This window comes from Brucella pseudogrignonensis (assembly GCF_031454375.1).
Taxonomy (GTDB): Bacteria; Pseudomonadota; Alphaproteobacteria; order Rhizobiales; family Rhizobiaceae; genus Brucella; species Brucella pseudogrignonensis_A.
The window spans coordinates 1-57671 of record NZ_JAVDQT010000004.1; the positions used below are offsets into that span (position 1 = coordinate 1).

Here is a 57671-nt window from a genome sequence, read left to right on the forward strand (position 1 = left end):
GATTTCTCAGATCATCCGCAGACAATGCCGCCCACGTTTCTCTTTCTTCTGTATAAAATTATCAAAGAACAGACAGTTCAAAACCGTCGAAAACTCATCCACTCAACTCCGCTCAACAATCTCAATCATCAAACCATCCGGCCCAACTCTCAATCTCGTCTCGCTCCGTCTCAGCGGTGCCGGGTATCTAGTTTACTTAGCAAACCGTGTCAACCCATTTTTTTCAAGAAATTCACAGCCTTATCAACCGTTCCTTCCTCAATACATCAACAAAGCTTCCACTCCGTCAACGCCGCTCAACTAACCACTCTCAACATCACTGTCAATCACTATCCGATGAACTACAAGGACGAAGCAACCTGCCGCTAGCAGCGTCGCCGCCCTCGTTGAAAGCCATATAGACCCCAACTACCAAAACTGTCAACGAACTTTCACAAAAAATCGCAAAGTTTCTTTCCACAGGCAATATGGTCCTTTTTAACCAAAACTCAACCACTATCGAGCCCTGATTCCAATTTTTACGACAGTGAAATGACAAAAATGAATTACTTCTTCGGAATCGACGGCGGCGGAACAGGATGTCGCGCAATACTGGCTGACAAAAACGGCGCCATTCTTGGAAAAGGTGCATCCGGTCCCGCCAATGTCGGTGCCGATATGAAGAACTCTATACTTCATATAACGGAAGCCGCCGAACAGGCCCGGCTCGAGGCGGGATTGCACATTTCTATATATACAACCAGCAGCGCCGTACTCGGACTGGCCGGAGCGAACTCCCTCGCCGACCCGAACGGTGTTTCTCAACAATTGTCATTCGCAACCAGCAGAATCGTGTCCGATACAGTAACAGCTCTGCAGGGCGCACTCGGGGGAGGCGACGGCGCTATTGCAATTCTCGGCACCGGCTCGGCGTTTGCCAAAAGAACAGGAGATACAGTCGAGGTTATAGGCGGTCGTGGCTTTATGCTCAGCGACCATGCAGGCGCCGCACGTCTTGGCCGCGATCTACTAGAGCATACATTGCTTGCTCATGACGGAATCGCTGACAAAACAGATCTGGCAAAAGCGATAATGAACAAGTTCAGTGATGAAGCGCGCAACATCACTCAGTTTTCGAGAACGGCAACTGCCGCAGATTACGCGGGCTTCGCACCAATGATCTTTCAATTTGCAGCGAAGGGCGATTTGCTCGGCTCGCAAATTCTCTTAGATGCATGCGTGATGATTGAGCGGAATCTGCTCAGGTTGGGCGTAGCGAAATTGCGACGGTTCAGCATCACAGGCGGGCTGGCGGAATCATATGCCTCGTTGGATTCCCTGCCCTATAAGGAATTTTACGTTCCCGCGCAGGGCGATAGTTTGCAGGGTGCACTGGCATTGGCCCTGCAAGGCAGCTCGGTTTGAAACAAAATACTCTTTGTGTCACCACATGCGACGCGAAGGTAACTTGTCCCGCCCTGCTTTCCTGCCTAATTCTTTTAAAAGAGAAAAACAGCGGTTGGATCGTCGGACGGATATGACAACAGGGATGCCATGCTAACGAAAAAAGGCAAATACGGCCTGAAAGCCATGGTGCATCTTGCAGGTGTGTCTGATGGTCATCTGGTTTCAGCAAGTGAGATCGCTGAACGCCATCATATTCCGCGGAAGTTTCTCGATAATATATTCACCGAATTGCGCAATGCAGGCTTTGTGCTCAGTCGCAAAGGAAAAGGCGGCGGGTTTTGCCTGGCGCGTCCAGCCAATGAAATTCACATTGGCAATATTATCCGTGCATTGGACGGCGCGCTTGCACCGATCGCCTGTGCCAGCAAGACCGATTATCAACCATGTGACGACTGCGATGAGACGGAATGCGAAGTTCGTCACATGATGCTGGATGTGCGTGAAGCCATCGCCAATGTGCTCGATCATCGTACGCTTGCCGACAGCAGGGCTTCTGAACTTGCCATACTGTCGGCTGATTAAGTTTTAAGCGGCAACAGACCAGCTCGGAAACGGATCGTTGAGGCGTTGCCAGCTTTCCGGCTTAAACACCTCTTCTGCCACCAGACAGCTATCAAGCTCAGCAATGATCGTCGCTTTATCCATCGGATCGACGCCGATAAAGACAATCTCCTGTCGACGATCACCCCATTCAGCGTCGAGATAGTCCTGCATTGCCCGATGCCATTCGGGTTCCTGTGGCCAATAGCTGCGCGGAACTGCCGACCACCAGCGCCCACGCTTGTTTGTGCGCACCAATGCACCCGCCTGGCTCAGTTCGCCGACATAATCAGGACGCGTTGCCAGCCAGAAAAAGCCTTTTGCGCGGACAACACCCGGCCAACTCTTATCTATGAAAACCTGAAAACGTGCCGGATCAAACGGACGCCGCGCCCGATAAACGAATGAGCGAACACCATATTCTTCCGTTTCCGGAACATGGTCATTGAAGCCGTATAGCTCTTTATACCAAAGGGGATGCTCATGCGCGCGGTTGAAATCAAAGCGTTTCGTATTGAGAATAGCATCCAGCGGAATCTGGCCGAAATCGACTTCTTCAATCCGGGCATCTGGGTTAAGCGAATGGATCACTTTACGCGCAAGGTCGAGTTCTTCTGCGGAAGCTGTCGAAACCTTGTTAAGTATCACGACATCCGCAAATTCGATCTGTTCGACCAGCAGATCAACCAGCGTGCGCTCATCCTCGTCGCCAAGCGACTCGCCGCGATCCCGCAGAAAATCGCTGGAGGAATAGTCTTTCAACAAATTGGCGGCGTCAACGACAGTCACCATCGTATCAAGACGCGCGAGATCAGACAGGCTTTCGCCCTTCTCATCGCGAAATTCGAATGTGGCGGCAACGGGTAAAGGCTCGGATATGCCAGTCGATTCGATCAGCAGGTAATCGAACCGATCTTGTGCAGCAAGTTGCGCCACTTCTTTGAGAAGATCATCGCGCAAAGTGCAGCAGATGCAGCCATTGGTCATTTCAACAAGCTGTTCTTCGGTGCGCGACAGGTCGGCGCCGCCTTCGCGCACCAATGCTGCATCAATATTGATTTCGCTCATATCGTTGACGATCACCGCAACACGGCGGTTCTCACGATTATTGAGAACATGATTGAGAAGTGTGGTCTTACCGGCACCGAGAAAGCCGGATAGAACAGTGACGGGAAGCCTTTTCATGACAAATCCTTCGCTGGCGTTTGTAAGATCAGCTGCACTTGCAGCGTCGCTGGCTAATATAATGTTATATCATTACATACATTGGACTAAAAAGATGCGGCAAAGCCACCTTCAAGCATGATATTCAGCAATCGAACCAAACTTGATGCGCCCCATGAAATGAACGCAAGATAAGTTACTTATTGGTCTAATCAGCTATCACTGATCGATTATGCCGGACCATCATTTAAGACGGTCCGGCACAACAACTGGCCACTTCCGGGTGGGGTCCCGGAATGAAGGTGTGACCAGTGCTATTTCGACAAACAATTTTTCAGTGAGTCAGCCAGATTACGAATAAGCTGCGGATAAAGATCCGGGCCGTCCTTCAATTCCGCACCAAGCGGATCGAGAACGCCAGTCTTTGCATCGGTTCCATCAATAACAGTATTGACCAGCTTTGGCTCGAACTGCGGTTCAGAGAAAACACAGACAGCGCCCAGCGACTTGATTTTCTCGTGAATGTCTTTGATACGCGCCGCACCCGGTGCCTTTTCCGGGCTGACCGTGATTGATCCAGCAGCCTTAACGCCAAAACGGTTCTCAAAATACTGGTATGCATCGTGGAAGACGATGAACGGCTTGTCTTTGACAGGCTGAAGTTCCGTTTCAATATCCTTATTCAACGCATCCAGCTTGTCGGCATAATCAGCAGCATTCTTTTCATATTGCGCTGCATGTTCCGGATCGCTCTCGCTCAAAACCTTGGCGATATTGCCAACCAGCACCTTGCCATTCTGCGGATCGAGCCAGAAATGTAGATCAAACTCGCCATGATGATGATCATGGCCCTTTTCAGCGGCCTCATCGGCGTGATCATGCTTATGATCGTGCCCGTCATCATGCTTGTGGTCATGTCCGTCGTCATGTTTGTGATCATGACTGTCATGGGAATGCGCTTCAGCACCATGATCATGGCCTTCATGTCCGTGATCGTGTGCCTCAAACGGTCCACCTTCACGGAATTTTAGCTTCGTCAAACCATCTGTTTCACCAAGCGCGACCACTTTTGCGCCTTCGCCCAGTGTGTCGATTGGCTTATCGAGAAATGTTTCCATCGAAGGGCCGGCCCAGAAAATAACTTTTGCGCCCTCAATCGCCTTCGCATCAGAAGGCTTAAGATTATAAGAGTGCTCCGATCCCGCACCCTGAACGATCAATGTCGGCTCGCCCACACCTTGCATCACCGCAGAGACCAGCGAATGCAGTGGCTTTATCGACACAACGACGCCTTCACGCTCGGCGGCAAAGGCCGCTCCGCTCAGAACAGTCATAAAGGCAGATGCTAAAAGCAGGGATTTTAGGTGTCTCATGATAGCTTTCTCAAAATCTCTCTTGAACGTCCGTTGAAGCGAAACAACATATGTAAGTGATATGTTATTTTATTACATCGTTTGCGTTATGCTATAACGTCTGCAATAAGGAGACACAACCTCTTTTTGGAGAATTGTTCACAGCACGAAAGCGTCAGACGCAAATGATCGCGAATCGGCATATCGTTCAAACATCTTGAGACAAGAATTTCGGGAGCAGCTTTTTATCGGCAGATAAACAGGCTCATACTCTCAAAAAGGCAGCGAAAGCTCATTTTACATGGCCCATAAGACCGCCCTCCCCGCAGATGCGACGCGGGAGCCACTGATAGAATTAAAAGGTGCCGGCGTTTTCCGTGATGGTCGCTGGCTGGTGCGCAATGTCGACCTGACGATTCATCGCGGAGAAATTGTTACGCTCATTGGTCCCAATGGTGCGGGAAAAAGTACGACCGCCAAAATGGCACTTCGTATTCTGAAGCCCGATGAAGGCGAAATCCGTCATCTCAAAGGCCTGCGCATCGGATATGTACCGCAGAAGATCAATATCGACCGAACCATGCCGCTGTCTGTTGAACGCCTTATGACGCTAACCGGACCGCTTTCCAAAGCCGATATCCTCCATGCGCTTGATGCGGTCGGAATCACACATCTTCTCAAGGCTGAAATTGCAAACCTCTCTGGCGGCGAGTTTCAGCGCGCACTGATGGCGCGCGCCCTCGCCCGCAAACCAGATATTATGGTGCTCGATGAGCCCGTACAGGGCGTCGATTTTTCTGGTGAAGCAGCCCTTTATGAACTGATCGCAAAGCTGCGCGACGATACCGGTTGCGGCGTGTTATTGATTTCGCATGATCTACATCTGGTGATGGCTGCAACCGACCGTGTTATCTGCCTGAATGGTCATGTCTGTTGCAGCGGCACACCCCGCGATGTGACAACAAGTCCTGAATATGTACGCTTGTTCGGAAGCCGTGCCGTTGGTCCACTGGCTGTGTATGAACATCACCATGACCACACGCATCTACCGGATGGTCGTGTCATGCATGCCGATGGCAGCGTGACAGATCATTGCCACTCTGATGACGGTCATCATCATGATGGTGAGCACCATCACCACCATGAGGGAGATAAGCCCCATGCTTGACGATTTCTTCACTCGCGCCCTCATTGCCGGTATTGGCCTTGCACTGACCACAGGTCCGCTCGGCTGCTTCATAGTGTGGCGGCGTATGGCCTATTTCGGCGATACAATGGCGCATTCTGCCCTGCTGGGGGTTGCTTTAGCTCTGATCCTCGACATCAACCTTATGATCGGCGTGTTTGCGGTCGCGGTCGCAATCTCAGCAATCCTGCTTCTGCTTCAAAAGCGGCATTCGCTTTCGGCAGATTCTCTTCTGGGCATTCTGTCCCACGCAACTCTATCGCTTGGGCTGGTCATTGTCGCCTTTATGACATGGGTGCGTGTTGACCTGCTATCGTTCTTGTTTGGCGATTTGCTGGCCGTCTCGCGACTAGATATTGCCTTTATTTATGGCGGCGGCATTCTGGTGCTCGCAGTGCTAGCGTGGCTTTGGCGACCGCTGCTTGCAGCGACACTGAGCGAAGATATTGCACGTGCTGAGGGCCTTAACCCAGCCTTATCACGCATTATCTTTATGCTTTTGCTGGCAATCGTTATCGCTATTTCGATGAAGATAGTCGGCATTCTGCTGATTACGTCGCTACTGATTATTCCCGCAGCCACCGCACGGCGCTTCGCATCGACGCCAGAGCAAATGGCCATTATGGCATCCGTCATCGGCGCGCTTGGCGTGATCGGCGGGCTTTATGGTTCGGTTGAGTTTGATACGCCTTCCGGCCCATCAATTGTCGTTGCTGCACTTGCTATTTTCATTTTAAGCCTCTTACCACTACATAAGAGACAGGCTTCACCGAAACGGACCGCTGGACAATGAGCAATCATCACGATCACAACCATGCCCATACGCACGCATCGCATGACCTGACGCGCAATCAGTCGCTGGTTTTTGATGTACTGTCCAAAGCGGATGGCCCGCTCAGCGCCTATACAATCCTTGATCAGCTACGCGATGATGGCTTTCGCGCGCCGTTACAGGTCTATCGCGCACTGGAAAAGCTGCTCGATTACGGAATGATACATCGTCTCGAAAGCCTCAACGCTTTCGTTGCCTGCGCGCATCCACAATGCCATGAGCATGGCCTGATTGCTTTTGCGATTTGCGAGCAGTGCGGACAGGTGACAGAGTTCTCCGATTCAGCGATCGAGAACCTTGTGAGCGCCTGGAGCGTGCAGAGCGGCTTCAAATCACGCAAAACGACGCTGGAATTGCGTGGTTTGTGTGAGAAATGCGGCCACCACTAAAGCATATCGCGGAAAAATGGGAACCGGTTTTCCGATAACAAAATACGTAAAAACACAGAGTTAGGTCGAGTGCTGTGAATGCTAATAAGCGTGGCACGCTCTCAATCGACTTATAAAAAAGCGGATAATTATCCGCCTTTTTATAAGTGCTCATTCGACACTACATAAACAGGTGTTGAACTTCAGGCATATCAATAATGCCAAGTGAGAGTGCCGTTGCAACAGCTGACGTTCTGTTAGAGCAATTCAGCTTGATCTTGGCATTTTGCAGATATGTGACGACTGTCCAGCGGGCGATACTGAGAATCTCTGCAATTTCTCCGTCCGTTTTTCCACTTGCTGCCCAGCGCAAGCAATCAACTTCACGTGGTGTCAGCAGGCCAGAAGCAGAGTTTGCATCTTTTCCGCCGCATAAACCATTGTGAATAATGCCTGAAACACTGAGAAGGCGTGGTCGCATACGCTCCACGAAATTTTCGTGGCTTTCGTCTGTCACATCAAAGCTGAAGACTGTGCAACCTGCTACGCCCTTTTGGCTACGCGCTGAGACGCCAATGTAAAGATTACCAAGGCCGTGCTTTTCAGCATCCTGCAAAAACTCCATAACAGCCGGGCACTGTTTTGCGTCATCATCAAGGTTCCGAACAACGCCACTTGAATCGCTGCGAAAATACGGTGCATCCTCCTGAAAAACAGGATCAATAAGAAAATAATTCTTCGCTGAATATCGTGTTGACCAATTGGTCGGAACCGTCATGACAACAGTCAAATCATCCGGCGATGCTTTTGAATTATCACCAATACGCCCGCGGAAGGTGTGAATGATGTGGCGACAACCTATCTCATCACGAATCCGTTGAAGGAGGTTAAGCGTTTCAGACTGGAAAGATAGTCCAAAGAAGGTCTTTTTAAAGTTAGGAAAATGAATCAAGTCTAAAGTCATTGGCTAATATCCTTGGTAATAAAATGTCCAAAATGGACGCACAAGATTGAACATTTATTCTGAGAATCGATGCTTCAAGCACGTCAATTCCTCATCAGTCACATAAAAAATACGTCTTAAATCAACTCGCAATATCTTTACTGCAAGAAACTATGTGCACTAACTTTGTGGAAAAATATGGATACAGCACCGAAAACTGGCAAATATTACAAAAAACTACCCAATTGTGATTGGGAGTGAACCGCAGTGTTCCATTTTTAAACAGCGGAGGATTTAGGGCTTACGATTTACGTCCAAAAGCCTTGAAGAAAAAATCAACGGCTGATTCAACGTTTCGAACAATCGCCTCGTGCGATGGCGGTTCGGACAACGCGCCAAAAAGGCGCGGCCTGTATAGGCCAGCCAAAAACAAATCAGTCAGCTGATAAGCTTTCTCCATAGCATCTACAGGCTCGAGTTCTCCGTCCTTGACCATTCTTTCCATATATTCGGCCATAACGAGCAGCGTGCGTTTTGGGCCTCGCTCATAAAAACGTGCGGCGAGTTCAGGTTTGCGTTCGCTCACCCCGATGATAATGCGTTGCGCCCGTACTGCCGTTGATGACGTGATAAGCGTAACAAGAGCAATACCAAATTCCACCAGTTCACTGCGTGTAGAGAACCCACGTTCCAGCTTGTCGATCAAGCCACTGAACATTGTGTGGCGATAATGCTCACAAAGCGCTACGAACAGATCCTCTTTGCTATTAAAGTAAACGTAGATTGTACCCTTTGAGACACCAGCTTCGCGCGTAATATCGTTCATGCTTGCAGCATCGAAGCCCATTCGCAGGAACACATCTTGCGCACCTTCCAGAATTTGCTGACGCTTTGCCGGGTCTTGTCCTGCTCCGAGACGCGCGCGACCGCAATCAGCATCAGAACTACCGGCGGTTTCTACCGTAGTGCTTTCGCTAACCATTGCTGCGGTCTGTTCTATGCGGCATTCACGATTCATTGTACAAGACTCTTAATTTTCTCGAACCAAACGGTTCGATGAGACTTGATATGGGCAAGTTATTGCTCTAAGTCAACATCGAACCAAGCGGTTCGTTGAAGCGGTTATACAGAAAGTTTGTCTCATGTCCGCCCCCAAGTCTGTTGATACAGCTGATATTCGACCATTCCCGACTTCAGTGCCACAGGGTGAGCAGTCCCGCGTGAATGCCGAGCCGTTGAGCGAACGCCCCGCTCCGCAGGCAACACCGGACACATCTGCGCCCAGCGCGCCTTCCGCACCCGCAAAAGGCGGCAACAAAAAAGGCTTCGGCAAGCGCGTCTTGCTTCCGGGCCTTTTGATCGCCGCTGTCGCTGGCGGGCTTTGGTATGGTTACGACTGGTGGACAGTCGGTCGTTTCATGGTTTCGACCGATGACGCCTATGTTCAGGGCGATATCGCCTCCATCGCACCCAAGGTCACTGGCTACATCGAAAACATCCCGGTCGTTGCAAATCAGCAGATCAAAGCGGGTGATGTCATTTTCCAGCTCGATTCAGGCGACTACAAGATCGCGCTAGATGAAGCTGAGGCCAAGCTTGCGACCCAGCAGCAGACGCTGAACCGGATCACCGCACAGATTGATGCGTCCAAGGCGGCGCTTGAACAGACACAGGCCGATGAGCAGGCATCGCAAGCAGTTCTAAAGAACGCTGAAAGCACGATGGTTCGCATTCAGAAGCTGCACGACACGCGCTTCTCGGCACAGTCAGAACTCGACAATGCACAGTCAGCGCTTGATCAGGCCAAAGCGAAGCTTGCCGGTTCAAAGGCACAGATTGCATCGGCCAATGCCAATATTGATGTTTTAAACGCGCAGTATAAGGAATCGGAAAGCGGCGTTCGTTCGCTTGAGCTTGCACGCGACAAAGCTGCACGCGATCTCGATTTCACAACATTGCGCGCACCATTCGATGGCGTTGTCGGCAATCTTTCCGGCAAGAAGGGCGATCTCGTTTCAGCAGGCCAGAAAATCGCGGCTCTTGTTCCGGTGAATGCGCTCTATATTGATGCAAACTTCAAGGAAACGCAGCTCGGCCATATCAAGACGGGCGAGACAGTCCGCATCTATGTTGATGCTATCGACGGTCCTTACATTGAAGGCAAGGTTGCATCGGTTGCACCAGCTTCGGGTGCAGTATTCTCATTGCTTCCACCAGAAAACGCGACGGGTAACTTCACCAAGATCGTTCAGCGCGTTCCGGTTCGGATTACAATTCCTCAGGAAGCGCTTGATTCCGGCAAAATCCGCGCAGGTCTGAGCGTTACTGTCGAAGTCGACACACGCACAGCACCTGCGGACAAGGCCGAGTAAGGCACTGAGCAGCCCTTATAAGAATAATGCAGTGGCGCGGCTTTAAGCTTCGCGCCACCATCCTTTTTCCTTTTCGGAGTGCGCCTTCATGGCTGCAAACACCACGATGGGGCCAATGGCTCCCGCAGATGATCGCATTGATCCCAAGAAAGCGATTGCTTTTCTTGCGATGGTGTTTGGCATGTTCATGGCAATTCTGGACATCCAGATTGTTTCTGCATCGCTGTCAGAAATTCAAGCAGGACTCAGCGCAAGCTCCGACGAAATCTCCTGGGTTCAGACATCCTATCTGATTGCCGAAGTCATCATGATTCCGCTTTCAGGCTTCCTCGGACGTCTTGTCTCCACGCGCGTGCTGTTTACCGTTTCCGCTGCTGGTTTCACGCTTGCATCAATGCTCTGCGCAACAGCGACGAACATCGATCAGATGATCGTCTACCGCGCCATTCAGGGCTTTATCGGCGGCGGCATGATTCCAAGCGTATTTGCAGCTGCATTCACGATCTTCCCGCCATCCAAGCGCTCCATCGTTTCGCCAATGATCGGCCTGGTTGCAACGCTTGCGCCAACCATCGGACCGACGATTGGTGGCTATTTGAGCCATGCCTTCTCGTGGCACTGGCTATTCCTCGTCAATGTTGGCCCCGGCATTCTGGTGACAATCGCAGCATGGAACCTCATCGACTTTGACGAAGGCGACAGCTCGCTTTTGAGCAAGTTCGACTGGTGGGGTCTTGCTGGCATGGCCGCATTCCTCGGTTCAATGGAATATGTGCTCGAAGAAGGTCCACGCAACGACTGGCTTCAGGACGAAGCAATCTTCATTCTGACGGGCGTTATGACCATTGGTGGCATCGTCTTCTTCTACCGCGCATTTACCGCCGAAGAGCCGATTGTAGATTTGCGAGCGTTTAAAAACGTCAACTTTGCCTTTGGCTCGCTGTTTTCCTTTGTGATGGGCGTTGGTCTTTATGGCCTCACCTATCTCTATCCGCTCTATCTCAGTCAGATACGCGGCTACGACGCGCTGATGATCGGTGAAGCGCTGTTTGTCAGCGGCCTTGCCATGTTCTTCACAGCCCCCCTTGCCGGATTCCTGTCAAACCGCATGGACCCGCGCCTGATGATGATGATCGGCTTCTTAGGATTTGCTGCCGGAACGTGGATGGTGACAGGGCTGACTGCCGACTGGGACTTCTATGAACTTCTGATTCCTCAGATTTTGCGCGGCTGTTCGCTGATGCTCTGTATGGTGCCGATCAACAATCTGGCGCTTGGCACCCTGCCCCCTGCTTTGATGAAAAATGCTTCTGGTCTGTTTAACCTGACGCGTAACCTTGGTGGTGCGGTTGGCCTGGCGGTCATCAATACGATTCTCACGCGCCGCAGCGATATGCATTACGAGCGGCTGGCAGAGCACGTGCGTTGGGGCAATGCCGAAGCAGAGCAGATGCTTGCCAATCTGACGGCGAAATATAATGCAGCCGGTTTGGACGGCGCGACGATAGCCATTTCCAAAATGTCAGGCATGGTGCGCCAACAGGCAACGCTGATGTCGTTTATCGACGTGTTCTTCATCCTGACAATGATGTTCTGCTCACTCGCCGTTTGTGCAATCATGCTACGCAAACCAAAGCAAGGTGCAGGCGGCGGCGGGGGCGGTCACTGACCTCAGCTCACTCCAAAAGCCGGTTTCATACGAAACCGGCTTCGCTTCGCAAAGTTTCATAGATTTTCGTTTGAAGCCACTCTGCACGCGCCATGCCGCGTGCAGGCTAAAGCCTGTCGTTTTGAGAAAAGCGTCTTTTCAAATTGTGACAATGACGAAACCTCTGTCACATTTATTGTCATAAAAATGCAGTTCATCCGTTAGGGTCAATTGCTAAGTCCCTGAAAACGTGTTTCACTTTCGGTCGTTGATAATTTGTGACAATCGACAAACTGTCATCCAACCGTCATCTAGGGCGGCTATCGGGAGTGCGCGAACACTGGAATCGACCGGGAGCGTTCGTCCGACTTAACAGGGGAGTTTAACAATGCTTGCATTTACTGCGCGTCTGCTGTCGCTTTCGACCGCAATCGCTGTCGGTGGGGTTTCGATCGCTGCCGCTGAACCATCAGCTGAACTCATCGCCGCTGCAAAAGCCGAAGGCGAACTGACCACAATCGCGCTGCCACACGACTGGTGCGGCTATGGCGACATCATCAAGAGCTTCAAAGACAAGTATGGCCTGAAGGTCAACGAACTGAACCCAGATGCGGGTTCGGGCGATGAAATCGAAGCCATCAAGGCAAACAAAGACAATAAGGGCCCACAGGCACCTGACGTTATCGACGTTGGCTTTGCTTTCGGCACGACTGCAAAGAAAGACGGTCTGATCCAGCCTTACAAGGTCGCAACCTGGGACGAAATTCCAGATAGCGCGAAAGACCCAGAAGGTTATTGGTATGGCGATTATTACGGCGTTCTTGGTTTCGAAGTAAACAAAGACATCGTTAAGGACGTCCCACAGGATTGGGAAGACCTGCTCAAGAGCGATTACGCAAACTCGGTTGCTCTCGCTGGTGATCCACGCGTTTCCGCACAGGCAATCCTCGGCGTTCACGCTGCTGGTATCGCTCGCGGTGCAGAACCAGGTGCAGAAGCTGGCAAGAAGGGTCTTGAATTCTTCAAGGAACTCAATGCCGCTGGCAACTTCGTTCCAGTCATCGGCAAGGCTGCTTCGCTGGCACAGGGTTCGACCCCAATCGTCATTCGCTGGGATTACAACGCGCTCGCAGACCGTGACACGCTCAAGGGCAATCCGGAAATCGAAACCGTGATTCCAAAGACCGGCGTTGTTGCTGGCGTTTATGTTCAGGCGATCAGTGCTTATGCACCGCATCCAAACGCTGCAAAGCTGTGGATGGAACACCTGTACTCTGACGAAGGCCAGCTTGGCTACCTGAAGGGCTATTGCCACCCAATCCGCTTCAACGCGATGGCTAAGGCTGGCAAAATCCCTCAGGATCTGCTCGACAAGCTGCCACCAGCAGAAGCCTATGAAAAGGCTATCTTCCCAACTCTTGAACAGATTGAAACCGCTCAGGAAGAAATCACCAAGAACTGGGATAGCGTTGTTGGCGCAAACGTTCAGTAAGCGCATTTAACTGACCCTGTTTATGATCTGTGACGGCCAGAAATGGTCGTCACAGTCTTTGCTTTCACGCGATTAATGCGGGAAGCGGGTGGCCTTTTCGGGATTCAGCTTTTAAGAAAGAACATATGAGTTCAACAGCCGATACAGACGCACCATTTAAACAGGTGCGAAAGCGTCAATTGCCGCTGTCGTGGCTTGGCGTTGCTCCGTTCTTCCTCTTTGCCATTCTGTTCCTTCTCTGGCCCACGATGTATCTCATTGTTGGTGCATTTCAGGATCCGGACGGCAATTTCACCCTGAAAAACGTTCAGGATCTTTTCCAGCCGCAAATTCTAAGCGCCTACTGGATTTCGATCAAAGTCAGCCTTGCATCTGCGCTTGGTGGCGCATTAATTGGCTTCTTTCTGGCCTGGGCCGTGGTGCTTGGCAATCTGCCACGCTGGCTGCGCCCGACCGTTCTGACTTTCTCGGGCGTCGCATCCAATTTCGCTGGCGTTCCGCTGGCCTTCGCGTTTCTCGCGACTCTTGGCCGGACCGGCTTCGTAACAATCCTGTTGCGTGAGTGGTTCGGTTTCAATCTGTACTCAACCGGCTTCAACCTATTGAGCTTCTTCGGCCTGACCATCACCTATCTGTTCTTCCAGATCCCGCTCATGGTGCTGATTCTCACACCTGCGCTCGATGGCCTGAAGAAAGAATGGCGCGAAGCTTCATCGATTCTCGGCGCTACCAATCTGCAATATTGGCGCATGGTTGCTTTCCCGATTCTCTGGCCAAGCCTGCTCGGAACGACACTGCTGTTGTTCGCAAATGCCTTTGGTGCCATCGCAACCGCTTATGCACTGACCGGCTCTTCGCTCAATATCGTGCCGATCCTGCTTTATGCGCAGATCAGAGGCGATGTTCTGCATAACCAGAATCTTGGCTATGCGCTGGCGCTTGGCATGATCGTGATTACCGGGATTTCCAACCTTATTTACATCTGGCTGCGCATGCGTGCCGAAAGGTGGCAGCGATGAAAAAAGGCTTTAACGCCCAGAAAATCGGTGCATGGATCGCCTTCCTCATAGGCGCGATCTACTTCCTTGTCCCGCTGATTGGCACGTTTGAATTTTCGCTGCGCATGCGTCGTGGTGAATATTCCTTCGATGCCTATCGGGTGGTGTTTAGTGACCCGAACTTTCAGGCAACCTTCAGCTATTCGATCATTTTAGGCATTCTGACGATTATCTTCGGTGTATTGCTTGTGGTGCCGACCGCCTATTGGGTGCGTCTGCGCCTGCCGCACCTGCGTCCGCTGATCGAATTTATCACGCTGATGCCACTGGTTATTCCGGCGATTGTCATCGTGTTCGGCTATCTGCGCATCTACAATTCATCGTCATGGCTGCCATTCACCTCGTCAACGCGGGCGACTGACCTGTTGCTGATGTTTGGTTATATGACGCTGTCGCTGCCTTACATGTATCGCGCCGTTGATACGGCCATGCGCACGATTGATGTTCGCACACTGACCGAAGCAGCCCAGAGCCTCGGCGCTGGCTGGGGACGGATCATGTTCAAGGTCATCTTTCCGAATGTGATTTCGGGTGTCATGAGCGGTGCCTTCATCACCTTTGCTATCGTCATCGGTGAGTTCACGCTGGCGTCGCTCCTCAATCGTCCGGCCTTTGGTCCTTATCTCCAGCTGGTCGGCGCAAACCGCGCTTATGAACCGTCTGCGCTGGCGATCATCTCGTTTGGCATTACGTGGCTGAGCATCATCATGTTGCAGCTTGTTTCACGCCTCAATAAATTCAAGACAAACGCCGGGTAACAGTCATGGCTTTTCTTAATCTCAAGCATCTGAAAAAAAGCTTCGGCGCCACTACCGTCGTCCATGATTTCAACCTCGCTGTTGAAAAGGGCGAGTTTATTTCCTTCCTCGGCCCATCGGGCTGCGGCAAGACAACCGTTCTACGCATGATCGCGGGCTTTGAAAGTGCCGATCAAGGCGCGATCGAAATCGACGGCAAAGACGTTGTTGATCTGAAGCCAAACCAGCGCAATATCGGCATGGTGTTTCAGGCCTATGCGCTGTTTCCAAACATGACAGTCGCGCAAAATGTGGCTTTTGGCCTGCGCGTTTCTGGCAAACCGAAAGCTGAAATCGACGCAACGGTCAAAGAAATGCTCGGCCTGATCCGGCTCGAACATCTCGCAGACCGCTATCCTTATCAGATGTCCGGCGGTCAGCAGCAGCGTGTGGCTCTGGCGCGCGCGCTTGCGACCAAGCCGCAAGTGCTTCTGCTCGATGAGCCGCTCTCAGCACTCGATGCAAAAATTCGTATTTCGCTGCGTCAGGAAATCCGTGCGATCCAGCAGAAGCTCGGCATCACCACGGTTTTCGTGACGCATGATCAGGAAGAAGCGCTTTCCATCTCTGACCGTATTGTCGTGATGCATGAAGGCCGCGCCGATCAGATCGGCACGCCGTTCGATATTTATAATCGCCCTGCATCGCGCTTCGTTGCGTCTTTCGTTGGCACTCTCAACATGCTTGAAGCATCAGTTGCCGAACCGGGTCAGAACAGCATTGAACTGGATGGTCGCACGATTAAGGTGAACGAAGAACTTGGGCATCACGCGAAGGGCAAGGCGATCACGCTGGCACTGCGCCCGGAAGCAGTGAGCCTAGAAGCGCGCAAGAGCCACGACACTTCACTTGAAGCAACGATTGAGGATGTGCACTTCCTCGGTTCGGTTATCCGTACACGCGTGGCGCTTGGCAAGAACCAGTTGTCGTTCGACACATTCAATGACCCGGCACACACACCGCCGCAGCGCGGCGATAAAGTGACAGTGCATTTTGCAGCACATGATTTGCTCGTTTTGGCCGATTAAGCTGCATGACATGACAAAAAAGCCGCCCAAACGGGCGGCTTTTTTGTGAAACTTATATTCCGGCGCTGTCGCGATTATGGCCTTTTGTGATTATCCTCACTCAAGGCCATAAGTTTGAGCTCTTAGTTGCCCCAAGGACCGTGGAAGTCACCTTCCTTGTCGATGCGCTTGAATCCGTGCGAACCGAAGAAGTCGCGCTGACCCTGAATGACATTGGCTGTACCCTGCGACTGCGTAAAGCTGTCGAAGTAGCTCAATGCCGAACCAAGCGCCGGAAGCGGCAGACCTGCCAGTGCCGACTGCGCAACGATCTTGCGGAGACCCTTTGAAGCCTTGCCCATGCGTTCAACAAATGCAGGAACCAGCAGAAGGTTTTCGATTTCCTGACCTTCAAAAGCCTGTGCAATATCATCAAGGAACAGCGAACGAATGATGCAGCCTTCGCGCCAGATACGGGCGGTGGTTGCAAGCGGGATGTTCCAGTTGTTTTCCTTGGACGCTGCGGCCAGAACTGCAAAGCCCTGTGCATAAGCAACGATCTTGCCAGCCAGCAGTCCCTGCTCAAGATCAGCAAGGAACTGTGCCTGATCAGCAATGTCCAGCGTGCGCGGCGCAGGTTTATAAGCCTTTTCCGCGGCTTCACGTTCGGCTTTCAGCGACGAAATCGAGCGTGCATCAACGGCAGCTTCAATGCCGGTTGCAGGAACGCCGAGCATCTGCGCTTCAATCGCCGACCAGCGACCTGTGCCCTTCTGCCCAGCTTGATCGAGGATCATATCGACCATCGCCTTGCCGGTTTCAAGGTCAGTTGCTTTCAGAACTTTTGCAGTAATTTCAATGAGATACGAGTTAAGCGGACCTGCATTCCACTTTTCAAACACATCACCAATTGCAGGCGCCGAAAGGCCAAGACCGTCGCGCAGAATGCCGTAGATTTCGGCAATCATCTGCATATCAGCATATTCGATACCGTTGTGAACGGTCTTCACGAAGTGGCCTGCGCCATCAGGGCCAACCAGCGCACAGCAAGATTCACCCTTGTACTTTGCAGCAGCAGCCAGCAGGATTGGCGCGATGCGCTCATAAGCTTCTTCTGTGCCACCAACCATCATTGATGGGCCGTGACGTGCGCCTTCTGCACCACCCGATACACCCATACCAACAAAGGTTGGATCGTTTGGCCCAAGTGCCTTGAGACGGCGCATCGTGTCACGGTAATCGGAATTACCGGCATCGATCATGATATCGCCCTTCTCAAGATAAGCCTTGAGGCGGGTGGTTTCGGCATCAACCGGAGCGCCTGCCTTAATCAGGAAGATGATCGGGCGTGGCTTGCGGATATTGTCAGCCAGTTCTTCAAAAGTGGCGCAAGGGATAATCTTGTCACGCAGCGCGCCTGCTTTTTCGATGAATGCTTTCAGGACGGGCTCGTCGCGGTCATAGACGGCTACTGTGTAGCCCTTCTCGGCGATGTTCAGCGCTAGGTTCGAACCCATAACGCCGAGGCCGACCATTCCGATATCTGCTTTTTCCATTTTTTGCCCTTTTGAAACACAGCCATCCGGCTTGTCATACAGAATTAGAGAGCCGACAGACTGGACTGTCTTAGCTTTGACTTTCGCACTATATAGCGCCAGTCTTTATCCTATTCTGGGATGATCTAGGGCATATGACGCAAATTTGATAGGGCTTTTTTTAAAAATCTAACCGATTTAAATGATCAGACGCGTTCCAGTTTCTCATGTGGCAACGGCGGCAGTTCAATCTCGATAATATCACCCGCCTGCACGTTTCCACCCGCAAGAACGATCGACATCACGCCTGATTTCCGTATCAACTCGCCATCCTCGGTTTTATCCAGCACAGCGTTCAAAAGGCCCTTCTCGTATTTCTCAATCTGTGAGCAAGGATTGCGCAGCCCAGTGATTTCAAGGACCACACCATCACCGATTTTGAGAATCGCAGATTTTGGCAATGCCAGCAGATCAATGCCGCGCGTCGTGATGTTTTCGCCCAGCTCGGCGGGCGAAATGTCAAAGCCTTTGCCAGCCAATTCATCAAAAAGCTCAGCCTGAATGAGATGAACCTGACGCAGATTGGGCTGTGTTGGATCAGCTCTCACGCGCGAGCGATGCTTAACCGTGACGCCCTTATGCGCATCACCCTCGACACCCTCTCCCGCAACAATACTGATCTCTGAAACGAGCTGCTTTGAGAACCGATGCTTGGCGTCACGCGCAACAGCTACAACAATTCCACTCATATTTTTACTTTGATCCCATGAAGATTCAGACGGCAGGCAAAGCCGGTCGTAATCGCGCTTATCATGCGATATACAACACGGAAATGACAAGGGCATCGCGAAGGGGCGGCGGCAAACCATGACGAGCAAATATGACGGCAAGAGTTTTCGCTGGGGCATCTGGGGAACAGGCACAATTGCACACGCCTTCGCTGCCGATATTCGAGCAAGCTACGAAATGCGCGTAACCGCTGTTTGCTCGCGCTCGCTCGAGAGTGCCGTAGAGTTCAAAAACAAAATTGGCGCAGATCATGCTTTTGATGATGCAGCGGCATTTCTTAGCAGCCCCGAATTCGATGCCGTCTATATTGCCACGCCAAACGCGATGCATGTGCCGCAGACGCTACAGGCCATTGCTGCTGGTAAAGCATGCCTCACAGAAAAGCCGCTGACGCTCGACGCAGACGGCGCAAACGCGATTGCGAGCGCAAGCCAAGCGCATAATGTCTTTGCGATGGAAGCGATGTGGAGCCGTTTTCTTCCGGCCATTGCCGCAACCCGCGAGCATATCAAAGCCGGGCGGATCGGCACGGTCAAGCGCATTGAAGCTGACCTCTCCTACTTCCGTGAAGAAGACCCGCAAAGCCGCTTTTTCAATCCGGCCTTGGGCGGTGGTGCTGCATTTGATCTCGGTGTCTATCCTGTATCACTGGCACTCAGTTTTCTGGGCTTGCCTGATGCGGTGAGCGGGCGCTGGACGAAAGCAAAAAGCGGCGTCGATATGCGAACCGAAATCACACTAAGCTATGCAAACGCCGAAGCTCAGCTTTCATGCGGTTTTGATCACGACGGCAAAAATCAGATGCTGATTGAAGGAACAGACGGCGCGATCCTCATCCACGCGCCGTTTCTCAAAGCACAGCGCCTGACTATATTTTCCGCAAAAGTGATGAATTCGGCCCTTGGTCCGAAAGGTCCGGGCGGGTTGATTGGCAAGGTGCTTAACCGCCTGCCACTTCCGGGCAGAACTGTTGAACACCATCCATTTTCAGGTAGTGGCTTGCAGTTTCAGGCGCAAGCCGTGCGCGATGCGCTCAAACGCGACGAGATTTCAAGCCCGATCATGCCACTTGAACACAGTGCTGCGGCGGCTAGCATCGTCAGCACTGTGCTTGCGCAAGAACCTGCTTAAAACGCGCTCTGCACCTTATAGGGCGCTGCATTTTCTCCGGCATTGTTGAGTGCGAGGGCTACTTCGGTGATGTGCAAAGCCACAGCACCGGAGAAGAACGCCGTAGCTCCCGTTTCAATCGCGCGCGCCTGATCCGCCACGCCGCGCATGAAATCGATCTGCGACGGGAATGACGGAAGAGCGAGTGCATCAGCTTTTGGATAAGCGAGCTTGCTGCCAACAGCCGGTTTCCATGGCAATGTCTTGCCGAGTTTAGCTTCCAACCGTCCGAAGACGCGCGACAGGATAGAACGCTTTCGCTCCGTTGATTCAAGCCGGACCGCCGAACGGTTATCCCAAAGATCATCGACCGTGATCGAGCCTTTATCGGCCACAATGGTCAAGCTGCGGTCTTTCGGCATTGCAAGACCGGACGTCAGACGCGCAACAAGGCCGGATTTAAAACGCAGACAACCCACGGAGAAATCCGGTGCCATGTGCAGATGCTCGGTGCCCGGGCCCTTGTTCTGGAAGGTGATCGCGGAGAAGGCGGTTACGCTTTCAACAGGGCCAAAAAGCGACACGAGCCATGAGAGCGCATAACCCGCATGTTCTAGTGTGCAGCCAATCTCAAATTCATGCAGACCGGGCCAAGGTGCCCCCGATTGCGAGCGCCATGTCGCCCATTTGTCACGGAACACCGGACCGTCTTCCATTTCGGCATAAACCAGACGCGGGGTGCCGATCTCGCTCATAGAGCTTGAAACCAGCTTCTGTGCGTCGCTCAAGCCGTTGGCGGGAGCTGCGGCAAGCGTCAAACCTTTGGAAGCAGCAAACTCGACCAGCGCTTTGGCATCATTGAAATCCATGGCCAGCGGCTTTTCCGAATAGACATGCTTACCAGCCTCAAGTGCCGCGCGCGAAATCGCATAATGATTTTCCGGCGTCGTCAGATTGAGGACAATCTGCACGTCCTTATCGGCAAGCACCGCCTCAAAACTCTCGTAAGCGCGCACATTGTAATGCGCAGCAAATACTTTGAGGCGTTCTGCTGAGCGATCAAAAGCACCGAGCAGCTTCAATTGCGGGTAATTGCGCAGTGTGGTCATGTAATAATCAGCAACGAAGCCCGTGCCAATGATCGCAATATTCATGGTAACTCCGAGATTATATAGACCGCTTGGGAATGGTGACTTTGGCCGTCATGCGCAAGCCAAAGATTGCAAAAATGAGCATGAGCCACACCGGGTCCATGCGACGAAAGAAGAAGCTTTCCAGCATCGCGTTGAGCGTGCCGAAAAACACAAACATCAGGAAGAAATCAGCGAGAAGCAGGTTTTCACGTGTTGGCCTGCACCGCATGTAATTGACCAGCGGCATGATGATGATGACAATGATCGCACAGATAAGGCCGATAAGGCCCATCGAAAGCGTGATGTCGAGATAGCCATTATGCGCATGGACAATGCCGCGCACATCCCAATCGAGATAATAGGGATTTGCAGCTTCTTTTGCGGCGCCGGTGCTCCAAAAACTTTCAAAGCCGAACCCCGTCCACGGGCGACTATGCAATGCTTCAATCGCAAAGGCCCAGATCGAAGTTCTGCCTGTAAAGGTCGGATCAACTGAGAACTTCAAAACCATTTGATGCAGCGGCTCAAACAGCACCGTTCCGATGGTGAACAAGGCGAACACCAACTGAATGACGAAAATCATCAGCGGTGCAAGTCCACGAAGGCCAAACAGGCCTGGCCCAACGACCAACAGCATGGCGAAAGGCACAAGTGCGACCGTGGTTTTCGAACCCGTATGTGCCACGAAGAACAACGCAAGTAGCGCAATCACTGCTCCACTGATGCGCCAGCCGCGCCGCCACAGATAAATGCCTGCGAAGGCGAAGACTGCCATGACAGGCCCGGCAATGTTCTTATGTGTGAATACACCTCGCCAGAGGAAAGAATTCTGTGGCTCGACTGCATCAGCGCCGTGCGTGCCAAGATTGGGTAACAGCACAACACCCGCATAGGAAATGAAGATAACAATCGACGCCACGATAAGCAGCATCCAAGAATAGCTATCTGCATCCTGCGGCAAAGCAAGCACCGCAATGATTGCGAGAACGCCGATAAGAGTCAGCATGATCCCGCGAATAGCGGTTGATGGATCAGGGCTGACAAAGGCTGAGGCCAGAAGAATAGCAAACATCAGCATCCAGCCGAGGCTTACCAAACGCATAATTTTGGCGGGCTGCGCAAACATGGCCAGAGACATGAGCGCTACAGCGCCGACAATGCCAAAACCCAGCTGATTAATCGTATCACCAGCTGGCTGACCATCCGTTGCAACGACGGGCGAAAACGGTCGAAACGAAATCAAAAGAATGCACAAAATCGCCGTTGCAATGACGAGCGCTATTTGGCGCATCGTCATTCGCGTCGGATCGGACAAAGCTGGATCAGTTTTTGTCCGGGTTGCGATACTGCTCATTCAAATATCCAAAATGCGCCATAACCCGGCCCAACCCGATATGGATGAAGTACATGCCAACAGGCGCGAAACCCGCGGCCACACCTCTTCTCACAGCCTTGATTGGCGAGTAGCCAAGAAGAGCAAGGCTTTTCAGGAACACACGCACCTGACCAAGCGGCTCATCCTTGCGCTTACGCTGTTCAATGAGCGTCGAAAGAACGCCATTGCGCAGGCCACGCGAACGAATCCAATCATTTTCCAAACGGCGTTCTGGAATGGTTTCGCGAACGATGCCTTCAGCGCACCAGGCAACTTTAAAACCCTTGGCGATTGAGCGCGAAAGGAAGTCGGAATCGCCGCCGCCAGTGAAGTTGAACTTCAGGTCCATAAACGGATAGCTGTGCGCCTCAAGAACTGCACGCGCGATCAAAAGATTACCCGACGAATAGATGATCGGAACCGGGCCAGTCTTGGTATAATGCGGCAGAAACACAGGATGCTTTGCCCACTGTTCCGAATTTGGCTTTTCAAAAATCGGATACTGCGGACCACCAACGAGGCTCACGTCATAACGCTCAGCCGTCGAAACCATGTTTTCGATCCAATCCGGATCAGCAAGCTCGTCATCATCAATAACGATGACATATTTAAAGTTCGGGAAATATTTCGTCGCGGTCAGCCAGCCAGCATTATAGGCATTACAATTGCCGCGATGCGATTCTCCGATCAGCATACCATTATATTTGCCAGCTTCGAAAAGAGGGGCTGCAACGGTTGCGCCTTCCTTCTTCTCGGTTTCGTTCTCAATAACAACAACGGCCCATTTGCGCTTGGTTGTCTGCGCGTTGAGCGTATCGAGGGTTCTGATCAGGTGCTCAGGACGCTTGAATGTCGGAAGCGACACAACAATATCGATCTCGTCATAAGCAAGACCGGGAGTTTTAGCGATTACTTCAATATGATCCGGTAAATCTGACATCTCGGTTTCCGATTTATTTCAGAGATTTTTATTTTACAATTATCTTTCCACTATAGATAAACGCTTAAAGAAAAGTTCACTGCATGTCTGTAGAGACTGTCATAAACAGGCACTCATTAAGATTGGTCAGGAGCTGATTTGCAACCGTTTCGTCTTGTCTTCGTAACATCACTTGTTCCCCATGCGGTCGCTTCAACAGGTTACGAGGTTGCAAACGCGGCCGTGATTGATGGTCTTCGCCGTGCAGGCGCGCAAGTAACCGTTTTGGGCTTCACATGGCCTGGTCATAAAGCGGCCAAAAGCAAAGACACTGTTGTGCTTGGCGAAGTGGAAGTGCGAACCGAAGGTGCGGGGATCAAGCGCAAAATCTGCTGGGTGCTAAAATCATTTCTGACCGGGCTAACAGTGTCCTCCGCAAAGCTGCGCGTGATTCCAGCTGTCGAAATCCGTGAGGCGATTGCCGATCTTGGCGACTTCGACGCCTATGTTCTCAATGGCGTCACGCTTCCCGGTGCATTTGAAGATGTTTTCAAAGACAAGCCTTCGATATTCATCGCGCACAATGTCGAATATCGTTCGGCAGAAGAGAACGCCGCTGATATCCAGAGTAAAATCCAGAAAATCCTATTTGGCCGCGAAGCGCGTATTCTCAAGAAGCTGGAGAGCCGACTGTGCAATCAGGCAAGCTTTGTTTTCACCTTTGCGGAAGATGACGGTCCGGCACTTGGCCTGAAATCAGAAAAATTTGCGACATTACCGCTGGTTATGCCGGGTAACGGCGCAACATCTAAGACAGCGACGGTAAAACATGATCTGGCTTTGATCGGCACATGGACCTGGCACCCTAACCGTATTGGTCTTGAATGGTTCCTGCGTGAAGTCAAACCTTTACTGCCAAAGGACATTTCTATTGCCATTGCCGGAAACACACCAGCTGACCTGATTGCGGCATGGCCGGGCGTAAACTTCGTCGGCAAAGTGCCGGACGCGACCGAATTTGTGGAAAGCTGCAAGCTTGTACCACTGATCAGCCGTGCAGGCACAGGCGTTCAGTTGAAAACAATTGAGACGTTTGAACTCGGAATGCCAAGCGTCGCAACCGCCCATTCGGTTCGCGGCATTGGCAATATTCCAGCAAACTGCACCATTGCCGATAAGCCAGCCGATTTTGCTGCAGCCGTCGTTGAGAGACTCAAGAAAATCACTGACGGTGATAGTCAAAAACTGGACGGCAAAGCCTTTAAACAGGCACAAATCGCAGGCATGGACAGCGCAATCGCACGGGGCCTTAAAACACTTCAGGACGTGACAGGAAAAGCAAACTGACATGACGACTATTTCCCCCGAAAAGCTCGAATATAAAAATATTCTCGGCATCAAAGTTGTCTGTTTCGATTGGGACAGTTCATTCGCTTATTTTGAGAAGCGCATCGAAAAACGCGAATTCCTCAAGCAAGGTTGGCTGAATGCCAACAATGCCAATATTACGCATGAAGATCCTAATTATATGAAGGCTTTGAAGGATTTCCTGATCCTGCCTGATGGTATTGGTGTCGATATCGCAAGCAAGGTTGCCTACGGCGAAAAATTCCCCGCCAATCTGAATGGCACAGACTTCATTCCTGGTCTGATGCAGCATATCAAACGCCCGATGAAAGTGGCGCTTCTGGGCGGTGGTCCGGGTGTCGCAGCTGAGGCCGCACAGCTCTTCAAGAAGCAAATACCGCAGCATGACTTCCGCGTCATTTCAGATGGCTATTTCAAGCCTGCCGATCTTGACGGTATTCTGGCACAGCTAAAAGACTATCACCCGGACATGCTGCTCGTCGCTATGGGTGTTCCGCGGCAAGAGCTATTCATCGACAAGCATATCACGGCAGAACATTGCACGATTGCGAGTGCTGTGGGTGCTTTGTTCGACCTGCATACAGGCCGCGTGCAGCGTGCCCCCCATTGGGTTCGCACGCTCAAGATGGAGTGGGTGCATCGTCTGCTGCAGGAGCCACGCCGTCTTGCGAAACGCTACCTCGTTGGCAATCCGGTTTTCCTCTGGCGCGTTGCCAAGGAAAAGCTTTCAGGGGGTAAGCCTTGAAGACAGCGATCGTTACGGCCAGTTGGGATCAGGACTTTGAGCGTTGCAAGCTCTTGTGCGAAACCATGGACAAATTCGTCACTGGTTTCACCAAGCATTACATTCTTGTCGACAGCAAAGATGTAGCCCTTTTCAAGCAGATCGAGAGTGCAAACCGCATCGTCATCGATGAGCGTGATTTGCTGCCTTCCTGGATTCGTGCATTTCCTGATCCGACCTATCTCGGTCGCCGCCGTGTCTGGCTTTCTTTCAAAACGAAGCCATTGCGCGGCTGGCATGTGCAGCAATTGCGTCGCATTGCGCTGGCCAGCAAGGTGGAGGAAGACGGCCTTCTTTATACCGATTCAGACACTGCTTTTGTAAAGCCTTTTGATTGCGGCACACTCTGGCAGGAAGATAGGTTGCGCCTGTTTTATCGTCCAGACGCGCTCGCCAATCCTGAATGGCCAGAGCATCCGGTCTGGGCAGAAAATGCCGGTAAATTGCTTGGTGTCAAAAACGGCAAAAGCGCACTGAATGATTATATCGGCCAGCTTGTTTCCTGGCGCAGAGATTCAATCATCGGCATGTGCGAGCGGATCGAAAAGCACACCGGTCAGCATTGGGTTGCTGCTATCGGCAATGTCCGTCGTTTCTCGGAATGCTTTATCTATGGCCATTATGTCGATGATGTTCTGGAAGGCGCAGGCCATTTCCATGACACGCATGATCTTTGCCGTATGCAATGGTTTGCACCGCCACCAACGGAAGAAGAGTTCCGTACCTTCATTGCCGAAATGGAACCGCATCAGGTTGCCATTGGCATGCAGTCATTCCTCAGCCTGTCGGTAGCAGATATTCGCCGCATCATCGGCGCGTAATCTAGTGGATTCAGAAGAATAAAGCCCGGAGCAATAAACTCCGGGCTTTTTTATACCCGTTTTGCAGGCAGTCTCATGCTGGTATAGGTGAAAACCAGCGAGAGGATGTAAATGCCGGCAAAAACGAAGTTAAGCCCGGCAATCCAGTCGTTTTTGTCGCCGTGATAAAGCAGCAGTAGCCAGACGAAAAGCGCCTTGGCTGCTGTCATAAGCACCATACTTATTGTACGCAGGCCAGACTGTCCGCGCGCATAAAGAATTTCTGTCTGATACTCGATGAGATTGCGGAAACCCGGCACCAGAAGCACCAGCGGCAGAAGACCGACAATCGGTGCAACACTTGCACCAAGGGCTGTCGGGAAGAACTGTAGGAAGATGACCATCGCGCCAAGGCCTGCAACCGACACGGCAAAAACCGCAAGTTCCAGCCCTGCCCTGATGCGCAGCGACGCCAGCATATCCGGATTGCGCATCAGCTTCTGAACCAGCATCATATTGAAAGAGCGGATCGGCAGCGCGGTCAGATCAACCAGCCTCATGATAATTGCATAAATGCCGGCAGTTGTTGGCCCGCCAATGCTCAACACCAGAAGCTTGTCGAGTTCGCTTTGGATATAGAACAACAGTTCCGCACCCATCACGGCGATAGAATCAGACACACGCCGCATATAAAGACGCGGTTCAAAACGCAGCTTCACCTTCGGGTAAAAGCGCAGAGCGACAGCAAACGCGACAGCATTGGCGACCAGATACCACCACGCCCAATGTGTCACATCATGAGTGGCCGCGAGAAACATAAACAAAACGGCGGCAATCGCGCGTGTGGCGGTGCCAAAGATCACCAGCAGCGCGGTGATTCCAAAACGGCGCAGCCCATTATTGACGATCATGATCATTTCGGTGGAACGCCACAAAAGCGCTTCCGCAATCACCACCAGAGCGAAGGGCAGGAACGAAATGTCGCGGCTAAAGACGATGAAATAAACCAGCCAAGAACAAATAGCCAAAAGCGGCAATGACAGCACAACTGCCGCGAGATAACCCGCCGTGTAAGTGCCCAGCAGCAACGGCTTGACCGTCGAGATGCGATAGAGCGGCGAACTGAACCCCAGCGAGACAAGGCGCGACAGCACCACACCAGTACCGGATGCAGTGGCGAAAATACCGAAGTCTCCAGTCGGCAGAGTGTTTGCAAGCGCTATGAAATAAAGAAGTGAAACTACCAACCGCCCAGCGGAACCTGAAAACAGCGAGAAATAATCCCGCACCATGGTCCCACGGCCTCCCAACAATTTCTGGACTGCTTTCGCGAACAAACACGGGCCTCGTCATTATATTGTGTTTTACTTAATTAGTCGCGCATCCCGACCATAGACCAAAACTTAGCGATAAAGGCTTAATTAAAAGGCACCAAGTTAAATATCGATCCACAAATTAACCATTTGTTCTGCACAGAAAACATATAGTCGGATTGAGATAAGCCATTTCGGGGTACGGACATCTTTGACGATGAGCGGTGACGACAAGCGCCATAAAGGAAGAGAGGACAAGCCTCTTCTTGCATTTTCCGACGCGCCTGAGGCAAGTCGTGAAGAAGCTAATGCGCGTCAAGACGAGCCACCGTCAATAATTCCGCCATGGACCCCTCCCGCAACGCCTGAAGAACGCACCGAGTTTTTCCGCAACAAGCAGGATAAGAAAACTGCTGAAGAGCACGACGCTTCTGAGCTGCGCTCCCGCATGGCATCGATTAAAGCGGAACTTGAGCGCAAAATCGCAGAGCGCGAGAACGCTTCAAAAGTCAAAGCAGAAGCAGTCGATAGTGTGGAATCACCAGTGAGTGTCTTCGAGGAAAAGCTGCCAGTACGGCAGGCAGCACCCGATAATGAATGGAAGCCGCTGATCGATCCGCGCGTTGCTATTGAAGTCGTTCGCGGGTCCCGTAAGCTGCTGATAGCGACAACACTGCTCGGCGGCATTGTCGCAACGCTTTATGCGCTGACCATTCCGCAGATGTATGTTGCTTCAACGGATATTCTTGTCGATCCACGTAACATCAAAACTGTCGGCACCGAACTGACACCCGGCCAGCTTCCGACCGACGCTTCGCTGGCGATCGCAGAAAGCCAGGCCCGATTGCTTGATTCGAGCAGTGTTCTGCTCAAAGTCATCAATGAGGCGGATCTAACCAAAGACCCGGAGTTTAACGGCACTTTCGTTCCGACCGGTGTAGCAGGGTTTTTCGCGCAGCTTAAAAGCATGCTGAAGCCCACGACGCTAGCCGATGGCCAGGCGCTTGAGACGCGTGTTCTTTATAATCTCTATGACAGCCTGACTATCGGGCGCGATCCAAAAACGTTTATCTATTCTGTTGCCGTCAAAACCCGCAGTTCGGAAAAATCTGCCGAAATCGCCAATCTGATCGGTTCCGTGTTCCAGAAAGAACTCGATTCACTACAATCGGATGCAGCACGCCGCAATGCGGCTGAGCTTTCAAAGCGCCTCGCAGATATGCGCGCGAATGTAGAAACTGCGGAAAAAGCCGCCGCAGATTTTCGGGCTACACGCGATCTTGTCGATGTCGATGGCAAGCTGATCAGCGACAACGATCTGACACGCCTCAACGATCAGTTGACCAATCAGCGCGCCGAAACTATGCGACTTCAAGCACGGGTTCAGGTGCTCAACGATGCCAATACCGGCAGCGTTATTTCCGGCACGTTACCCGAAGACCTGCGCTCGAACACGCTGACGGCCTTGCGCGCGCAATATGCGCTAGCCAGCCAGAACGCTAATGGAGCATCCACCCAGCTTGGGCCGCGTCATCCGCAATACATCCAGCTTCAATCGCAAAAGCAGACCGCGCTTAATGATATTGATGCAGAACTGCGCCGCATCCGTGCCTCGTTGCAGGTTGAGGTCGCGCGTTCGGTGCAGCAGGAGCGCGACCTGAATTCTCGTCTTGCGCAGCTCAAATCACAGCAGGCCAACAGCAACAATGATCGTGTAAAACTACGCGAACTCGAGCGCGAAGCAACAACGTTGCGTTCAGTCTACGAAGCATTCCTGCTGCGCTCGCGCGAAACGAGCGAACAGGAAGGCATCACCACCACCAATGTTCGTGTGATTTCAGAAGCGCGCCCGCCGCTCGATCCAGCTGGATCTTCACGCAAGCTGATTGTCATTGCAGGCCTGATTGCTGGTTTCTTGGCAGGGCTTGCCATAACAGCCGTCCGCAACTTCGGGCGGCTGGTTCGTATTAGTTAAAACCGCGAGATTTTACGTCCGCTGGCACGCAGAATCCCGTGTGCGTCATCCAGATGACCCGCTTTGAGTTCCAGCGCCAGAAACCGACGCTTTTCAAACGGGCCGGGCATGGCAAGTTCGCCAGTCTTCTCGGCAGTAAAGCCGAAGCGAGCATAATATTCGGGATCACCGACCAGCAGAATGGCACCATGACCAAGACGCTTTGCCTCGGCAATTGCGTGATGCATCAAGGCCGAGCCGATGCCGCGACCGGCAGTCGATGGATCGACTGCAAGCGGGCCGAGCAACAGAGCTGAAACCGGAAAGCCGAATGCATCAAGGCCAGCATGGACATTCCACAACCGAACGGTGCCTGCGAGAAGACCGTCATCGCCGATAGCAGAAAAAGCCAGACCTTCGGCGGGCAAGCGACCGCGACGCAATTTTTCCGATGACTTGCGGCGACGGCCTTCGCCCATTGCGCGATCAAGCAGCGACTCGCGCGCAGCGACATGCTCTGCCGCCTCAACCGCAACGGTGAAGGCAGGGACAAAGAGCGGCGAAAAGCCGGTTACAGTATTTTCCTGGATTTCCAGATTTGCGTTCATGACATCGCACCCTAAAAATGGGCAGCCGCACATCCTGCCCAACGCTTCTCAGCGCTGGGCAGATTGAGAGGATCTTTTAAGTTAAACCTAAAAGATCAGATGACGTATGATCGGAGCGGTTCGAAGCCGTTGAAAGCCACCGCCGAATAGGTGGTGGTGTAGGCGCCTGTGCCTTCGATGAGAACTTCATCACCAATGGTCAGCGAAACCGGCAGCGGATACGGCGTCTTTTCATAAAGAACATCCGCACTGTCGCAGGTTGGGCCAGCCAGCACGCACAGTTCGGTTTCGCCACCATCACGCGGGGTCACGATCTGATAGCGGATCGCCTCGTCCATGGTTTCGGCCAGACCGCCGAATTTGCCGATGTCGAGATAGACCCAACGAACATTGTCGTTGTCCGACTTGCGCGAAACCAGAACCACTTCGGTCTTGATCACGCCTGCATTGCCAACCATGCCGCGGCCCGGTTCAATGATGGTTTCTGGAATGCGGTTGCCGAAATGCTTCGACAGTGCATCGAAAATCGCCATGCCGTAAGCCTGTGCGGTCGGTACATCCTTGAGGTAGCGGGTTGGGAAACCGCCGCCCATGTTGACCATGCGCAGGACAATGCCTTCGTCAGCCAGCGTGCGGAATACCGATGCAGCATCGCCAAGAGCGCGATCCCAAGCGGTGAGGTCCGTCTGCTGCGAGCCGACGTGGAACGACACACCATAGGAGTCGAGACCGAGCGACTTTGCATGACGCAGCACGTCGATAGCCATAGCAGGCACGCAACCAAACTTGCGCGACAGAGGCCATTCAGCCCCTTCACCATCGGTCAGAACGCGGCAGAACACGCGGCTGCCAGGAGCTGCGCGCGCAACTTTTTCGACTTCCTCAACGCAATCAACGGCAAAGAGACGAATGCCCAGCTCGAAAGCGCGCGCAACATCGCGCTCTTTCTTGATGGTGTTGCCATAAGAAATGCGGCTTGGTGTTGCGCCGGCTTCCAGTGCCATTTCGATTTCGGCAACCGATGCCGTATCGAAGCACGAGCCGAGCGATGCGAGAAGACGCAGGACTTCCGGTGCAGGATTTGCCTTCACAGCATAGAAAATGCGCGAGTAAGGCAATGCCTTTTCAAAATTCTGATAGTTTTCGCGCACGACATCGGTGTCGACGACGAGGCAAGGGCCATCTGGGCGGCGAGTGTTAAGAAAGTCGATAATACGCTGCGTTGCCATGGTCGTTCTCCCGCGCGGCTTGATCTGCCGCATCTAGAGCGCAATCCCGAAAAAAGATTGCGCGAAAAAACACTTAGGGAATCTGATCAAGTCCACAATGGACCCGAAAATTCTCTAAGAGACAAAGTAAGCATAAGCACATTCGCGGTGAGGCCAGCCTTTGGAGATGCTGAGGTCACGCGAAAACTCATGCGGCGGTGGAACAACGCTAAACCCGCGTTACTCCGCTTTGTCTGCCTTGGATTGGAATTGGAGAACCGCATCCGCACTTCTGGCAATGAAGGTGTGCCTCTTCAGTAATTTCGGTTTTTGGACAACCGAAAGACACTAGAAAGGCCCGCACCGTCGTTGCTTCAAGATGTCCTTGATCTGGCGGTTGGCCAACAGATCAACTGGAGCGGTTAGGTCCAGGTACCGTACCGAATTCCTCACCATTCGAGGATCGGCGGACACCCACAGGCACGTGCGACTTTGGGCAAGGGCGATATAATCTCAAAGATGTGTCCATACAATGACAAATCTTCGTCGCGGCAAAAATAATTTTTAAGTGCTGCAATGCACTTACCGCGCTTGCCATTGTTCAATATTAGTGAAACATTCTGCCGGAAAACTTAGGCTTTAATTTACCATACCCCTCGAATTTCATTGCTGGTTGTGAACAATGACGCTCTTCGATCCGTTCAACGCGATCATCGCAAAGCCGGAAAATCCCTTGCTGTCAGCGCAAAGCGGTCCACTTAAAGGCGAGCGTCTGGCGGTTAAAGACATCTATGATGTTGCTGGAATGAAAACGGGGTGCGGAAATCCGCAAATTCTGGCCGAATCACTTGCGGCTCAGAATTCGTCGCCAGTGGTTGAAAAGCTGCTCTCAGCAGGCGCAAACTTCATCGGAAAGACCCAGACCGATGAACTGGCCTTCTCTTTGATGGGACAGAACTCACACTTCCCCTACCCGATCAATCCCGCAGCACCCAGCCGCGTTACGGGTGGATCATCTTCCGGGTCAGCCGCGGCCGTTGCCGGAAAGATCACCGACATTGCTCTGGGTTCAGATACAGGCGGCTCAATCCGCGCGCCTGCCAGCTTTTGCGGGCTGATAGGCCTGCGCACCACGCATGGGCGCATTCCGCTTGAAGGCATTATGCCGCTTGCGCCTTCGCTCGACACAATCGGCTGGTTCGCCCGCGACATCGCGCTTTATGAAAAAGTTGGGCAAATTCTGCTCGGCGATGATGAGCCGAACTTTAGCTTCTCGCAGCTTCTTTATATGCCCCTGCTTGAGCATTTAATGCTTGGGCAGGAAGAGACGGATACGTATCGCGGAATGTTTGCAAAAGTGCGCCCGCATTTTGCAAGTCTCAAAGCTGCAAACCAAACCACCCTAACAATCGACGAACTCTACCTCACTTTCCGCCAGATACAGGGCTGGGAAGCATGGAACACACATGGCGCGTGGATTTCATCCGGTGATCGCAAGCTAGGCCCTGGCGTTGCGGACCGTTTTGCTTACGGCTCGGAAATCTCCGACGACGCAGTAGCCCGGCATCGCATCCGCCGCGCGCGTTTCACACAAGAATTGGAAACAATCATTGGCGACAACGCGGTTCTGGCACTGCCAACCGTACCGGGTGCAGCACCTTTCGCAAACGAACCATTCGAGAGCCTGCAAGCCTATCGTGAACAAGCTCTGCGGCTGCTTTGCCTTTCAGTTCTATCCGGCCTGCCACAGATTACTGTTCCACTAGGACAAGTGCATGGCGCGCCATTTGGCATCTCATTCATTGGCCCACGCGGCAGCGACCGGGCGCTTATTGCGCTTGGCCGAAACATTCTCGAAAAGCAGGACTAGACCATGGACACCCTCACACGTATGCGCGCATTCATCGACGTGGTCGAAGCGGAAGGTTTTTCGGCTGCGGCGCGAAAGATCGGACGCTCCAAGGCGCTGCTTTCCAAATATGTGCGCGAACTGGAAGATGAACTCGGTGCGCGCCTGCTCAACCGCACGACACGTCAGTTTTCGCTCACTGAAGCAGGCCATACCTATTATCACCGCGCTGTCGAGATCATCCGCGAGATCGACGCGCTGCAGGATGCCGTCAGCGAAACAAGTTCAGATGCACGTGGACGCATCAAGCTTTCGGCGCCGCGTACCTTTGCCGATGCGGTGATCGGCCAATCGCTGATCGATTTCTGCCTTGCCCATCCAGAAATCGTGCTCGACGTGCGGTTGGATGACCGGTTCGTTGATATGGTGGAAGAAGGCTTTGACCTTGCAATCCGCATTACGCGTTTGCAGGATTCCTCGCTCATTGCCAAAAGGCTGTCACCGTTCCATTCCGTGTTGTGCGGCGCACCGTCCCTGATTGAGCGCGTTGGCAAGCCCGAACGCCCGGAAGACCTGCACGATAAGCCCTGTATCATCGACACCAATGCCCGCTCACGCAACAACTGGCATTTCCGCAATACCGACGGCTCGATGATGACCGTGACTGTCAATGGCCCCATCGAGGTCAACAGCCCAGTCGCGACCAAGACCGCGGCAATTGCTGGACTTGGATTTTGCTCGCTTCCAGCCTTTATTGCGGAAGAAGAGATCGAGCGCGGCAGGCTCATTCCCTGCCTCGATGAATTCATCGTCAGAGATGGCGGCATCTATGCGGTCTATCCGCATCGTCGCTATCTACCTGCTAAGATCCGCGCTCTGGTCGACTTTCTGACCCAATGGTTCAAGGACCGCGAAGCACGCGAAAACACAAAACTGTAATCAAGTGGATATAAAAGGCGGCACTCGTCCCACTTTTGCCGCCTTCACGACTATGCCTTGCATAAGCTTTCACGGAATCGATACATGCTGAATTTGCGCTCATGGCTGAAAAGCCCTCTTGGCATTGCCGTAACACTGACGACAGTGTTTGCGCCTTTGGCCGCGAATGCGCACCCGCATGTCTTTGCCGATGCTCGGCTGGAGCTCACGATTGCACCAGACGGCACGGTTGAAAAGCTGGCCCATATCTGGCGTTTTGATGATGTGTTTTCATCAACCGTTCTGATGGAGTTTGACAAGAATGGTGATTTGCAGCTCGACAAAAACGAGCTGATCGACCTTGGTCATGTGATCAACGGCTCTATCGCAGAGTTTAAATATTTCCAGACCGTGCTTGCTGATGGCAAGGATGTTAAAATGGCACGTCCGAATGATCTTGCCGCAGACTTCTCCGACAATCATCTGATGATAGTCTTCACCAGTAAGCCTGAAAAGCCGCTAAAGCTTGAACCTGGACACAAGGTCAGTTTCGGCGTTTACGATCCGACCTTTTATACAGCAATCGACTATGTGAGCGATAATGAGCTGGTCGTCAAAGGTCTGCCTGCAGGCTGCAAGTCTGAGGTCATTCGCCCTAATCCCGATGAAGCGCTTGCACAAAATCAGGGAACCCTGACCGAAGCCTTTTTCAATGATCCGGCAGGCACAGACATGTCGAAGATTTTCGCCACGCGCCTTGAGATAGACTGCGAGAAAAAAGGATAATCAGCCCTCATGAAGAAAACGGTCCGTTTCATTCTCACAGTCAGCCTTCTGATGATCGCTGCTCAGGCTTGGGCGCAATCATCTCTGGGCATCGGTGCCAATGAAGTCGCAATGAAACCGACCGGACCTTTTGCGCATATCATTCTTTGGATGAATGAACAGCAGCGCACATTCTATCTCGCGATGACCAATGCACTTAAAGCCATGCGCGAAGACCCATGGCAGGCATCTGTGCTTATCGGCCTTTCCTTCGTTTATGGCGTCTTCCATGCCGCTGGACCGGGCCACGGCAAGGCGGTGATTTCGTCATACATGATCGCCAATGAAACGGCATTGAGACGCGGCATTTTTCTGTCGTTTATTTCGTCGCTACTTCAGGCGATCATGGCGGTCTTTGTGGTGGCACTCGCATGGTTTTTGCTGCGTGGCACCGGCGTTTCGATGAACCAGACAGCTCGTTATATGGAGATTGCCAGTTTCGCGCTGGTGCTGTTCTTTGGCCTGTGGTTGCTGGCACGCAAATTGCCGCTTCTGTTCAAGAAGCGTAACAGTGCCGAGCCGTCCCCGACAAGCGCGCTTTTTGCAGCAGCGCCTCAAACGGCAATGGCCAGCGGTCCAGCCTGGCAGGGCAGCGTTTCGCAAAGCACGCGTGCGCTCGGTACCACCAACACGGTCAAGCTCAACTACAAGCCTGCCAATGCCGCGGCTGATCACGTCTTTATCGGTGAGGGTGATATCTGTGCCGATTGCGGCAACGCCCATATTGCCGATCCATCGACGCTCGGCGACGATTTCAACTGGAAGACGGCATGGTCTGCGATTTTCTCTGTCGGCCTGCGCCCATGTTCCGGCGCGCTGATCGTGCTCACCTTCGCGCTTCTCAATGGTCTGATGGTTGGTGGATTGCTTTCGGTCTTCGCGATGGCCTTTGGCACATTTCTGACCGTGGCATTTCTTGCAACGCTGGCCGTAACCGCTAAGAACACGGCATTGCGCTTTGCAGGCAGCAGCGCCATGTCCGGTCGCTTGAAAGCGGCGATTGAAGTAGGCGCAGCACTGTTTATTGCGCTAACCGGCGCTCTGCTGCTCAGCGCTGCACTCTTAGGTTAGTCCTTATTCTGGCGGCGCGAACGCAGCCAGAATATGCCAAAGAAGCTAAGTACGAAGAGTATCCCGAAAATGGCCGCAGCAACATGCGAACGCTCACCAAGCGCAATCATAATGGTCGGCAGATAATAGGCCAGCAGGCCGAAACCAATCAAAATAATAGCTGCGGCAAGTGCCGGGTTGCTCTTCTTCGGTTCAGCCGCCAATGCGAAAATCCTCTAACTTTCTGATCTGCTGACCGTCACTATCAAAGTTTTCCGGCGCAAGCCATGCCTGATAAGCTTGTTTCAGCGCTGGCCATTCGCTGTCGATGATCGAAAACCATGCGGTGTCGCGGTTGTTGCCCTTTGTCACCATATGCTGACGGAAAGTGCCTTCAAACTGGAAGCCAAAACGTTCGGCTGCGCGCTTGGACGGTGCGTTGTTATCATTGCACTTCCACTCATAGCGGCGATAGCCAAGCTCATCGAAAACATACTGCATGAACAGGAACTGCGCTTCGGTGGCAGCCGGTTTACGCGAGATGAGCGGTCCCCAATAGATGTTCCCGATCTCGATGGCACCATGAACCGGATCAATACGCATCAAGGCCTGACGACCGGCAACCTTGCCGCTGGCCTTGTCGATGACCGCAAAAAACAGAGGATCTTCGTTGCCCGACACTTTTTCGAGCCACGGCTCAAATGCTTCGCGCGTTGCGGGTGGAACCTCGAACAGCCAGGTAAACCGCTGATCCGCATCTTCAACGGAAGAGGCCGCAAACAGCTCGTCACCGTGCCGGGCGGCATCCAGTGGTTCGAGCCTCACATAGCGGCCTTCCAGCACTTTGCGTTCAGGCTTCGGGCGTGGTGTCCAATCTCGCAAATCAGTCATTTTATGCTCCCATCTGATAGAGACAGGAGCATAAAAGATGCAGTACGGAAACCGGATTATTGTCTCAGTTTCATTTTTCTCTGATTGCGGCACGATCCACGGAGACGGCTTTGACGAGCGCCACGACATGCTCGCCCACTTTAAGGCCCAGATCATCGACCGACCGTCGCGTCAGTCGCGCACCCAGACGCCGCCCCTGAAAGTCGAGCGCAACATGCGCATTCGGCCCTTCTCCCGCTTCAATCGCCACAATGGAAACCGGCAGCACATTGCGGATACTGATTGCATCAGGTGCCTTGCGCGCAATGGAGACATCGCGTGCGCGAACCCGAAGACGCACATGCATGTTTTGTTTAAGCCCGGCATCGCTGAGCTGGAATGTCGTCCCGCCAAGATCGATTTCCGCAAGCTTGTAGCACTCATCATAAGTCGAAACCGAGCCTTCAAGCAGCACACCAGCGCCCTCGCCTTCCCCATCGATCAGCGGGAAAATCTCAGCAGCCTCACCACTGGCTTTCACCTTACCACCCGACAGCAGAACGATTTCATCAGCAAGCCGCGCAACCTCGTCAATCTCGTGGCTGACATAGACGATCGGCACATGGCTTTCATCCCGAAGCCGCTCGATAAAGGGCAAAATCTCCTGCCTGCGTGCATGATCCAGAGAGGACAGAGGCTCATCCAGCAACAAAAGTGCCGGATCAGACAAAAGCGCACGACCAATAGCTACGCGCTGGCGTTCGCCGCCCGAAAGAGTTGCCGGACGACGATCCAAGAGGTGATCGATACCAAGCAGCGCCACAACCTCGTCAAAGCTACGGCTGTTCTGGCGTTTTCCAGCCCAGCGCGCATAAGTGAGGTTTCGCTTCACGCTCATATGCGGAAACAACCGCGCTTCCTGAAACACATAGCCGATACGGCGCTTTTCAGGTGGCAGATTGATCCCCTTTTCGGCATCGAAGAGCGTGAAATCACCGACAGCGATGCGCCCACTTTCCGGACGCAGCGTTCCGGCAATCATCTTGAGAAGCGTTGTTTTGCCCGCGCCCGAATGGCCAAACAGAGCCGTAACACCCCAACGAGCGGCAAAATCTGCTTCGACTGCGAATTGGCCATTGCGGCCAGCAACGGAAACTTCAAGACCGCTCATTTCGCTTCTCCTGCAAGCCTGCGCTGCAACCATTCAGACAACACCACGGCAGCAATGGAAATGGCTGCAGAAATCGCAATCAGACGGAAAGCTTCGGCGTCGCCTGTCGGCGTCTGCAATAGCGCATAGATCGCCAGCGAAAGCGTCTGCGTTTCCCCCGGAATGTTGGAAACAAAGGTGATGGTCGCGCCGAACTCACCGAGCGCCTTGGCAAAACCAAGCACCGCGCCCGCCAGAATACCCGGCAGCAAGGGCGGCAAAATCACCGTGAAAAAAGCAATAAACCTGTTGGCGCCCAACGTACGCGCCGCTTCCTCAAGCCCACGATCAAGCCCTTCAATCGAAAGGCGAATAGGGCGAACGAGCAGTGGAAACGCCATGACGCCTGCAGCAAGAGCTGCACCAGTCCAGCGGAAGGAAAAGGAAAGGCCAAGCCATTCCTGCAACGGCGCGCCAAGCGCGCCACGCGATCCAAACAGGATCAGCAGAAGATAACCCGTCACCACCGGAGGCAAAACCAGCGGCATGGTGACAATAGCCTGTACCAGAGACTTGCCCGGAAAATTAAACCGGGCAAGAATCCACGCAACAAGAAAGGCAATTGGCAGAGCGAAAACAATAGCGATACCGGCAACCCGGAGCGACAGAGCAACAATCTGCCAGACATTGCCTTCCATCATTACTGAGCCGCCTCCGCAGCGCCTACAAAGCCCTTATCCTTGATGATTGCCTGACCGGCATCACTTTCAAGAAACGCAAGGAATGCCTTAGCGGCATCATTTTCGTTCTTTGCAATCAGTGCTGCAGGATAAAGGATCGGCGCATGGCTCGAAGCTGGGAAGCGATAAGCTTCGACCAGATCAGGCGCTGCTGCGCGATCCGATGCATAGACGATTGCGGCCTTCACTTCGGCGCGGCTCACATATTGCAGCGCAACGCGCACGTTTTCGGTGAAGACGGCGTTCTTTTCAACGTCTTTCCAGATGTCGAGCTTTTCAAGCGCAGCTTTACCGTATTTGCCGGCAGGCACGTTCGACGGATCGCCCATCGCAAAACGACCAGCGCTCAGCAGTTCTTTGGCGTCGCCTTTGGCTTCGTCCTTCTGCGTTGCAATGACCAGCGCATTGCCAGCAATCACCTTACGCGATGCCTTATCGATCAGGTCGGCTTTTTCGACATAATCCATCCAGTCGAGATCGGCAGAAATGAAAATCTGTGCCGGAGCGCCCTGCTCGATCTGCTTTGCAAGAACCGAAGACGAGGCAAAGGAAGCCACAACTTCCGTACCGTCCTTGGCCTTGATCTGCTTGGCTGCTTCCTCAATCACATCCTTCATGCTGGCAGCGGCAAAAACCGTGACCTTTTCGGCAGCATGAGCAACCGATGCAGCACCGGCTGCAATCGTAATAAGAAACGCAGCGATAAATTTTTTCATTGTCGACCTCCATAGCGCCCGGATTTCGGGCAAACACCATCATCCACCGGCAAAAACCGGCGCTGTTTGTTCGGGTCTCGAATTTTCATTCGATACACCGACTTGCGATGATGGGTATGATGGAGACAAACGCGACCCGGATGCCGTCAGACCCTTTTCACACGGGCGTCCATGCAAAAGCCGCCCAGAATTTCCGTAACGAATTCAGATCGTTCCGAAAACGAGGCCACCTTAAAGGCGTGTATTAGCTTTGGCTAGTACCTATGGAAGTGATGCGGCAAAAAGGGCCGCACACCCCATATTTTTAGCGTCCAATATGTTTGTGGCTTGTGCCGCGCAATTTAGCGAGTTTCACCTGCTTTTCGCGCTCGGCGAAACGTGCGCGATCTTCGGGCGTGCGCTCGTCATAGCAACCAGCGCAGGAAATGCCTTCTTCGAAGAACTGCGAAAGCTTGTCTTCTGCAGTAATCGGACGGCGGCAGGCGCGGCAAAGCTCGATATCGCTTTCCGTCAGACCATGACCGATTGCCACGCGTTCATCGAACACGAAACATTCGCCGTTCCACATGCTTTCTTCTTTTGGCACGTCTTCGAGATATTTCAGAATGCCGCCCTTAAGATGAAACACGTCATCGAAACCAAGACCCTTGACGAAAGCTGTTGCCTTCTCACAGCGAATACCGCCCGTGCAGAACATGGCAATCTTCTTGCCTTCCAGCTTGTCGCGGTTCTGCTCAACCCATTCCGGGAACTCGCGGAAGGTCTTGGTGTTCGGATCAAGCGCACCTTCGAATGTACCAATGGCATATTCGTAATCATTGCGCGTATCGACAACGACCGTGTCTTCATCGGCAATCAGCGCGTTCCAATCCTTGGGCGCAATATAGGTGCCAACGCTTTTCAGCGGATCAATGCCATCAACGCCCATGGTGACGATTTCGCGCTTCAAACGCACCTTCATGCGATAGAACGGCATTTCGGTTGCATGGGAATATTTGAGTTCCGGGTTAGCAAGGCCGGGAACTGCGGTGATGTATTTTACGAGCTTTTCGATCGCCTCGGCGGTGCCTGCAACCGTGCCATTGATACCCTCTGCTGCAAGCAGCAACGTCCCTTTGATCCCGTTTGAGCAACAGAGTGTAGCCAGCGGCTCGCGCAGGCTTTCATATTGCGGCAATGGCGCAAAGCAATAAAGGGCGGCAACGGTAAATGGCAAATTGCTCATAGGTTCTATCTCTTTTAAATTTACTTCGACCTAGTCCTCGAACGCGGCAAATTCAAGTTATTTATCCCCGGCCTCTCAGGTGCAGCGACAATCTGGCTTCGATGAACGTAGTTTTCAGAGGAGAAATCAGATGTTTGATACCGAAACTTTCGCGGCGATTGTTTCAATGGCCAGCGATGCAGGCATTGAACCCACCGCTTTGCTGGCAGTGGCCGAGGTGGAAAGCGGCGGTCGGGCACTGTTTCCTGTCGCTGATAAAAAAGAGCCGGCAATTCGCTTCGAGGGCCACTATTTTGATCGCAGGCTGTCAGGCCGTATTCGCGAGCAGGCGCGTCAGATGGGACTGGCCTCACCAGAAGCCGGACGCGTACGGAACCCCAAGATGCAACGTGAGCGCTGGCTGCTGCTGGAACGTGCCATGAGCATTCACCGTCAGGCCGCACTTGAATCTACCTCGTGGGGCTTGGGTCAGGTGATGGGCGCGCATTGGGAATGGCTTGGTTATCGCAGCATTGATGAATTGGTAAACGAGGCACGCAGCGGCGTCACAGGGCAAGTCTCGCTGATGCTGAATTTTATCGACAAAGCCGGATTGAAACCAAGTTTACAGACAAAAGACTGGCGCGATTTTGCGCGCCGCTACAATGGTCCGGCCTTCGCACGTAATCAATATGATAGCCGCATGGCAGCAGCTTATGAACGATGGAACCGAAGCCTCGGTCATGTGCTTGCGGCGGCTTAGCGAAGCTTTTCTATAATATCCTCATTTTAGAAGCGTAGAAGCCTTCCGCATAGGCTTCCGGCGCGCGGCACTCCATGCCGCGCAGCCGCGAAAGCCCACGAAACGTTTGCTCGTCAAACCAGTCTTTAGACCGCTGGGTACCGAAATGCTGCATCAGCAATTCGATCTTTCGCTCCAGAACTTTTGCGGGAAGAGCCACATAAGCATTGGGGCGACCCAAATCGCCATCCCATTTTGGAATTTCATATTCAAGGATCAACTGATCGCGAAAGATATTCCAAGTGAGTTCGTTAAGAGTGCGGTGGTCCTGATGCGCATCGTGGCAACTATGCGTAAACACAATATCCGGCTGCCGCCTGCTGCGCTGCCCAATCAACCACTCTTTAATTTCCCGTCCTTGTGCCGGAAAATAACTATCTTCAAATTGAGCACAATGAATGTTGGTACTTGTAGCACCACACAAAAAATCCTGCGCTGAAGCTTGCGCCTCTGCCCGCCGTTCGTCTCCGCCCGACAACACACACCAATCGATATGCAGAGCCATGCCCCTATCGATCAGGTTCAAAAGCGTGCCGCCGCAGCCGATCTCAATATCATCCGAATGCGCGCCCAGACATAAAATATTGAGCGGCCTGCCGAGACTAGCAAGAGCGCAGAGATCAATCATAGCGCTATCGCGATATTGGCCGCACGAAGCTCTGTCTTATGTTTCTTCCAGGGCATATCACCCTTTTCGACCATATCTTCGAGCGTTTGCCAGTCGCGCAAAGTATCCATCGAACGCCAGAAGCCCTCATATTTATAGGCCATCAACTGATTTTCGGCGATGAGACGGCTGAACGGCTCAAGTACCAGTTCCTCACCCTCGCGCATGTAGTCAAATATCTCTTTTCGAAACAGAAAATAGCCGCCATTGATCCAGATATCAGAGGTGTTCGACGTTCTGAACGCGCGCACATCACCACCTTCAGCAATATCGGCCAGATGATAGGTCAGCGGTGGACGGACCGCCAGAAAGCAAGCAATTTTGCCGCTCTTTCGAAAGCGTTCCGTCATCTCATCCAAATCAACATCGCTTAAACCGTCGCTGTAATTTGCGAGGAAGATTTCTTCGCCCTCGACATGGGATCGCGCACTCCACAAGCGCTCGCCGATATTGCGCCAGATACCCGTATCAAGCAACGTCACACTCCAGTCGCGATCCACTTCTTCAAGCAGACGCACATTGCGCCCACCATCTGACACCACGCAATCGGCGAATGTTTGCGGTTTTATGCTCAGAAAAAAGTCCTTCACCACATTGGCTTTATAGCCAAGGCAGAGCACGAAATCATTGTGTCCATAATCGGAATAATATTCCATGACGTGATGCAGGATCGGCTGATGTCCAAGCGGTATCATCGGCTTTGGAACATTCTCCGAATATTCGCGTATTCTGGTACCAAGACCACCGCAGAACAGAACGACTTTCATAATTAGCGCTCCTCCGTAAGCAATGCCGGATCAATCAGCGTGACATGCGGGATCGGTATTATGAACTTTCCGCCCCACTCCACCACATGCTGCATTTGACGGATAATCTCGTCTTTAAAGTTCCATGGCAGGATCAGAATATAATCGGGTTTATAGCTGTCGATCATCGACGTGTCGTAAATCGGTATATGCATACCGGGCGTGAAACGGCCGTGTTTGTAAGGATTGCGATCAACCGTAAAGTCGAGAAAATCGGTGCCAATCCCACAATAGTTGAGCAGTGTATTGCCTTTGCCGGGTGCGCCATATCCGCAAATGCGTTTACCGGAATTTTTTGCCGCAATGAGAAATGACAACAGGTCGCGCTTGGTACGCCGCGTTTTTTCAGCAAACTGTTCATAGGTCGTAATATCGTTGATACCGAATGCCTGCTCACGCTTTAAAAGAGCCGCAACACGCGGTCCGGCTTTTCGCTTGCTGGTATTATGCGCCAGATAAACCCGCAACGATCCGCCATGGGTTGGCAATTCGTCAACATCAATCACCTTCAGATGGTGACGATGCGCCATATAGCGAATGGTCAGCAGCGAGAAATATGAGAAGTGCTCGTGATAGATCGTGTCGAACTGGTTCTGTTCGATGAGATTGGTCAGGTGTGGGAACTCAAGAGTAATAACACCCTCGGGTTTCAGCAAAATCTGCATGCCGCGGACAAAATCATTAAGATCCGGCACCTGTGCCAGAACATTGTTACCAATGATCAGGTCGGCTTTTTTACCATCACTGACCATACGCGATGCGAGATCAGAGCCAAAGAAATCCACCCGCGTTGGCACGCCTTTGGCAACCGCCGCTTGCGCAACATTAGCAGCAGGTTCGATGCCGAGGATTGGTATGCCTTTGGGTAAAAAATGCTGCAACAGATAGCCATCATTGCTGGCAATCTCGACGACAAAGCTATCGCTGCTCAGGCTAAGCTTTTCAGTGATTTCATCGCAATAGAGTTTGGCGTGATTGACCCAACTGGTGGCAAAGGACGAGAAATATGCATATTCCGTAAAAATATCGGCGGGGCTGAAATATTCCTTCAGCTGCACCAGATAGCAATGATCGCACACATAGGCATATAGCGGGTAATAGGGCTCCATATGATCAAGCTGTTCCGCAGTGATAAAACTCTCACATGGCGGCGACATGCCCAGATCGACAAATGTATGTTTGAGGAGCGTTCCGCACAAACGACAGCCTGTCTGTTCTTTGGCCATGCTTGTACTCCGCGTGATGCCCGGCGTCTGGATGGTCATATGAGATACCTCGCCATGCCCGGCCCCTTAATGGGTATTTGGGTCTGAACTCCGATCAATGCCGGATAGTTAAAACTACTAAGTAAGCTTAAAATTTCCGAGACTGTCATGTGGAGCGAGGCGTATATACGATCGGGCGCACCCATCACCCGTCGAATGAGTATGAACATTCCCCCTGACTTCTCCCTATGTCGGAAGTGGGGTAGGCGCTTACGCCTTTGGGTGAGCCCACCCCTCAACTTAAGACCATTCAGCAAAGCCAAAAACAAGGCTATCTCGAAGACGTGAAGCTGTCAGAATGCAAGCATCTGAAAGCTGAGGCAGCATATGCGATTTACACCACTCAACATCGATGGCGCATGGTCGATTGAGCCGGAAAGGCTCGAAGACGATCGGGGGTGGTTCGCCCGCGTATATTGCGAGGCTGAATTTGCGGAGCGGCAACTGGAAACCAGTTTTCCGCAACACAGCCTTTCATTTTCTCGCGAAAAAGGCACTCTGCGCGGCCTTCATTATCAGAACGAACCCCATGCAGAGACGAAGCTCGTCACTTGTCTGCAAGGCATGGTCTGGGATGTTCTGGTTGATCTGCGGCCAGAGTCTCCGACCTATCGTCGCTGGACCGGATTGGAACTTTCAGCCGACAATGGCACGCAACTTTACATTCCTGTGGGCTGCGCCCATGGCTTTCAGACACTCACGGATAATGTGCTGTTGCGCTATATGATTTCAAAACCCTATGCGCCCGATTCTGCGACTGGTTTGCGCTATGATGATCCCGCGCTTGGGATTCCATGGCCAGACGAACCAAGCGTCATGTCCGAAAAAGACCGGGCCTGGCCACATCTTTAAACTCAACGTGCAACCAACAATCCCGCATCCCTCAGTCGGTCTGCGGCATCCGCGAGCTGCGCAAAAGAAAGACCAGCGCGCTCTGCCATATCCAGCAGCGAATGATCGCCATCGGACAGATTGAGCACCCACAACATCGCCATAGCTTTTTGCGCTGCATGAGGATCGCCGCCGGTATTTGCGTATAATCCGCGCCGACCGAGCTGCGGTTCGCCTTTTTGCGATGTACTCAACGGTGTCCAGTTGCGCTCTGCCATCCCGATAGCGCTTAAAATAAGATTATAAGACTGCTCCAGATAGTCCGGTCTGATGAAATCAAGATTGTCAGCCGAAGTGTGATACTCTGGAAAAGCACCATAAAGGCTGCGCTGAAACAGACCTACCGGCAGATTAAATCCCGGCGAGCAGAACTGACGCTCATCATAGCCATAGGGCCAGAAGTCATGCAGCTTTGCGCCTGCAAGGTCAGAGGTTTCGAGCACCTGACACATGATACGATCAATCTCGGCAGTACCACGCCGACTGCGCTTGTAATTGGGACCACCACCATCGCCAACGCAGGATAAAACGAGGCCATGTTTTACGCTGTGCAGATCCGCCTCATTCTTCTGCAACCAGGCCAGCGCGCCAAACGTCGCCGGGCCAAATAGGAACTTATAGGTGTAACGCGTTTTACGCTGCATCAAGGCTTCACCGAGAGCAATCAAAAGCGCCAGACCAGAACAATTATCATTGGCAAGCGAGGGATGACAAAGGTGTGCTGAAACCAGAAAAACCTCGTCAGTTTCACCGTGATGCACAAATTCGCCAAAGGTCAGAAAGCCGTCGCGGCGCTCTGCATCAATCACAACGTCGTAGGTGTCTTCTTTCATCGACATCAGTGCATGATGCGTCATGCAGAAGCCCCATGCTTCCGCGTGATAGCATGTGCGATACGGGATTAGATCGGGCTGGTCAGGTAAGCTATGAATATGTTCTTTCAACGCATCGAGCGATAATTTTGCACGTATCGGAACGCTGAAATTCACAACATGCAGATTATGATTGGTAAAATCGACAATGCGATTTCCGGCTGAATCTGCAATATAAGCCTCACGGATTATCCATTCTTTCGGCGCCTGCCAGTCATAAAGCTGCGCGCCACTTGGTATCTCATGGGTTTGCAACGGCAAATGCTCACCGATGATAGCGAGCGTTTCGCGCACGCCATCACCCGTGAGACTGCGACAGATCGGATAAAGCCGCGAAGCAAGATCAAAAATCTTTTCGCCCTGGCTCTGACTCCGCGATTGACTATCCATTATGCGGACGCCCGCAATGGCGGTGCATGTTCATCAACGCGACGCAGGCTGGCATCAAGTTCGCCCTCTGAAATCAGCTTACGAATATGGGCAATGCGCTGAAAACGCGGACCTTCAAATTCCTCAAGCGTCAGCGATAAACGACTATAAGCTGCAAGCAATTCACGCGCACCTGCGGCGGCATCCCATTGCGGTTTTGCTTCCGGCAGAACGCGCGCCAGTTTTTCAAAACTCACCCGATAAGAACGCGTGTCAGGTCCGGCGTCATCAGCATATTCAATCCGGCACTCAGGCACGGTATCGGCGACTATGCCAGCGATATCACGGATGCGGTAATTATGCTCGGTCGAGCCAACATTGAAAGCTTCGTTGAAAACTGTCTCGCGCGGCGCTTCCATTGCGGCATTAAAAGCGCGCGAAATATCGCGAATATGCACGATAGGACGCCATGGCGTGCCGTCTGATTTCAGGTAAATCAGCCCCTTGGTCACAGCCCATGCAACAAGGTTATTGAGCACAATATCAAAGCGCAAAAACGGCGAAACACCATAGGCAGTTGCTGGTCTGAGATAGACCGGACAGAAACTGGCATCTGCCAGCTCACGTATGTCCTGCTCTGCCCGCACCTTGGAGCGACCATATGCGGTGACGGGTTTAAGTTCCCCCGCCTCATCGATCAGATCAGCATCGCTGATTCCATAATTGCTACATGACGAGGCAAACAGAAATCTGCTAACACCCGCCGTTTTCGCGGCTTTCGCCATTGCAACACTGGCGCGATGATTGATGTCATAGGTGAGTTCTTCGTTGAGGTTGCCGAGCGGATCATTGGATAAAGCGGCCAGATGAATAATCGCATCAAAGCCTTCAAGATCACGCGGCGACACATCGCGCACGTCTTTTCGGATTGTCGGTACATGAAAAACTGAACCGCCTTCTTCAAACAGGCAATGTTGATAGAGACCAACATCATACCCTGAAACCTGATGTCCAGCATTGATCAGCGTCGGCACCATAACCGATCCGATATAGCCCTGATGCCCTGTAACAAGTACCTTCATAGCCGATCCCTCACCTTGTTTGTTGATTTAGGTTAGCGAGTGCAAGGGGAAGCGGCGAGTTGACCGAAGGCATGTTTGCTTAGGACAAGTGTTGATATGAGATATAAAAAGTCTGGGCCACTACGCCTTCTGGATGAACTCCAACTGTTCAGGATTTCCAATCAGCAAAATCCAGTCGCTTTTATTGACATTCTTCCGGTCTGGCGGCGCCTGATAGATGCGCACATCGCCATCAATTTTTGGATCGCTGGCAGGTAAAAACTGACCGGAAGCCGGATCAACCCAAATGGCTGTTTGATCATCGCTCAGCGAACTTGTCTTAATGCTAAACTCTCCAGCATCACCATAGATCACAATGAGACTTTGATCAGGCAATGCAGCAGCATAAGTACCTTCCGCCATTGCGATGCTGTGATCGCGATCCGGTTGTAGTTGTGACCATGGCAGCTTATCGAAAAGTCTCTTCATCACAGTCATGGATTTTGCTCCGGGACTATTTAAAGCCTCGCGCCAATTCTGATCCGAGGTGAATACTCCCGGTCCTGAAAAGTGCCATATCGGATTGTTGCCGAAAAACTGCCCGGCAGCACCGCCCAGAATAGCTCCATAAGCATTGCGGCGGATCATCCGCGCGGTAGTCTCCCGCTCATATTCATAAGCACTTTCGAGTAGAATGACCGGCATTTTAGCCAACTTGCTGCGGGCCAGAATTGCCTTATGCACATCGTCATAAGTATAAACCGTATCGAGAGAGAGCCAGCTTTGCTTGCCCCATATTTCAACCGTGTTCGTATCGCGACCGGAATGAACTGTTTGAAGCGCCTCGGGCGAAACAGATGCAATGCCTTGCGCCAGTTCTGACACAAGTGCACGGTCAGGCGCATCGAAGTCACCACCCAGAACCCAGACAATATTTGGGAATTTTGCAAAGCGGCGCGCAATCGCTTCGCCATAGGCTTTCATTTTTGCCGGGCCAGCAGCTTGCGCTTGTGCGAACCAGCCCTGATCACCGCCATTCACGCCCAAATAAGCCGGGGCCAGAAAAACGACCACCCCCTGTTTCTGTGCCTGTTCGATCACCCATGCGGCATGGTCAAAATAGTTTGGATTAAGCGTGCCAAATGACTCGTTTTTAAAAGGTTTATCACCGTAAGCATTGGCAGGCGGGTTGCTTGAAAACTGATGCTCAATCAGGTTGACAATAATGGCATTGAAACCGCGTTTGCTACGATCTTCAAGATAGAGCTTGGCATCATCGCGTTTCAATTCCGCAATCAGCGACCATGCTGTGTCACCGTTAATTAAAAACGGGCGGCCCTGCGCATCTTCAAAAAAGCGATGATCGTGACTGACTTTAATCGGAAAGACAGTCTCAACGTGCGCGGCACCAATTGTCAGGAGCAGCACGGCAAATAGGAGGCCTACCCGCCAACACCTCATCGCATAGCCGGGGGATAGCTCGATGCCTCGTTAAACCGGCGATAGACAACCTGCGACGGGCGCCCTGTGAGATAGGTATCGACGCCGTCATTCAGCGCACGCGCATAAATACCCAGCGCACCATCAATCGCATCGACCGTGCGTGCAATATCCGTATCGCTATGCGTATAACTAACGACCAAAGACGGCATCAGAACCCCGCGCCTGATCGTCTCCTGAAGGAACAATGTACGAAATGCCTGTGATGACTGTCTGCATTCATCAAGGGTTGAATAAGCCAGACAGCAAGGCCGACCATGCAGATGCACATGGTTTTGCAATCCGTGAACTGCAATCGCTGCATTTACGCCCTCTGCAAGCCTCGTACCCTGTTGATAAAGCCGTTCGATCACCGGCTCATCGCGATAAACCTTCATCGTGGCAATGGCTGCGGCCAGGGCATGTGTTTCCGCGCCATGGGTGGTGGAAAGCAGAAAAACGCGCGGATGTTCGGTCTGAGTGAGGCCACCAAGCTGCATATATTCCGCCTTGCCTGCCAGCGCAGAGATCGCAAAGCCGTTGCCAAGCGCTTTACCAAAACAGGAAAGATCAGGCTCAATATCATAAAGCCGCTGCGCGCCGCGCATATGCCAGCGAAAGCCGGTAATCATCTCGTCCAGAATAAACAAAGCACCGTTTTCATGCGCTATGCGCTTTGCTTCATGCAGGAAGTTGTCCTGCGGTTCGTCGGCTTTTGCAGGCTCAAGAATGAGCGCAGCAATCATGCCGGGATAGTTCTCGAACAGCGCTTGCACGCTGGCTATATCATTATAGCGAAACGTCGTCGTCAAAGCGGATACGGAAGCAGGAATCCCTGCATTCATTTTCGTGGTTCCAATAAACCAGTCATCAGTCGAGAAAAACGGATGATCTGCACAAATGGCAATCATATCCCGCCCTGTGTGAGCGCGTGCAAGCCGCACCGCAGCAGAGGTTGCATCCGATCCGTCCTTGCAAAACTTCACCATTTCGGCTCCCTCGATCAATTCGAGAAAGCTTTCCGCACACTCAATTTCAATCGCACTGGGGCGCGTGAAATTGCAGCCATCCTGCAAGGCATCGCGCACGGCATGCAGCACCGGCGGATAAGCATGTCCCAGCCCGACAGCACGGTTGCCCATTCCATATTCGATATACTGATTGCCATCGACATCAAACACATGCGATCCGGAGCCGCGCTGAATAAAGCCCGGTGCTAAGATCGGATACTGATCATCACCCTTGGCATAGGTATGGCATCCGCCCGGTATCAGGGCATGCGCCTTGCTTCTGAGCAATTGCGAATTGCGAAACCGGGATGTGAAAAGGTTCATGCCCATTTCCTTTCTGTCCATACCGAACGCAAACGCTCACGCATCTGCCTGAGCCAGTTTTTGACAGGTTTTGGCAAGCGTGAGCGCAGGCTCGAATGCAGTGCCGTCGGCATCTTCCATTGTGAAAGCGGCAGAGGAACTGCGATGGCTGGCGGGTTCTTGACCAGATTTTCGAGAAGCCCGGCATAGGCAAGCCCTGCGGCATCATTATCAAACGCCACTGCAACTTTCAGGCGCGCCGCCTTAGCCATTTCGGCCAGCAATTGCCTATTGTCAGCAAGACGATGGATATGGCGTGCAGCCTGTTTGAAATCTCCAACAGGAAACAGCAGACCATCCTCACCATTGGTCACAATGTAATCGGTAACGCCTGCGATTTTTGAAACAACCGCCGGACACCCCTCACTCATGGCTTCAATCAACGTGAGGCCAAACCCTTCAAACCGGGACGGCATGACCATGACATCATGCTGGCTGACAAGCCAAGGCACATCGGAAGGCGCTACCCAGCTTGTGAAGCTCACCTTGTCGCCAAAGCATTGAAGCCTATGACGTAATTCATTGAGATCAGGGCCATCCCCGGCAACGCTCAAATGATAGTCGCATTTCAATTCACGCAGAATATTTGGCAGCCAGAACACGCCCTTTGAATTATCCTCAATGCGGCCAAGAAAAAGCAGACGTAGCGGTGCAGAATGATCATTGCGATCGACGCGATCCAGTATATGAAGATTTTGGTTCAAACCATGCGGGATCACCAGCGTTCGCGCTGCATCAAATCCGTAATGTTTGACCAGATCATCCCGGCAACGCTTTGAGACACCGACGGTTGCATGAACATGATCGCGGATCTCGTGCGCTGCCGCATAAGTGCCGGGCGTGATATTATGAACGATCATAATACGCAGAATATCATCGGGCAGGTAACGCACCAGATTGGTTTCAAAGCGGCTCGACAAAACATTGACAAAAACGGCTTTGAAATTGTTGTCACGCAAAAAAGCAATCATCCGCCGCGCACGGGTTTCTTCATCAAGAACACCCATTTTGTCTATCGCATCACCTTTGCGCAAAGCATCGCTTAAGCCCTGATCGGCAGAGGGCAAACTAATGGTCTCGCCTGCTGCTCCTGCGGCCAGCCAGCGCAGTTCAACGCCCGACTGCCTGAGTGACGCGCTTAGTCGCGTAAATACCGAGTAAGTCCCGCCAATATGGGGGCGGACGAAGTAAGCACATTTCACGATCATCACCCTGCGCCCTGAAATCGGGACTTCGAGGGAAATGGTCCCTCGAAGCCTAGTTTCGGCATATCGGGGGGCGTTTGATATACCGCTTATCAGTGTAGCGAAAATCACTCATCGTGCATTTTGGCTATGAGGGGTACATACCCTCATACATAAGAGGATGCTGTTCACCCTTCTGCCAGTTTTCACAAAACCTCTTAACGGAATAGTTTCTAGAAATAGCTGGAGACACTTGTATGAGGATAGGTCTTTTCGGTCAGTTTGGCTCTGGCAACACCGGCAATGACGGATCGCTGGAAGCGATGCTTCAGCTATTGAAACGCATCTGCCCCGGCGCGCAATTTATATGCATCTGCTCCCGACCGGACATCATTAGCGAAAAATTTCAAATTGAAGCGACTCCGGTGGGCAAGCCAGCATCGAACAACGCCTTCTTGCGAATGCTCGACAAGGCTCTGTTACAATTCCCGCGCCGCTTAAGCGGCTTTTTAGGTGCAATGGCACTGGCGAACGGTATCGATCTGATTGTGGTTCCGGGAACAGGTATACTCGACGACTTTAACGAAGATCCATTTGGCTGGCCGTTTGCTATTTTACGTTGGTCGGTTGCAGCAAGGCTTGGTGGCGCACAGTTTGCTTTTGTCTCCATAGGTGCCGGTCCTGTCACCCATCCCCTGAGCCGGTTTTTCATTGGAAAGGCATCGAAAATCGCTGCCTATCGCTCCTATCGCGATCAGGTTTCATACGACTTCATGCGGTCGCTCAATGTGAGTGTCACAAAAGATGTTGTCAGTGCCGACATCGCTTTTTCTCTCCCCACCCCGGAAGATGAATTGCGCAATAGTGCAGACCAGCGCGTTGGTCTAGGCATCATGACCTATAAAGGCTGGAAAAAGCGAGCGCTCGACGGTGAGGCTATTTACGATAATTACCTCAATAAGATGACTCAGCTGATCAGTGAGCTTTTAACAGATGGGCGTCAGGTGCGCCTGTTAACCGGCGACACGGGTGATCTGGACGCCATTCACGATCTGCGACAGCGTATTCCGCAGCCCCATGCGCATAATGTCATTTTCGAGCCAATCACATCGCTTGATGTTCTGATGCAGCAAATTGCCAAAACCGACATCGTGGTTGCCAGCCGATACCACAATATCGTCTGCGCGCTTGCAATGGGGCGGCCCGCTCTTTCGCTTGGCTATGCTCGCAAAAACGATGCGCTGCTAAATGATACCGGCTTAAGTGAATTCTGCCATCACATCGAGAGCTTCGATCCGCAAACAGTGCTGGGCCAGATCGACAATATGTTCAGCCGAAGGGAAGAACTCGCCAAAACAGTTGAGGTCGGTGTGAAGCATTATCGGCAAAAACTTGCGGAACAGGAGGAAAGCCTACGCGTTAATTTACTCATGAAAAGCAGACTATAAAATCCGCTTTCTGCGCTGAAACAAATAATCTATGGGCGGTATCAGAGCCATTAACGGTTTGCGCTTAAGCGCAAAGCCCATAAGTGATGCGGCACCTTCCTCCCGCCTGATGAGATTGGATATTGCCGACCAATAAGCGCGCTTTGTCAGGCAGTTGCGCGCAGCCGTAAAATCCCTGTCAGCATGCGGCATGTTCAAACCCTCATGCTCAAAAAACGAGCGAAATCCCGCTTCAAACTCGCAATTCCAATGCATGATGCCTGCAACCTTAGCCGACTGGTTTTCAGAATGAACCCGCGCATAGGCCTGCACGCTGTCAGTTGATGCGACTCCACCCAGCAAAGCAAACCGCAACCACATTTCAAGATCATCTGTATGCGGCAGCGTCTTGCGATAATAACCTGCTTGCTTTTGCGCATCCGTTCGCACGACAGCCGTTGGCCCTGCAACCGGATTAAAAGCATGTCGGCAAGCGAGGCCTATAAAATCAGCACCAGAGCGAATAGTCCATTTTCCACCATCTGCCGCTGTCTGCTGCGGCATCTCATCTTTGGAGATTTTATGGATGCCACCATGCGCAAGATGCACATCCGGATATTGCTCCAGTGTATTTACAGCCCGCATCAATGCACCCGGTGTCAACAGGTCATCCGCACAAAGAATAAGAAAATAATCAGACTGCGCCCAATCAATTGCCGCATTAAACGATGCATGCGGTCCGGCGTTTCTTGATCGCAGGAACAATTCGACCCGATCATCGCGCGCGGCAAGATCACGTGCTACGTCTGCGCTGTTGTCTTCCGATGCATTGTCGATAATCAATAGTCGCAACGCTACACCGCTTTGCGATAAAACGCTGCTAGCACATCCGGCTAAGTAATGCGCATAATTATAGTTCGGAATAGCCACATCAATCATTAGCTGCTTGCTCATGAGCACCTCACTCCGCAGGCTCATGCACATGTCTTGCCCATCGCAAGCGACCCATGAACCTCCCAAGTAACCACCGCAACACTGGCACCAGCTCTTCAGTGAATGGATGGCGCGTCACAAACAGCGCCGCAAACCAGCTCGCAATAGCAACAAGCCCCATGAGCAATGCCTTTGACCAATGCATATCAAGATTAAAGCCATCCATCGCAACCATAACCAGCGGCCCTGACAGCGCCAATATAGTGACGAGTGCACTTTTAAGGAGCTCACTTCCAAGGATGCTATAGGAGAATTTTGTGTGTTTGCGGACATAAATGATGGCGACCACCATCTGGAACGGCAGACTGATAAACTGGCTCAATGCCACAGCCAACAATCCATGCAGCGCTGCAAAACACAGAATTGTGGTTGCAACCAGTCGGGAGATAAGGTTGGAAATAAACGCCTCACGGTTTGCACCAAGCGCCATAAGCAAGGGATAGGTCAGGATAACCGGAAACCAGAACAGGCTTGCAAGACTGGTAATGGAAACGATCAGCGCGGCCTCGGTCCAGCCCGGACCCAGGATGATATTCACGAGTGGATAGGCAAGCAGTGCGAGCAAGGCTTGTGCAGGCCAATAGACCACCGAAATATAGGACAAAGCGCGGATATAGGCCCGACTAATATCGCCGCCTTCACGAACATGCGCAGATAGCATCGGAAATGCCACGGTAAACACCGCCGACAAAAAGATGCGATCCGGCAAGCCGCTAACCGTATTCGCCCGATTATAAATACCGACCGATGCGATTGGCATGAAGCGTCCGAGCATCAGCTGCGGAAAGGTTTCACATATCTTGTTGAGACCTGCATTCCCGCCAAGATAAATGCCAAAACGCCAAGCCGTATTGATGCTGGCAAGCGATGGTCGCAGGAGACGCGCAAGCGGGTAAATTGCTATTGCCATGCCTGTTGTGATCAGAGCACTGGCAAGCAAGCCAAATGCAAAACACATATGCCCAAAACCAAGCCCCGCCATGGCAATGGTGACGGCTGCGCCAAAGCCAGTTCCGGCAGTACGAATACGGGCAAGAGTTCCAAATGCCATTTCGCGGCGTAGCAATGCTACGACAGGCAGAGAGAGACTTTCGACAAGCGCTGCAATAATCGTAATATCAAGGAAAAGCAGCAGTGTCGGATCGTGATAGGCTACGGCAAAATATTCCCGCGCCAGATAAAGTCCCGCTGACAAAACAAGCGTTACAATCATGAGAAATGTCATAGATGTTCTGATGTCGTAATCCTGCACCTTGTCGATGCGGATAAGAAACTCAGGACTGGCAAATTCGCGCAACGAAAAGATGATTGCGCCGATGCTCAGTCCCACAACACCAGCACCCGTTTCTGCTGGCCCTAAGAACCGGGAAACGGCGATAACCGTCAGAAAATTAAACAGCAGGCCCGCATATTGTTCGAGCGCCGCCATGACAATGCCTCTGCGGTTTCCGCTCATGACGCGCTCGCTCTCGGGAGCTTGATTTGGTGTTGCTTGCGCGTTTTCAAAACCTCTGATCCCCCCGGATTACGTCAAAGCATTTATTTCAAGGCTCAAGAATAGCCGTTTGCCGCGAACGCGAAATGTGACCCTTGGTGTTAGCCATTACCTGAAAGGAGTATGAGCCACGCTCTATAGCCAAGTCGTCGCTACGCGCAGGAGCCAGTAAAAATTCACTTAGTCTTAATTTTTACACGCGCTTGGGAGGAGTCATGGTCAGTCTTATCTGGATCACGCTTCTGGCTTTTGCATTATCAGTTGCGTTCTGTCTGGGTTTTCGCGGGCTTGCACGCGAATGGCACCTCATCGACATTCCCAATGCGCGTAAGACACATGATGGTCATGTACCGCTTTGCGGTGGGATCGCGATCTTCCTGTCCTTATCAGTTGCAGCACTCTTCACGCCCGCATTAGCGGGGGCGACAAACATCATTTTTATGCTGCCCGGTCTGCTTCTGATCCTTGTAACAGGCGTGGCGGATGACCGATTTAACCTGCCCGTCGCACCACGTCTTGCCATGCAATTGCTGGCCGCTGTTATGATTATAGGCACCACAGGCATCACACAAACCCACCTTGGTTTTGCAACTGGCATCATTGATACGATAGGGTCCAGCGTCCTGACCGGGCCTATCTTTGTTCTGCTTGCGCTGACTTTCATTGTCGGGGTCGTCAATGCCGTCAATATGAGTGATGGCGTTGACGGCCTTGCTGGCTCTGCAAGTGCATGTGCCTTTTTCTGGCTTGCCGTTATCAGTTTCAGTATCGCTGAAAACCGTATCGGTGTGCAGATATTGGCACTGTCAGCCGCCTGTACGGGCTTCCTCGTCTTTAATATGCGCAATCGCTGGCGGGCAAAAGCCAGCCTGTTTCTGGGCGACGGCGGCAGCACGTTTTTAGGCGCAGCGCTTGCCGGTCTTATCCTGATCCTTGCCAACATCAGCGCGACAGCGGCTTTTCCCATCCTCATATGGGTGGTGATTGTGCCAGTGATCGACACACTAAGCCTGATCGTACGACGCCTTGCAGCGCGCAGAAGTCCATTTTCCCCCGACAGGCAGCATCTGCATCACTTGCTGCTCGATAACGGTTTTTCCGACAGCCAGACGGCACTCACCATTATGACGCTCAATTTTGTTGCCGGAGCAACGGCTTACGCAGCGATCCGCTTTGAAATTCCGGCATGGACAATGCTCATAGCGCTTATCCTGCCTGCGGCTGCGCATACCTTGTTCGTGCTGCGCACCAACAAAGCTTTGCGGCCTATCGTTGTGGATGCCAGCCAGCCGGTAAAAACCAACGTCACCTTTCCAGAGGCAAGTTTATGAATGTTTCCGTTCTCATCATGACCTTGAACGAAGAGATCAATTTGCCCGCCTGTCTCGCATCACTCGACTGGTGCGATGACATCGTTGTGCTTGATTCCTTCAGCGAAGACCGCACGGTGGAAATCGCCAAAGCAGCAGGGGCGCGCGTTTTTCAGCGTCGCTACGACACCGAAGATCGGCAGCGGATGTATGGCATCACCGAGATCCAGTTCAAGCATGATTGGGTCTATACGCCCGATGCCGATGAAATAACCCCTGCTGATCTGCGTGACGAAATGCTGGCTATCGCATCAGATCCCACACGGCCAGAAGTGTTTTTCAAAGCGCGTTACAAAAACATGTTCATGGGACGCTGGATCAAACATGCCAGCCTTTATCCAACTTGGATAACGCGGCTGGTACGCCCTGATCGGGTGCGGTTTGAGCGTTCAGTGCATTCGCGCGCAAGTGGCGGCCCGGAAGGGGCATTGCAGTCACATTTCATCCATTACAGTTTCAATAAAGGCCTTGAGGCCTGGTACGACAAACATAATCGCTATTCATCGGCAGAGGCTGACCTTTCTTCTAATCGTCTGCTGGAGCGCAAAATCGATTGGAGCGGCTTGCTATCAAGCGTACCTGAAAAACGACGGCGCGCGCTGAAATCGCTCTCCTATCACATGCCTTTCCGGCCATCGCTGCGCTTCCTCTATATGTATGTGGTGCGCCTCGGCTTTCTTGATGGAAAGCCCGGCTATCTCTACTGCCGGCTTCTCGCTGCATATGAATTCATGATCATTATCAAGATGGAAGAACAACGCCGGAAAGAGGCGATTATGGCCGCTGAAGCACCTATTCGGTTAGTCGTCGATAACAAAGAACCGGAACGGCGTATGGTATGATGCTGTTAATTTTCCTGCCCTGTGCCGTCTTATTCGGACTCGCTGCAATGTTCTATTCAGAACCTGTGCTCACATTACACGACGACGGCAGCAAGGCGGATATTATCGTAGTTCCGGGCGGCGATGGACCGCCGCGCGCAGCACAAGCAGCACGGCTTTGGAAAGAAGGCCGCTCGCCCTACATCCTGATTACCGGCGACGGCGATTGTCTTTTCAACAAGCAGATCATGGTCCGCGATGGGGTCAACCCTTCGGCGATTTTCATCGAATGCCAGTCGGGAAGCACATGGCAGAACGCGTTTTATTCTGCGCCTGTGATGCGGGAAATTCAGGCAAAAAAAGCGTTGATCGT

55 protein-coding genes (1 of these 55 running past the window's edge) are annotated in these 57671 nt (G+C 52.3%); 27 read left to right on the top strand and 28 right to left on the bottom strand.

Going from position 1 to position 57671, the window contains the following annotated elements; translation table 11 throughout:
* The 3 genes from J2782_RS13320 to J2782_RS13330 all read left to right on the top strand — a co-directional run.
* On the top strand, positions 1–369 hold a 369-nt coding region (locus J2782_RS13320), incomplete at its 5' end, for a hypothetical protein (RefSeq protein ID WP_310013361.1).
* 171 nt (positions 370–540) lie between these two features.
* Complete coding sequence (locus J2782_RS13325; RefSeq protein ID WP_310013873.1) at positions 541–1404, top strand: glucosamine kinase nucleotide-binding domain-containing protein; 864 nt, start codon at positions 541–543, stop codon at positions 1402–1404.
* Positions 1405–1533: 129 nt separating this feature from the next.
* Positions 1534–1968 (top strand): RrF2 family transcriptional regulator, encoded by a 435-nt coding sequence (locus J2782_RS13330; RefSeq protein ID WP_310013363.1) that lies wholly within the window; start codon positions 1534–1536, stop codon positions 1966–1968.
* A gap of 3 nt (positions 1969–1971) precedes the next feature.
* On the opposite strand, the gene zigA is transcribed toward J2782_RS13330, so the two are convergent.
* Together zigA and J2782_RS13340 are read right to left on the bottom strand one after the other, a co-directional pair.
* Entirely contained in the window at positions 1972–3171 is a 1200-nt protein-coding gene (gene zigA, locus J2782_RS13335) for a zinc metallochaperone GTPase ZigA (RefSeq protein WP_310013364.1), read from the bottom strand.
* 293 nt (positions 3172–3464) lie between these two features.
* Positions 3465–4523, bottom strand: coding sequence for a zinc ABC transporter substrate-binding protein (locus tag J2782_RS13340; RefSeq protein WP_310013365.1), 1059 nt, complete (start codon positions 4521–4523; stop codon positions 3465–3467).
* A gap of 280 nt (positions 4524–4803) precedes the next feature.
* On the opposite strand from J2782_RS13340, the gene J2782_RS13345 reads away from it, so the two are divergent.
* The 3 genes from J2782_RS13345 to J2782_RS13355 are packed head-to-tail and all read left to right on the top strand — an operon-like array spanning position 4804 to position 6909.
* A complete protein-coding gene (locus J2782_RS13345; RefSeq protein ID WP_310013367.1) occupies positions 4804–5670 on the top strand; it encodes an ATP-binding cassette domain-containing protein in 867 nt (288 codons plus the stop codon).
* On the top strand, positions 5621–6481 hold the full coding sequence (znuB, locus tag J2782_RS13350) for a zinc ABC transporter permease subunit ZnuB (protein ID WP_404989646.1): 861 nt from the start codon (positions 5621–5623) through the stop codon (positions 6479–6481). The genes J2782_RS13345 and znuB overlap by 50 nt, the downstream gene beginning before the upstream one ends.
* The gene (locus tag J2782_RS13355) at positions 6478–6909 is read left to right on the top strand and encodes a Fur family transcriptional regulator (RefSeq protein ID WP_250041685.1); all 432 of its coding nucleotides are present in this window, start codon (positions 6478–6480) and stop codon (positions 6907–6909) included. The genes znuB and J2782_RS13355 overlap by 4 nt, the downstream gene beginning before the upstream one ends.
* Before the next feature lie 160 nt (positions 6910–7069).
* Here the strand turns inward: J2782_RS13355 and J2782_RS13360 are convergent, their stop codons facing one another.
* Positions 7070–7852: a helix-turn-helix transcriptional regulator gene (locus J2782_RS13360; protein ID WP_310013372.1), complete on the bottom strand. Its 783-nt coding sequence runs from the start codon at positions 7850–7852 to the stop codon at positions 7070–7072.
* A 280-nt stretch (positions 7853–8132) separates the two neighbouring features.
* Positions 8133–8813 (bottom strand): TetR/AcrR family transcriptional regulator C-terminal domain-containing protein, encoded by a 681-nt coding sequence (locus J2782_RS13365; RefSeq protein WP_310013875.1) that lies wholly within the window; start codon positions 8811–8813, stop codon positions 8133–8135.
* A 160-nt stretch (positions 8814–8973) separates the two neighbouring features.
* On the opposite strand from J2782_RS13365, the gene J2782_RS13370 reads away from it, so the two are divergent.
* The 6 genes from J2782_RS13370 (at position 8974) to J2782_RS13395 (ending at position 16226) form a co-directional block, all read left to right on the top strand.
* Positions 8974–10203 carry an HlyD family secretion protein gene (locus tag J2782_RS13370; RefSeq protein ID WP_310013374.1) on the top strand — a complete coding sequence of 410 codons (1230 nt, stop codon included), beginning with the start codon at positions 8974–8976 and terminating at the stop codon, positions 10201–10203.
* 88 nt (positions 10204–10291) lie between these two features.
* On the top strand, positions 10292–11872 hold the full coding sequence (locus J2782_RS13375; RefSeq protein ID WP_310013376.1) for a DHA2 family efflux MFS transporter permease subunit: 1581 nt from the start codon (positions 10292–10294) through the stop codon (positions 11870–11872).
* Between the two features lie 367 nt (positions 11873–12239).
* On the top strand, positions 12240–13343 hold the full coding sequence (locus tag J2782_RS13380; RefSeq protein WP_310013379.1) for an ABC transporter substrate-binding protein: 1104 nt from the start codon (positions 12240–12242) through the stop codon (positions 13341–13343).
* A gap of 125 nt (positions 13344–13468) precedes the next feature.
* Positions 13469–14362 carry an ABC transporter permease gene (locus J2782_RS13385; protein ID WP_250041690.1) on the top strand — a complete coding sequence of 298 codons (894 nt, stop codon included), beginning with the start codon at positions 13469–13471 and terminating at the stop codon, positions 14360–14362.
* Positions 14359–15159 (top strand): ABC transporter permease, encoded by an 801-nt coding sequence (locus J2782_RS13390; RefSeq protein ID WP_250041692.1) that lies wholly within the window; start codon positions 14359–14361, stop codon positions 15157–15159. The genes J2782_RS13385 and J2782_RS13390 overlap by 4 nt, the downstream gene beginning before the upstream one ends.
* A 5-nt stretch (positions 15160–15164) precedes the next feature.
* Positions 15165–16226 carry an ABC transporter ATP-binding protein gene (locus tag J2782_RS13395; RefSeq protein WP_310013383.1) on the top strand — a complete coding sequence of 354 codons (1062 nt, stop codon included), beginning with the start codon at positions 15165–15167 and terminating at the stop codon, positions 16224–16226.
* A 122-nt stretch (positions 16227–16348) separates the two neighbouring features.
* Here J2782_RS13395 and gndA read toward each other — a convergent pair whose 3' ends face one another.
* Together gndA and J2782_RS13405 are read right to left on the bottom strand one after the other, a co-directional pair.
* Complete coding sequence (gene gndA / locus J2782_RS13400; protein ID WP_310013384.1) at positions 16349–17761, bottom strand: NADP-dependent phosphogluconate dehydrogenase; 1413 nt, start codon at positions 17759–17761, stop codon at positions 16349–16351.
* Between the two features lie 185 nt (positions 17762–17946).
* The gene (locus J2782_RS13405) at positions 17947–18489 is read right to left on the bottom strand and encodes an MOSC domain-containing protein (protein ID WP_310013386.1); all 543 of its coding nucleotides are present in this window, start codon (positions 18487–18489) and stop codon (positions 17947–17949) included.
* 118 nt (positions 18490–18607) lie between these two features.
* Between J2782_RS13405 and J2782_RS13410 the strand changes: the two genes are divergently transcribed.
* Entirely contained in the window at positions 18608–19660 is a 1053-nt protein-coding gene (locus J2782_RS13410) for a Gfo/Idh/MocA family protein (protein WP_310013388.1), read from the top strand.
* Here the strand turns inward: J2782_RS13410 and J2782_RS13415 are convergent.
* From J2782_RS13415 to J2782_RS13425, 3 genes are read right to left on the bottom strand one after another with little or no spacing between them, the layout of a single operon-like run.
* Positions 19657–20793, bottom strand: coding sequence for a Gfo/Idh/MocA family protein (locus J2782_RS13415; protein WP_310013391.1), 1137 nt, complete (start codon positions 20791–20793; stop codon positions 19657–19659). The genes J2782_RS13410 and J2782_RS13415 overlap by 4 nt on opposite strands.
* A 13-nt stretch (positions 20794–20806) precedes the next feature.
* Positions 20807–22126 carry an O-antigen ligase family protein gene (locus J2782_RS13420; RefSeq protein ID WP_310013393.1) on the bottom strand — a complete coding sequence of 440 codons (1320 nt, stop codon included), beginning with the start codon at positions 22124–22126 and terminating at the stop codon, positions 20807–20809.
* The gene (locus J2782_RS13425; protein ID WP_310013395.1) at positions 22095–23087 is read right to left on the bottom strand and encodes a glycosyltransferase family 2 protein; all 993 of its coding nucleotides are present in this window, start codon (positions 23085–23087) and stop codon (positions 22095–22097) included. Before J2782_RS13425 ends, J2782_RS13420 begins: the two co-directional genes overlap by 32 nt.
* A 138-nt stretch (positions 23088–23225) precedes the next feature.
* Here J2782_RS13425 and J2782_RS13430 point away from each other — a divergent pair, with 138 nt between their 5' ends.
* Genes J2782_RS13430 through J2782_RS13440 form a run of 3 tightly spaced genes read left to right on the top strand, consistent with a single transcriptional unit; the run spans position 23226 to position 26039 of the window.
* The gene (locus J2782_RS13430; protein ID WP_310013396.1) at positions 23226–24413 is read left to right on the top strand and encodes a glycosyltransferase family 4 protein; all 1188 of its coding nucleotides are present in this window, start codon (positions 23226–23228) and stop codon (positions 24411–24413) included.
* 1 nt (position 24414) lies between these two features.
* The gene (locus J2782_RS13435; RefSeq protein WP_310013399.1) at positions 24415–25179 is read left to right on the top strand and encodes a WecB/TagA/CpsF family glycosyltransferase; all 765 of its coding nucleotides are present in this window, start codon (positions 24415–24417) and stop codon (positions 25177–25179) included.
* A complete protein-coding gene (locus J2782_RS13440) occupies positions 25176–26039 on the top strand; it encodes a DUF6492 family protein (protein WP_310013401.1) in 864 nt (287 codons plus the stop codon). The genes J2782_RS13435 and J2782_RS13440 overlap by 4 nt, the downstream gene beginning before the upstream one ends.
* 50 nt (positions 26040–26089) lie before the next feature.
* Here the strand turns inward: J2782_RS13440 and J2782_RS13445 are convergent, their stop codons facing one another.
* Positions 26090–27355, bottom strand: a complete 1266-nt coding sequence (locus J2782_RS13445; RefSeq protein ID WP_310013402.1) for a lipopolysaccharide biosynthesis protein — start codon at positions 27353–27355, stop codon at positions 26090–26092.
* 193 nt (positions 27356–27548) lie between these two features.
* Here J2782_RS13445 and J2782_RS13450 point away from each other — a divergent pair, with 193 nt between their 5' ends.
* Positions 27549–29306: a GumC family protein gene (locus J2782_RS13450; RefSeq protein ID WP_310013404.1), complete on the top strand. Its 1758-nt coding sequence runs from the start codon at positions 27549–27551 to the stop codon at positions 29304–29306.
* Here J2782_RS13450 and J2782_RS13455 read toward each other — a convergent pair.
* Both J2782_RS13455 and odc2 read right to left on the bottom strand, forming a co-directional pair.
* A complete protein-coding gene (locus J2782_RS13455; RefSeq protein ID WP_310013406.1) occupies positions 29303–29893 on the bottom strand; it encodes a GNAT family N-acetyltransferase in 591 nt (196 codons plus the stop codon). The two genes, J2782_RS13450 and J2782_RS13455, sit on opposite strands and share 4 nt — an antisense overlap.
* A gap of 95 nt (positions 29894–29988) precedes the next feature.
* Entirely contained in the window at positions 29989–31122 is a 1134-nt protein-coding gene (gene odc2, locus J2782_RS13460; protein WP_310013407.1) for an ornithine/lysine decarboxylase, read from the bottom strand.
* Between the two features lie 661 nt (positions 31123–31783).
* On the opposite strand from odc2, the gene J2782_RS13465 reads away from it, so the two are divergent.
* The 4 genes from J2782_RS13465 (at position 31784) to J2782_RS13480 (ending at position 35764) form a co-directional block, all read left to right on the top strand.
* Complete coding sequence (locus J2782_RS13465) at positions 31784–32971, top strand: amidase (protein WP_310013409.1); 1188 nt, start codon at positions 31784–31786, stop codon at positions 32969–32971.
* Positions 32972–32974: 3 nt separating this feature from the next.
* Positions 32975–33889, top strand: a complete 915-nt coding sequence (locus J2782_RS13470) for a LysR family transcriptional regulator (protein ID WP_250041715.1) — start codon at positions 32975–32977, stop codon at positions 33887–33889.
* Positions 33890–33973: 84 nt separating this feature from the next.
* Complete coding sequence (locus tag J2782_RS13475; RefSeq protein ID WP_310013412.1) at positions 33974–34654, top strand: DUF1007 family protein; 681 nt, start codon at positions 33974–33976, stop codon at positions 34652–34654.
* A 9-nt stretch (positions 34655–34663) separates the two neighbouring features.
* Positions 34664–35764, top strand: a complete 1101-nt coding sequence (locus J2782_RS13480) for a nickel/cobalt transporter (RefSeq protein ID WP_310013413.1) — start codon at positions 34664–34666, stop codon at positions 35762–35764.
* Here the strand turns inward: J2782_RS13480 and J2782_RS13485 are convergent.
* From J2782_RS13485 to trhO, 6 genes are all read right to left on the bottom strand, one after another.
* Positions 35761–35967 carry a hypothetical protein gene (locus J2782_RS13485; RefSeq protein ID WP_250041720.1) on the bottom strand — a complete coding sequence of 69 codons (207 nt, stop codon included), beginning with the start codon at positions 35965–35967 and terminating at the stop codon, positions 35761–35763. The genes J2782_RS13480 and J2782_RS13485 overlap by 4 nt on opposite strands.
* Entirely contained in the window at positions 35957–36634 is a 678-nt protein-coding gene (locus tag J2782_RS13490) for a GNAT family N-acetyltransferase (protein WP_310013414.1), read from the bottom strand. Before J2782_RS13490 ends, J2782_RS13485 begins: the two co-directional genes overlap by 11 nt.
* Positions 36635–36704: 70 nt before the next feature.
* Positions 36705–37784, bottom strand: a complete 1080-nt coding sequence (gene modC, locus J2782_RS13495) for a molybdenum ABC transporter ATP-binding protein (protein ID WP_310013416.1) — start codon at positions 37782–37784, stop codon at positions 36705–36707.
* Positions 37781–38464 (bottom strand): molybdate ABC transporter permease subunit, encoded by a 684-nt coding sequence (modB, locus tag J2782_RS13500; protein ID WP_310013417.1) that lies wholly within the window; start codon positions 38462–38464, stop codon positions 37781–37783. Before modB ends, modC begins: the two co-directional genes overlap by 4 nt.
* Positions 38464–39219 (bottom strand): molybdate ABC transporter substrate-binding protein, encoded by a 756-nt coding sequence (gene modA, locus J2782_RS13505; RefSeq protein WP_310013418.1) that lies wholly within the window; start codon positions 39217–39219, stop codon positions 38464–38466. The genes modB and modA overlap by 1 nt, the downstream gene beginning before the upstream one ends.
* A gap of 304 nt (positions 39220–39523) precedes the next feature.
* Positions 39524–40444, bottom strand: a complete 921-nt coding sequence (trhO, locus tag J2782_RS13510) for an oxygen-dependent tRNA uridine(34) hydroxylase TrhO (protein WP_310013420.1) — start codon at positions 40442–40444, stop codon at positions 39524–39526.
* A gap of 130 nt (positions 40445–40574) precedes the next feature.
* On the opposite strand from trhO, the gene J2782_RS13515 reads away from it, so the two are divergent.
* On the top strand, positions 40575–41186 hold the full coding sequence (locus tag J2782_RS13515) for an N-acetylmuramidase family protein (protein WP_310013422.1): 612 nt from the start codon (positions 40575–40577) through the stop codon (positions 41184–41186).
* Positions 41187–41196: 10 nt separating this feature from the next.
* Here the strand turns inward: J2782_RS13515 and J2782_RS13520 are convergent, their stop codons facing one another.
* Genes J2782_RS13520 through J2782_RS13530 form a run of 3 tightly spaced genes read right to left on the bottom strand, consistent with a single transcriptional unit; the run spans position 41197 to position 43963 of the window.
* Positions 41197–41853, bottom strand: coding sequence for a PIG-L deacetylase family protein (locus J2782_RS13520; protein WP_310013423.1), 657 nt, complete (start codon positions 41851–41853; stop codon positions 41197–41199).
* Positions 41850–42659: a sugar phosphate nucleotidyltransferase gene (locus tag J2782_RS13525; RefSeq protein ID WP_310013425.1), complete on the bottom strand. Its 810-nt coding sequence runs from the start codon at positions 42657–42659 to the stop codon at positions 41850–41852. Before J2782_RS13525 ends, J2782_RS13520 begins: the two co-directional genes overlap by 4 nt.
* A 2-nt stretch (positions 42660–42661) precedes the next feature.
* A complete protein-coding gene (locus J2782_RS13530) occupies positions 42662–43963 on the bottom strand; it encodes a class I SAM-dependent methyltransferase (RefSeq protein ID WP_310013427.1) in 1302 nt (433 codons plus the stop codon).
* 327 nt (positions 43964–44290) lie between these two features.
* Here J2782_RS13530 and rfbC point away from each other — a divergent pair, with 327 nt between their 5' ends.
* Positions 44291–44815 carry a dTDP-4-dehydrorhamnose 3,5-epimerase gene (rfbC, locus tag J2782_RS13535; protein WP_250041734.1) on the top strand — a complete coding sequence of 175 codons (525 nt, stop codon included), beginning with the start codon at positions 44291–44293 and terminating at the stop codon, positions 44813–44815.
* Positions 44816–44817: 2 nt separating this feature from the next.
* On the opposite strand, the gene J2782_RS13540 is transcribed toward rfbC, so the two are convergent.
* The 5 genes from J2782_RS13540 to J2782_RS13560 form a co-directional block, all read right to left on the bottom strand.
* On the bottom strand, positions 44818–46116 hold the full coding sequence (locus J2782_RS13540) for a DUF4910 domain-containing protein (RefSeq protein WP_310013432.1): 1299 nt from the start codon (positions 46114–46116) through the stop codon (positions 44818–44820).
* Complete coding sequence (locus J2782_RS13545) at positions 46116–47177, bottom strand: NAD-dependent epimerase/dehydratase family protein (protein WP_310013434.1); 1062 nt, start codon at positions 47175–47177, stop codon at positions 46116–46118. The genes J2782_RS13540 and J2782_RS13545 overlap by 1 nt, the downstream gene beginning before the upstream one ends.
* Before the next feature lie 120 nt (positions 47178–47297).
* The gene (locus tag J2782_RS13550; RefSeq protein WP_310013436.1) at positions 47298–48617 is read right to left on the bottom strand and encodes a glycoside hydrolase family 140 protein; all 1320 of its coding nucleotides are present in this window, start codon (positions 48615–48617) and stop codon (positions 47298–47300) included.
* On the bottom strand, positions 48614–49969 hold the full coding sequence (locus J2782_RS13555) for a glutamate-1-semialdehyde 2,1-aminomutase (protein ID WP_310013438.1): 1356 nt from the start codon (positions 49967–49969) through the stop codon (positions 48614–48616). The genes J2782_RS13550 and J2782_RS13555 overlap by 4 nt, the downstream gene beginning before the upstream one ends.
* Positions 49966–51210, bottom strand: coding sequence for a glycosyltransferase family 4 protein (locus tag J2782_RS13560; RefSeq protein ID WP_310013876.1), 1245 nt, complete (start codon positions 51208–51210; stop codon positions 49966–49968). Before J2782_RS13560 ends, J2782_RS13555 begins: the two co-directional genes overlap by 4 nt.
* 239 nt (positions 51211–51449) lie before the next feature.
* Between J2782_RS13560 and J2782_RS13565 the strand changes: the two genes are divergently transcribed.
* Entirely contained in the window at positions 51450–52640 is a 1191-nt protein-coding gene (locus J2782_RS13565; protein WP_310013440.1) for a polysaccharide pyruvyl transferase family protein, read from the top strand.
* Here the strand turns inward: J2782_RS13565 and J2782_RS13570 are convergent.
* Together J2782_RS13570 and J2782_RS13575 are read right to left on the bottom strand one after the other, a co-directional pair.
* Positions 52635–53573, bottom strand: coding sequence for a glycosyltransferase family 2 protein (locus tag J2782_RS13570; RefSeq protein WP_310013441.1), 939 nt, complete (start codon positions 53571–53573; stop codon positions 52635–52637). The two genes, J2782_RS13565 and J2782_RS13570, sit on opposite strands and share 6 nt — an antisense overlap.
* A 7-nt stretch (positions 53574–53580) precedes the next feature.
* Positions 53581–55068, bottom strand: coding sequence for an oligosaccharide flippase family protein (locus J2782_RS13575; protein ID WP_310013442.1), 1488 nt, complete (start codon positions 55066–55068; stop codon positions 53581–53583).
* 254 nt (positions 55069–55322) lie between these two features.
* On the opposite strand from J2782_RS13575, the gene J2782_RS13580 reads away from it, so the two are divergent.
* The 3 genes in view from J2782_RS13580 to J2782_RS13590 are tightly spaced (each overlapping or abutting the next) and all read left to right on the top strand, a layout consistent with a single transcriptional unit that may run on beyond the window.
* The gene (locus J2782_RS13580) at positions 55323–56438 is read left to right on the top strand and encodes an MraY family glycosyltransferase (RefSeq protein WP_310013445.1); all 1116 of its coding nucleotides are present in this window, start codon (positions 55323–55325) and stop codon (positions 56436–56438) included.
* Positions 56435–57319, top strand: a complete 885-nt coding sequence (locus tag J2782_RS13585) for a glycosyltransferase family 2 protein (RefSeq protein WP_310013447.1) — start codon at positions 56435–56437, stop codon at positions 57317–57319. Before J2782_RS13580 ends, J2782_RS13585 begins: the two co-directional genes overlap by 4 nt.
* A protein-coding gene (locus J2782_RS13590; RefSeq protein ID WP_404989647.1) for a YdcF family protein crosses the window boundary here: on the top strand, positions 57319–57671 show its 5' portion. It continues 265 nt past the right edge of the window; only the first 353 of its 618 coding nucleotides appear in the window; the start codon lies at positions 57319–57321; the stop codon falls past the right edge of the window. The genes J2782_RS13585 and J2782_RS13590 overlap by 1 nt, the downstream gene beginning before the upstream one ends.

Coding starts and splice junctions, on each gene's coding strand:
- J2782_RS13550 (WP_310013436.1), bottom strand. CDS start 48,617: ATGAGGTGTTGGCGGGTAGGCCTCCTATTTGCCGTGCTGCTCCTGACA.
- J2782_RS13325 (WP_310013873.1), top strand. CDS start 541: ATGAATTACTTCTTCGGAATCGACGGCGGCGGAACAGGATGTCGCGCA.
- J2782_RS13465 (WP_310013409.1), top strand. CDS start 31,784: ATGACGCTCTTCGATCCGTTCAACGCGATCATCGCAAAGCCGGAAAAT.
- rfbC (WP_250041734.1), top strand. CDS start 44,291: ATGCGATTTACACCACTCAACATCGATGGCGCATGGTCGATTGAGCCG.
- J2782_RS13365 (WP_310013875.1), bottom strand. CDS start 8,813: ATGGTTAGCGAAAGCACTACGGTAGAAACCGCCGGTAGTTCTGATGCT.
- odc2 (WP_310013407.1), bottom strand. CDS start 31,122: ATGGCAACGCAGCGTATTATCGACTTTCTTAACACTCGCCGCCCAGAT.
- J2782_RS13410 (WP_310013388.1), top strand. CDS start 18,608: ATGACGAGCAAATATGACGGCAAGAGTTTTCGCTGGGGCATCTGGGGA.
- J2782_RS13415 (WP_310013391.1), bottom strand. CDS start 20,793: ATGAATATTGCGATCATTGGCACGGGCTTCGTTGCTGATTATTACATG.
- J2782_RS13515 (WP_310013422.1), top strand. CDS start 40,575: ATGTTTGATACCGAAACTTTCGCGGCGATTGTTTCAATGGCCAGCGAT.
- zigA (WP_310013364.1), bottom strand. CDS start 3,171: ATGAAAAGGCTTCCCGTCACTGTTCTATCCGGCTTTCTCGGTGCCGGT.
- J2782_RS13565 (WP_310013440.1), top strand. CDS start 51,450: ATGAGGATAGGTCTTTTCGGTCAGTTTGGCTCTGGCAACACCGGCAAT.
- gndA (WP_310013384.1), bottom strand. CDS start 17,761: ATGGAAAAAGCAGATATCGGAATGGTCGGCCTCGGCGTTATGGGTTCG.
- J2782_RS13455 (WP_310013406.1), bottom strand. CDS start 29,893: ATGAACGCAAATCTGGAAATCCAGGAAAATACTGTAACCGGCTTTTCG.
- modC (WP_310013416.1), bottom strand. CDS start 37,784: ATGAGCGGTCTTGAAGTTTCCGTTGCTGGCCGCAATGGCCAATTCGCA.
- J2782_RS13340 (WP_310013365.1), bottom strand. CDS start 4,523: ATGAGACACCTAAAATCCCTGCTTTTAGCATCTGCCTTTATGACTGTT.
- J2782_RS13540 (WP_310013432.1), bottom strand. CDS start 46,116: ATGGATAGTCAATCGCGGAGTCAGAGCCAGGGCGAAAAGATTTTTGAT.
- J2782_RS13480 (WP_310013413.1), top strand. CDS start 34,664: ATGAAGAAAACGGTCCGTTTCATTCTCACAGTCAGCCTTCTGATGATC.
- J2782_RS13425 (WP_310013395.1), bottom strand. CDS start 23,087: ATGTCAGATTTACCGGATCATATTGAAGTAATCGCTAAAACTCCCGGT.
- J2782_RS13520 (WP_310013423.1), bottom strand. CDS start 41,853: ATGATTGATCTCTGCGCTCTTGCTAGTCTCGGCAGGCCGCTCAATATT.
- J2782_RS13555 (WP_310013438.1), bottom strand. CDS start 49,969: ATGAACCTTTTCACATCCCGGTTTCGCAATTCGCAATTGCTCAGAAGC.
- J2782_RS13370 (WP_310013374.1), top strand. CDS start 8,974: ATGTCCGCCCCCAAGTCTGTTGATACAGCTGATATTCGACCATTCCCG.
- J2782_RS13360 (WP_310013372.1), bottom strand. CDS start 7,852: ATGACTTTAGACTTGATTCATTTTCCTAACTTTAAAAAGACCTTCTTT.
- modA (WP_310013418.1), bottom strand. CDS start 39,219: ATGAAAAAATTTATCGCTGCGTTTCTTATTACGATTGCAGCCGGTGCT.
- J2782_RS13420 (WP_310013393.1), bottom strand. CDS start 22,126: ATGAGCAGTATCGCAACCCGGACAAAAACTGATCCAGCTTTGTCCGAT.
- J2782_RS13345 (WP_310013367.1), top strand. CDS start 4,804: ATGGCCCATAAGACCGCCCTCCCCGCAGATGCGACGCGGGAGCCACTG.
- J2782_RS13380 (WP_310013379.1), top strand. CDS start 12,240: ATGCTTGCATTTACTGCGCGTCTGCTGTCGCTTTCGACCGCAATCGCT.
- J2782_RS13375 (WP_310013376.1), top strand. CDS start 10,292: ATGGCTGCAAACACCACGATGGGGCCAATGGCTCCCGCAGATGATCGC.
- trhO (WP_310013420.1), bottom strand. CDS start 40,444: ATGAGCAATTTGCCATTTACCGTTGCCGCCCTTTATTGCTTTGCGCCA.
- znuB (WP_404989646.1), top strand. CDS start 5,621: ATGATGGTGAGCACCATCACCACCATGAGGGAGATAAGCCCCATGCTT.
- J2782_RS13525 (WP_310013425.1), bottom strand. CDS start 42,659: ATGAAAGTCGTTCTGTTCTGCGGTGGTCTTGGTACCAGAATACGCGAA.
- modB (WP_310013417.1), bottom strand. CDS start 38,464: ATGATGGAAGGCAATGTCTGGCAGATTGTTGCTCTGTCGCTCCGGGTT.
- J2782_RS13405 (WP_310013386.1), bottom strand. CDS start 18,489: ATGAGTGGAATTGTTGTAGCTGTTGCGCGTGACGCCAAGCATCGGTTC.
- J2782_RS13570 (WP_310013441.1), bottom strand. CDS start 53,573: ATGAGCAAGCAGCTAATGATTGATGTGGCTATTCCGAACTATAATTAT.
- J2782_RS13580 (WP_310013445.1), top strand. CDS start 55,323: ATGGTCAGTCTTATCTGGATCACGCTTCTGGCTTTTGCATTATCAGTT.
- J2782_RS13355 (WP_250041685.1), top strand. CDS start 6,478: ATGAGCAATCATCACGATCACAACCATGCCCATACGCACGCATCGCAT.
- J2782_RS13545 (WP_310013434.1), bottom strand. CDS start 47,177: ATGAAGGTACTTGTTACAGGGCATCAGGGCTATATCGGATCGGTTATG.
- J2782_RS13585 (WP_310013447.1), top strand. CDS start 56,435: ATGAATGTTTCCGTTCTCATCATGACCTTGAACGAAGAGATCAATTTG.
- J2782_RS13575 (WP_310013442.1), bottom strand. CDS start 55,068: ATGAGCGGAAACCGCAGAGGCATTGTCATGGCGGCGCTCGAACAATAT.
- J2782_RS13475 (WP_310013412.1), top strand. CDS start 33,974: ATGCTGAATTTGCGCTCATGGCTGAAAAGCCCTCTTGGCATTGCCGTA.
- J2782_RS13490 (WP_310013414.1), bottom strand. CDS start 36,634: ATGACTGATTTGCGAGATTGGACACCACGCCCGAAGCCTGAACGCAAA.
- J2782_RS13435 (WP_310013399.1), top strand. CDS start 24,415: ATGACGACTATTTCCCCCGAAAAGCTCGAATATAAAAATATTCTCGGC.
- J2782_RS13530 (WP_310013427.1), bottom strand. CDS start 43,963: ATGACCATCCAGACGCCGGGCATCACGCGGAGTACAAGCATGGCCAAA.
- J2782_RS13395 (WP_310013383.1), top strand. CDS start 15,165: ATGGCTTTTCTTAATCTCAAGCATCTGAAAAAAAGCTTCGGCGCCACT.
- J2782_RS13390 (WP_250041692.1), top strand. CDS start 14,359: ATGAAAAAAGGCTTTAACGCCCAGAAAATCGGTGCATGGATCGCCTTC.
- J2782_RS13330 (WP_310013363.1), top strand. CDS start 1,534: ATGCTAACGAAAAAAGGCAAATACGGCCTGAAAGCCATGGTGCATCTT.
- J2782_RS13450 (WP_310013404.1), top strand. CDS start 27,549: ATGAGCGGTGACGACAAGCGCCATAAAGGAAGAGAGGACAAGCCTCTT.
- J2782_RS13470 (WP_250041715.1), top strand. CDS start 32,975: ATGGACACCCTCACACGTATGCGCGCATTCATCGACGTGGTCGAAGCG.
- J2782_RS13385 (WP_250041690.1), top strand. CDS start 13,469: ATGAGTTCAACAGCCGATACAGACGCACCATTTAAACAGGTGCGAAAG.